Genomic DNA, 44654 nt, shown 5'->3' on the forward strand with positions numbered 1-44654 from the left:
TGCGCGCGACGACCGTCGTGCGCGCGACGTCGAGCTGGCGCGCGAGATCCGCGACGCTGGCGCGCGCATCGGCTTGCAGCAGCGCGACGAGTTGCCGGTCGAGATCGTCGAGTTGGTCGAGGCGGGGTGGGCGCATGACGCTGGGCCGGTACGCATGTGCCGGCGGAGTGGAAAGTGACGCGATGATAGCGCCGAACGCCGGCGCGCCCAACCGGCACGGCCGGATTCGCACCTTCGATTTCGATTCGTATCGGATGTAAGCAAGTGTCGCATTCACTGCCGCGCTGCATGCAACGTGCTACTAATAGCGGGCGACGCGAGAGGTACGCTGACGGCAATGGCCGCCGCGTCCGCTCGCCAGACACCACCCCGGAGAGCCAACCATGAAGAAAATCTCGCTCACCCTCGCTACGCTCGTCGTTGCAGCCAGCGCATTCGCGCAGACCCCGGCGCAGCCGCAAGCGCCCGCCCAGGCACCGGCCACGACGGCCGCGGCATCGGCCCCGAGCGCCGAGCAGCGCGCGGCCCGCCACGAGGCGCGCATCGAGCAGCGCATCAAGTACCTGCACGACCAGTTGAAGATCACGTCGGCGCAGGAACCGCAATGGAAGACGTTCGCCGACACGATGCGCGACAACGGCGCAACGATGGGCCGTCTCTACGGCGAACGGATGGCCAAGCACGACGTGTCCGCGCTCGACGACATGAAGCAGTACGCGGAACTGTCGCAGGCGAACGCCGACGGCGCGAAGAAGCTCGCCGACGCGTTCGCGCCACTGTACGAGAGCTTCCCGACCGAGCAGAAGGCGCTGGCCGACACGACGTTCCGCAGCTGGCTGCACCACGGCGGCGAGCACCGCGGCAAGGGCAAGACGAAGGGCAAGGACGGCAAGGCAGCCGCCGCGCCGGCCGCAAGCGCACCCGCGCAGCCCTGACCCTTCCCGCCGGCGCCGTGCCGGCCCGCCCGGGGCCGAACCGCGCCGCGATCGGCGACCGGCGCGTCACACGGCGCGCCGAATTCGGGATAAGCTCCCGGCTTTTCCCGCTTTCCCGCCATGCTCGAACTCAAGCAACTCGATCTGCGTACCGATCCGCAGGCTCGTCGCGTCGTCAAGGACGAAACCGTCGCCGTATCTTTCGCGGACGCCGACGGCGAACTGATGAGCCTCGAAGGCCCGAACCGTTATGTCGCGGGCGACGCGCTGATCACCGGCTCGACCGGCGACCGCTGGGTCGTGTCGCGCGCGCGCTTCGACGCCAAATACCTGCCCGCCGATCCGGCACTCGCGCACGGCACGCCGGGCGCCTACCGCAACCGGCCGGCCGTCGTGCTCGCGCGCCGGATGGACGAGGCGTTTACGATCGCCCGCTCGGAAAACGGCGACACGCTGCGCGGCGTCGCCGGCGACTGGGTGATGCAATACGCGCCCGGCGACTACGGCGTCGTGCAGGCGCAGCGCTTCGCGCAGGTCTACCGCGACGCGTAACGCGTGACGCACCGCGCCGGCCGAGGCCGGCGCCACGGCTCACGCAAAGTCTTCGTCGAGTTCGAGTTCCGCGTCGCGCTCGACGGCCTCGCCGGCCGCGTGCCGCTCTTCGAGCGAGCCGAGCATCGCTTCCGTATACGCATGCAGTACCGCATGGCTGCGCGCGCGCTGCATCGGCTTGAGCGCCAGGTAGCGCGCGAGCGCGGCCGGCACGATCCGGATGTCGAGCGTCATCCGCTTCGGCGTCGCGCCGAACCGCATCGCCAGCCAGTGCACGGCCAGGAAGCGCCCGCGTTCGTCGCTGCTTTCGGCGAAGCGCGTCTGCTCCGGAAAGAGATCGCAGATCACGCGCGCGAGCGCGTCGAATTCCGCGCTCTGGCATTCGATCAGATAGTCGTCCATTGCGCTCTCCCGTCAGGCCGCCGCACGCGACGGCCGGCACGCCTTCACCAGCGCGACCCCCAGGATCGCGACCAGCACGACATACGCGGCCTCGACCCACGCGGCCGGCAGCACGCGCACCTGGTACAGCAGCGTCGGCGTCGCCGCGAGCGCGTGCAGCACGATCGCGAGCGGCAACACGGCCATCCGGCCGGCCCGTACGCCGCGCCACACCAGCACCGACAGCGCCAGTTGCACCGCGAACGCCGCGCAGCGCTCGAGCAGCAACAGCAGGATCGACTGGGCCGACAGCGTCGCGAGCATCATGTGCAGCCGCACCACGGTGTCGACCGGCAGGTCGGACAACTGCGTCTCGAGCTGGCCGCGGCTCGCGAGCCACGCGAGATACGACCACTGGCCCCAGACGAGCACACCGACGAACCACGCTTCGGCGCCGCCGTGGCCGATGCCGTAGCCGATCCCGCGACCGTCGCCGGCCGATGCGCCATAGCGGCGGTCCAGAAAACGCATCCCGACATAGCGGCCGATTTCCTCGAATACGGCGGTCGCGAGCGCGCTGTACGCGACGAACGCGAGCGGCTGCGTCAGCCAGCCGTCCTCGGGCGTGTGGCTCAGCACGAGCCCGTGGAACGCGCGCTCGAGGATCATCGCAAACAGCGTGAAGACGGTGACGCCGACGATCGTGTCGCGGCGGTTGAGCGCAAGCGGCTTGCGCAGGATGCGGTAGAGGACGAGCGGCAGCAGCGCGATGATCAGCGTGGCGGCGATCAGCGCGGCCAGCGTGACGGGAGCGACAGTCATGTATTTCCTTGGTTCGAAGCAGCGCACCTGACACGCCGCGTGCCCCGAATGATACTCAGCTTGCGGTCGACGCGCGCGCAATCAACTCGCCGGGCAGCATCGCGACGCGCACGTCGCCCGCCGCGCCGTCGATCCGCTCGTGCACGAATTCGACGGCCTTGTAGCCGATTTCGTAGGTCGGCTGACGGATCGTCGTGATGCCGATCAGCTCGGCCCATTCCGGATCGTCGATCGACAGCAGCGCCGCCTTTTGCTGCCATGCGGCGCCGAAGCGCGCGCGCAGGTGGCGCGCGATCGCCAGCGCGACCGGCGCGTTCGCGGCGAACAGCGCCGCGCGCACGCCGCGCCGGGCCGCGTCGTCGATGCGGGCATCGACGTCGGCGAGCGCCGCCGCGGCCGCGTCGGGTTCGTTCAGGTCGAGCACGACCGTCGACGGCACCGGCAGCCCGCGTGCGGCCAGCGCCGCGCGGAACGCGGCCTCGCGCACGCGCCGCGAGCTGACCTGCTCGAACGGCTGCACGACGAAATGGATCGCGTCGAAACCGTGCTCGATCAGGTGCGCGAGCGCCGTCTCGATCGCGTCGGTGTTGTCGAGGCCGATCAGGTCGGCCTCGAAGCCCTCGACCGTGCGGTCGACGAGCACGGCCGGAATGCCGGCGCCGCGCAGCGGGCGCAGCACGTCTTCCTCGGCGCCGAGCGCGTTGACGATCAGCCCTTCGACGCGGTAGGTCGTGAGCAGCTGCAGGAAGCGGCGCTCCATCTCGACTTCGTTCGCCGCGTGACAGATGAGCGGCATGTAGCCGAGCGCATGGCACGCGGCCTCGACGCCCTGCAGCACTTCGACGGTGTAAGGATTGGTCAGGTCGGCCGCGAGCATGCCGAGCAGCCGGTTGCGGCCGCGCTTGAGCCCGCGCGCCATCTGGTTCGGCCGGTAGTTGAGGCGCGCGATGGCCGCCTCGATCCGCTGGCGCAGATCGACGGACAGCACGTGCGTCTCGCCGTTCAGGTAGCGCGAAACGCTGGTCTTGCCCGTGCCGGCCTCGCGCGCGACGTCGCTGATCGTCGCCGGACGCGTCGTGGAAGGTTGCGTATCGGTCACTGTCGTGCCTCGCGACGTACGATCCGCGCCGCTTCGTGAGCAGACGGACCTTTGTTGTTGGAAACGTAAGCCAACCGGCGGCCTCCCCTGTCCTGGCGCGTCGGCGCCTGCGCTGGCCCGGTGCCGCGCGGTCGAGCCGCGCCCGCCAGCAGCGTGCTACGGCAGTCGGCCGCACCGGACCTGGCGCGGATGCCCGTCGCGCGACGCCGCCGGCCGCGTGGCCGGCCGTCGATACGACGAGCGCGGGCGATCATAACGCAGCCAGCCCTCCGGCACCAAGATCATCGACTCTAACGGCGCCGGTACCGTGCCGGCCGGTTGCCTCGGGCGGCTCAGGCGTGCGCCAGCGCATCCGGATTGACGAGATTCGTGCGCAGCGTGCCGGCCAGCGCGCCGACGAGATTTTCCGCGGCGCAGCGCGCCATCGCATGGCGCGTCTCGTGCGTCGCCGAGCCGATATGCGGCAGCGCGACGACGTTCTTCATCCGCAGCAGCGGTGAATCCGCCGGCAGCGGCTCCTTCTCGAACACGTCGAGCCCCGCGCCGCGGATCGTCCCCGCGCGCAGCGCGTCGACCAGCGCGGCTTCGTCGACGACGGGCCCGCGCGACGCGTTGATCAGGATCGCGCCGCGTTTCATCTTCGCGAATTCGGGCGCGCCGATCAGGTGGCGCGTGTCGGGCGACAGCGGCACCTGCAGGCACACGAAATCCGACTGCGCGAGCAGCGCGTCGAGCGTCACGCGTCGCGCGCCGTACTGCGTCTCGGCCTCGGCATGCGCGGACCGGTTCGCGTACAGCACCTGCATCCGGAAGCCGAGCGCCGCGCGGCGCGCGACCGCGCCGCCGATCCGCCCGAGCCCGACGATGCCGAGCGTCTTGCCCTGCACGTCGGTGCCGTACAGGTCCGGGCCGATGCTGCGATGCCAGTGGCCGGCCTTCACCCATTCGGCCAGTTCGACCACCCGCCGCGCGGAGGCCAGGATCAGCGAAAACACCGTATCGGCCGTCGACTCGGTCAGCACGTCCGGCGTATGCGCGAGCACGATGCCGCGCCGCGTGAAATCGGCGACGTCGAAGTTGTCGTAGCCGACCGAGATCGTCGACCACGCCTTCAGCCGCGGCGCGCGATCGAGCATCTGCGGCGTGACCTTCAGGCTCGCGCCGATCGCGCCGTCCGCGTCGCCGAGCGCGGCGGCGAGCGCGGCGGCGCCGTCGGCCTGCACGACGTCCGCATGCTCGCGCAGGTACGCGAGAACGTCATCGGGCAGCGGCTTGTACGCGACGATACGGGGCTTCATTGTTTCATTTTCCTTGCAGCGGCGCGGCGAGCGGATGCGCATCGCGCGCCTGGGGTTTGACGGACAGCGTGAGGATCACCGCGGCGACGAGCGCGGCGCTCATGAATGCGTACGACGCGACGGGCGACCCGGTCGCACCGTTCAGGTAGCCGACGAAGTACGAGCCGACGAACGAGCCGAGCGCGCCCATGCTGTTGATCAGTGCCATCGCGCCGCCGGCGACGTTCTTCGGCAGCAGTTCCGGCACGATCGCGAAGAACGGCCCGTACGGTGCGTACATCGCGGCGCCCGCGACGACCAGCAGCGCGTACGAAATCCAGAAATGCGACGAACCGAGCGCATACGACGCGGCGAACGCGGCCGCGCCGACCAGCAGGAACGGCCACACGAAGCCGCGGCGCGAGCCGACCTTGTCGGATGCCCACGAAGCGGCGAGCATCGCGATCGTCGCCGCGAGGTACGGCAGCGCGGACAGCCAGCCGGTCGCGACCATCCCGAGGTCGGAACCGTTCTTCACGATCGACGGCAGCCACAGCACGAAGCCGTACACGCCGATGCTCCAGCAGAAATACTGCGCGCACAGCTTGATCACGGCCGGCGAACGGAACGCCTCGCCATAGTTGCGCACGGGCTTGATCGCCGCCTGCTCGGCCGCGAGCGCGGCGTCGAGGTCGCGCTTTTCCTGCGCGCTCAACCACGGCGAATCGGCCGGCTTGTCCTGCACGAGGAACCACCAGCACACGGCCCAGATGACGGCCGGGACGCCTTCGGCGATGAACATGTGGCGCCAGCCGAATTCATGCACGAGATAGCCCGACACGATCGACATCCACAGCACGGTGACCGGGTTGCCGAGGATCAGGAACGTGTTCGCGCGCGAGCGCTCGTTCTTCGTGAACCAGTTGCTGATGTAGATCAGCATCGCCGGCATCACGGCCGCCTCTACGACGCCCAGCACGAAGCGGATCGCCATCAGCGACGGGATATTGCTGACCACGCCGGTCAGCGCCGCGCAGCCGCCCCACAGCACCAGGCTGACGAACACGAGCTTCTTCACGCTGCGGCGTTCCGCGTAGATCGCGCCGGGAATCTGGAAGAAGAAGTAACCGAGGAAGAACAGCGCGCCGATCAGCGACGACAGGCCCTTGCTGATGCCGAGATCCTGGTTGATGCCGGCCGCCGCCGCGAACCCGTAGTTCGCGCGATCGAGGTAAGCGAGGCTGTAGGTGATGAAGACGATCGGCATGATCGTCCACCACCGACGGGCTGCGAGATTGGCTGCCATGAGAGTGTCTCCGTATATGGACCGGAGTGGGCGCACTGGCGCCTGCCCGGCCTCGAACAAAACTACTGTGCGTCGCGCACGAAATGGATCCGCGGATTGTGCCGTGTCCGGCCTCTCATTGCGCGGTGACGGTTTCCTCTAAGCGATCGGCGTGATTGCTGACCTTTTCGAGCCGGTCGAGCGCGTCGCGCGTCGGCAATCCTTCCGAATCGCCGATCACCTGGATCGCGAGCGCACCGATCCGGTTGCCGCGGGCGACCGCCTGCTCGACGCTGCGCCCTTCGAGCAGCGCGCTGACCACGCCGACCGCGAAGCCGTCGCCGGCGCCGACCGTATCGACGACCTTGTCGACGCGCTCGCCGGCGACCGTGCCTTCGCGGCCGTCGGCCGTGCGGAAATATGCGCCCTGCTCGCCGAGCTTGATCACGACGCCGCGCGCGCCCTGCGCGAGATAGAAGCCCGCGATGTCGGCCGGCCTGTCGTGCCCGGTGAGTTGCCGCCCTTCGGCGAGACCCGGCAGCACCCAGTCGGCGAGCGTCGCGAGCGCATTCAGCGTCTTCGCCATCACGTCGGCGGACGGCCACAGCGTCGGGCGCAGGTTCGGGTCGAACGAGATCGTCTTGCCGGCCGCACGCATCTCGCGCGCGAGCCGGAATGCGAGTTCGCACGACGTCGCCGAGATCGCCGGCGCGACGCCGGTCAGGTGCAGGTGGCGCGCGCCGAGCACGTAGTCGGCCACGTAGTCGTCGCACGACAGGTGGCTCGCCGCCGAACCCTTGCGGAAATATTCGACGGTCGGGTCGCTGCCGTCGTCGTTGCGCGACTTCAGCTGGAAACCGGTCGGGTAGCGCGGGTCGACGGTCACGCACGACGCGTCGATGCCCTCGCGCGCCAGCGTGTCGAGCACGTAGCGGCCGAACGAATCGCGGCCGACCCGGCTCATCCAGCCGACCCGGAAACCGAGCCGCGACAGGCCGATCGCGACATTCAGGTCGGCGCCGGCGATCCGCTTCGCGAATTGCCCGGCGTGCGCGAGGTGGCCGGGCTCCGTCGCGACGAACATCGCCATCGCTTCGCCGTAGGTCACGACATCGAGTGCTGCTTTCATGACTGAACTCCTCAGAATCCTGCTGCGGTCACGTGGTCACGCGGTCGCGAGCCACGCGACGCGCCGGCACGCATCGCCGGCCAGGTCGGCCGCGTCGAACGGGAACTCGATGCCGCGCGGCGCGTGCTGCGGCAGCGCCGCGAGCACGCCGGTCACGAGCGGATCGTTCGGCGCCGGCGCGACGGCGAAACGACGCGCGCCCTCGCCTTCGATGGTCTTGCAATGAATGTATTCCACGTGCGGCGCGAGCACCTGCGCGCAGTCGAGCGGCGCTTCACCGCGCCACTGCCAGTTGCCGATGTCGAACGTCATGCCGAGCGCATCGGGCAGGCCGGCATCGGCGAGCGCGTCGAACAGCCCGCGGAACTGCACGAACGCGCCGCCGATCTCGGGCTGGCCGTTTTCGACCACCACGCGAGCCCGCGCCCCGCGCGACAGCGCGACGATCTCGGCCGCATGCGCGTCGCCGGCAAAGCCGCCGAGCTGGAATTTCACGAAGCGCGCGCCGAGCGCGTCGGCTTGCGCGAGTGCGTCGCGCAAGGCGTCGACGTCGAGCGCACCCGTTTCGGTATACAGCGCGTCGGGGGTCGAATAGACCGACCACAGTCCGTGGCCGGCGATCTGCGCGCCGAGCGCGGCCAGCGCGCCGGGCGCCGTATCGTCGTCCGACGCGAACAGTTCGCGCCGCACCTCGAAACCGGCCGCGCCGGATGCCGCCACGGTCGCGATGAATGCACTGTGGCCCTCCTGGCGCACCCGGTCCATCCCGAATGCGCTCGCCACGATCACGATGTCTGCCATGTTGCCCTTTTTCACCGGAATGGAACCGGTTCCATTTGCTTGAGACGGATGGTGCGCTTCGCTTCGGACCCACGCCATAGAGGAAATCCCTAAGGCCCCGTTGTCCCGTGAATACGCGTCCGCCAGCGCGCAACGCGCGTTCCCGGCACGGTGTCGGCGCCTATGCGAGGTCCTGCGCGAGACTCATTTCGAGGAATTGCGCGGCGACCCGCGACGGCGCGCCGCCATGCGGCACGAGGATCGAGAAATGCCGCGTGAGCGGCGCGGGCGCCAGCGAGCGCGGCACGAGCGCCGCATCCTCGTGACGCAGCGACATCGCGGACACGAACCCCACGCCCATCCCCGCGCGCACGGCCTCCTTCACCGCCTCGACCCCCGCGATCTCGAACGCGACGCGCATCGGCGCGCCGCCATGCGCGAACGCGCGCTCGACGAGTTGCCGCACCGCGGAGCCCGCCTCGCGCAGCACGAGCGGATGCGCGGCCAGCGCGTCGAGCGTCACGCCCGCGTCGTAGCCGGGCGCCGCGAGCGGATGGCCGGCCGGCACGATCGCGACGATCTCGTCCTCGTGCCACGCGTGCACGGCCGTGCCCGGCGGCAGCGCCTCGCCGGGCGGCCCTTCGATCAGCGCGATGTCGAGCGACGGCAGCGCCGCGACCACGTCGGCCGTATTGCCGCTCATCGTCTGGATCGACACACGCGGCGCGTGCGGCTGAAACGCCGCGATCAGGTACGGCAGCAGGTAGCTCGCGGGCGTCGTGCTCGCGCCGATGCGCAGCGTGCCGGCTTCCAGCCCGCGCACCGCGTCGCGAAACGCACGCGCCTGCGCGAACGTGTCGCGCTGCGCCTTCGCGTACTGCGCGAGCTGCTCGCCGACCGGCGTCAGGCGGATGCCGCGGCCGTCGCGCTGGTACAGCGGCTCGCCGAACTCGTCCTGCAGCAGCCGCAACTGGCCCGACACGGCCGGCTGCGACAGATGCAGCGCCACGGCGGCGCGGCTGATGTTCAGATGCTCGGCGACGGCGGCGAAGGTTATCAGTTGATCCGGGGTCATGGAGGGGAATTATCGGCTTTCTGGATAGTTTATGTCACAAATCACAATTTTTCATATCGATATAACGAAATTAGGATTACACCATCGCCACACGCTCCATCACGGTGCTCCATGTCCACTGCTCCGACTCCCCCTCTCAGCCACGCCGCGTCGTCGATGCGCGGCCAGTTGAACGGCGTGCTGTTCGTCGCGCTATTCGCCGCCGCCGTCACGAGCCTGTCCGAGCTTCCCGCGATCGCGGGGCTCGGCCTGTCGCCGCTGATCGTCGGCATCGTCGCCGGCGCGCTGTACGGCAACGCGCTGCGCGACGGCATGCCGGCCAGCTGGGCGGCCGGCGTCAATTTCTCCGCCCGCAAGCTGCTGCGTATCGCGGTCGCGTTCTTCGGCTTGCGCGTGAGCCTGCAGGAAATCGCGCAGGTCGGGCTGCCGGGCCTCGCGGTGTCGGTACTGATCGTCGTCAGCACGCTCGCGATCGGCACCTGGGTCGGCATGAAGCTGATGAAGCTCGACCGCGACGCCGCCCTGCTGACCGCCGCCGGCAGCGCGATCTGCGGCGCGGCCGCGGTGCTCGCGTTCGAGTCGACGCTGCAGTCGAAGCCGCACCAGAGCGCGATGGCGGTGGGTAGCGTCGTGCTGTTCGGCACGCTGTCGATGTTCCTGTATCCGCTCGCCTATCACGCCGGGCTGCTGAACCTCGATCCGGCCGGCCTCGGCCTGTTCTTCGGCGGCACGATCCACGAAGTCGCGCAGGTGGTCGGCGCGGCGAGCGACATCAGCCCGGAGGTCGTGCACGTCGCGACGATCGTGAAGATGACGCGCGTGATGCTGCTGGTGCCGGTGCTGCTCGCGCTCGGCTGGTGGCTCGCCCGTTCGTCCCGTTCCGCGCGTGCGGCTCACGACACGGCCGGCGGCACGCAACGCCAGCGCAAGGTGGCGGTGCCCTGGTTCGCGCTCGGCTTCCTCGGCTTCGTGATCGTCAATTCGCTGAACGTATTGCCCACGGACGTCACGCACACGCTGAACGTGCTCGACACCTTCGCGCTGACGATGGCCATGACCGCACTCGGCATCGAGACGCGCGTCGCGCAGATCCGCGCGGCCGGCCCGCGTGCACTGATGACCGGCCTGATCCTGAACGTCTGGCTGATCGCCGGCGGCTACGGGATCACCTGGGCCGTGCAGCACTGGCTTGGCTGAGCCGCACGTCCGCGACGGTTCGCGCGCCGCGCCCGACGGGAAGCCCCATGAGGCGGTCCCGCGGGCGCGGCGCAGTGCTATGCTTCGCGTCGTTTTCCATCGCCCCCTTTCAGCCGTGCTCTCGTTCCTGCTGAAGCTGCGCACTCGCGCCCGAAGGCTGTTCCGCCTGTCGGACGCCCATACGATGCTGATCTGGTCGGCCATCGTCGGCGTCGGCGGCGCCTTTGCCACGATGGCGTTCCGCGAGGGCATCGACCTGATGCAGCGGCTGATCTCGGGGCACAGCGGCAGCTTCGTGCAGATGGCGAAGAGCCTGCCGTGGTACCTGCGGTTCTGGATGCCGGCCGCGGGCGGCTTCCTCGCCGGCTGCGTGCTGCTGCTCGCGACGCGCGGCGACAAGGAGGCCGCCAAGACCGACTACATGGAATCGGTCGCCCTCGGCAACGGCGTCGTGCCGGTGCGGCAGAGCCTGTGGCGCAGCGTGTCGTCGCTGCTGACGATCGGCAGCGGCGGCTCGATCGGCCGCGAAGGCCCGATGGTGCAGCTCGCGGCGCTCGCCGCGTCACTGGTCGGCCGCTTCGCGCACTTCGATCCGCCGCGCCTGCGCCTGCTGGTCGCGTGCGGGGCGGCGGCCGGCATCACGTCCGCGTACAACGCGCCGATCGCCGGTGCCTTTTTCGTGTCGGAAATCGTGCTCGGCACGATCGCGATGGAGAGCTTCGGGCCGATGGTCGTCGCGTCGGTCGTCGCGAACATCGTGATGCGCGAATTCGCCGGCTACCGGCCGCCATACGAGATGCCGGTGTTTCCGGCCGTGACCGGCCCCGAGGTGCTGCCGTTCGTCGTGCTCGGCGCGCTGTGCGGCGTGCTCGCGCCGCAGTTCCTGCACCTGCTCGACGCGTCGAAGACGCAGTTCAAGCGGCTGCCGGTGCCGTTGCCCGTGCGGCTCGCACTCGGCGGCCTGGTCGTCGGCGTGATCTCGGTGTGGACTCCGGACGTGTGGGGCAACGGCTACAGCGTCGTGAACCACATCCTCCATTCGCCGTGGACCTGGCAGGCGCTCGTCGCGGTCCTCGTGTTCAAGGTGATCGCGACCGCCGCGACGGCCGGCTCGGGCGCGATCGGCGGCGTATTCACGCCGACGCTGTTCGTCGGCGCCGTGTTCGGCTCGCTGTTCGGGCTCGCGATGGACGCGCTGTGGCCCGGCCATACGTCCGCGTATTTCGCGTACGCGATCGTCGGGATGGGCGCGTTCATGGCGGGCGCCACGCAGGCGCCGCTGATGGCGATCCTGATGATCTTCGAGATGACGCTGAGCTACCAGGTCGTGCTGCCGCTGCTGGTGTCGTGCGTGTTCGCGTATTTCGTCGCGCGCGCGACCGGCACCACGTCGATGTATGAAATCACGCAGCACCACTACCAGGACGCGCAGGAGCGGCAGCGGCTGCGCACCACGCAGATGCGCGAGCTGATCCAGCCCGCGCAGACGGTCGTGCCGCTCACCGCGAGCGTCGCCGACATGACGCGCGTGTTTCTCGAATATCCGGTGAAGTATCTGTACGTGACCGACGACGCCGGGCGCTTTCGCGGCGCGGTCGCGTTGAAGGACATCACGTCCGACTTGCTCGACAAGCGCGACACGACCGACAAGACGGCCGCGCACTACGCGCACACGCCGTTTCCGCTGCTCACGCCCGACATGCCGCTCGCGACCGCGCTCCAGCGCTTCATGGCGTTCCAGGGCGAACGCCTGCCGGTAATCGAGAGCGAAGCCGAGCCGACGCTCGCGGGCGTGGTCTACAAGACGTCGCTGCTCGACGCGTACCGGCGGATGACCGGCGAACGCTGACGCGCGTCGCCGCACCACTCGCACCGCCCGCGCCGGTCAGTCCGGCGCACGCCCCAGCACGACCCGCGCGAAGAAGCCGCCGAGCACCGACTCGGCCACGTCGGCCGACACGTGCTGCGGATCGGCCGTGTAGTACGACTGCACGCCGTCGCACAGGCACATCAGCCCGAACGCGAGCGTATCGGCCGGCAGCAGCAGCGGCGTGCCCGAGCGCTCGGCGAAGCGCTGGATGAATTCGGCCATCTGCACGCGCTTGCCGTGCAGGAACTGGTTGAAGCGCACGCGGAATTTCGCGTCGCGCGCCGCCTGCAGCTTCGCCTCGCCCCACAGCAGCGAGTACTCGTCGTCGCGAAACAGCGTCCGGTAGTACGCGAGCGACATCGATTCCATCTGCTCGCGCGTGCCGCCCCCTTCGAAAATCGCGACGAAGTCGGCCTGCACCTCCTCGTGGTTGCGCTCCAGCAATTCCAGCAACAGGTCGGACTTGCTGCGGAAATTCGAGTAGAACGCGCCGCGCGTGTAGCCGGCGGCCGCCGCGATGTCCTCGACGCTCGCGGCCACATACCCTTTCTTCAGAAAAATGCGATGCGCGGCTTTCAGCAGACGTTCGCGCGTCTGGTCCCTGCTCTGCTCGCGAGTTAAGCGCTGTGGTTTCATGCCGCGCAGTCTAGCATCCCTTCCCTTTCAGATTCATCTTTGCATTCAGATACAGGTGTGTATTAGAATTCGCCACAGTTTCTGAAGATGTCGTTCATCTTTCCGTGTGCGCCGCTGCCGGCGCCGCTTGGGGCAAGCGCCCGCCGCGCTTGCCGGCTTCGTTCCGCTCCACCTCACCTGGGGGTTTCGTGAATCGCTCCGGTTCCCGCGCCGCGCTGCTGATCGGCGCCGCGCTCGTCCTTGCCGCCTGTCATCCGAAAGAATCCGCACCGCCCGCCCCGCGCCCCGTCGTCGCGCTGCCCGCGCGGGCCGACACCACCGCGGCCGCGCGCACGCTGCCCGGCGACATCCAGCCGCGCTATGCGACCCCGCTGTCGTTCCGCATCGCCGGCAAGATCATCGAGCGCCGGGTGCGGCTCGGCGATATGGTGAAAGTCGGCCAGGTCGTCGCGCTGCTCGATCCGTCCGACGTCGAGAAGAACGCCGCGAGTGCGCAGGCGCAATTCGATGCCGCGTCGCACAGCCTCGCGTTCGCGAAGCAGCAGCTCGATCGCGATCGTGCGCAGGCCCGCGAAAACCTGATCGCAACCGCGCAGCTCGAACAGACTCAGAACAGCTACACGTCGGCGCTCGCGCAGCGCGACCAGGCGCAGCAGCAGCTCGCGCTCGCGAAGAACCAGCTGCGCTACGCGACGCTGGTGGCCGATCATGCGGGCACCATCACCGCCGAACAGGCCGATACCGGCCAGAACGTGTCGGCCGGCCAGCCGGTCTACCAGCTCGCGTGGTCGGGCGACGTCGACGTGGTCAGCGACGTGCCCGAAGCCGCGCTCGCGTCGCTCGCGCCGGGCCACGCGGCCACCGTCACGCTGCCGTCGCTGCCGGGCCGACAATTCGCCGCGAAGGTGCGCGAAATCGCGCCGGCCGCCGATCCGCAAAGCCGCACCTACCGCGTGAAGCTCACGCTCGGCACGCCTGATCCGGCGATCCGGCTCGGCATGACCGCGGACGTCGCGTTCGACGGCGCGCCGGCCGCCGGCGACGCGCAGCCGATCACGCTGCCCGCGACCGCGCTGTTCCACGACGGCCCGCATCCGGCCGTTTGGATCGTGCGCACCAGGGACGACACGCTCGAGTTGCGCCGCGTCGACGTCGCGCGCTTCAACGAGCGCACCGTCACCGTGTCGCACGGGCTGCAGCCGGGCGAGCGCGTCGTGCTGCAGGGCGTGCATACGGTCAGCGCGGGCGAGAAGGTGCGCGCGATCGCGCCGCTGCATCCGGAGGACTTCGCATCGTGAGCGTCTCCCACGAAGAAGGCCGCTTCAACCTGTCCGCGTGGGCGCTGCGCCATCAGGCGCTGGTCGTCTACCTGATCGCGCTCGCGACGCTCGCGGGCATCCTCGCTTACACGCGGCTCGCACAATCCGAAGACCCGCCGTTCACGTTCCGCGTGATGGTGATCCGCACCTTCTGGCCCGGCGCGAGCGCGCGGCAGGTGCAGGAACAGGTGACCGACCGGATCGGCCGCAAGCTGCAGGAAACGCCTGCCATCGATTTCCTGCGCAGCTATTCGCGCCCCGGCGAATCGCTGATCTTCTTCACGATGAAGGATTCGGCGCCCGTGAAGGACGTGCCCGAAACCTGGTACCAGATCCGCAAGAAGGTGGGCGACATCGGCTATACGCTGCCGCCCGGCGTGCAGGGCCCGTTCTTCAACGACGAATTCGGCGACGTCTACACCAACATCTGGACGCTTGAGGGCGACGGCTTCACGCCCGCGCAACTGCACGACTACGCGGACCAGTTGCGCACCGTGCTGCTGCGCGTGCCGGGCGTCGGCAAGGTCGACTATTTCGGCGACCCCGACCAGCGGATCTTCATCGAGGTCAACAACGCGCAGCTCACGCGCCTGGGCATTTCGCCGCAGCAGCTCGGGCAGGCGATCAACGCGCAGAACGACATCTCGTCGGCCGGCGTGCTGACGACCGCCGACGATCGCGTGTTCGTGCGGCCGAGCGGCCAGTTCGACAACGTCGAGGCGATCGCGAATACGCTGATCCGCATCAACGGCCGCACGTTCCGGCTCGGCGATCTCGCCACCGTGAAACGCGGGTACGACGATCCTCAAGTCACGCAGATGCGAACGAACGGCCATGCCGTGCTCGGCATCGGCGTGACGATGCAGCCGGGCGGCGACGTGATCCGGCTCGGCAAGGCGCTCGACGCCGAATCGAAGGACTTGCAGGCGCAACTGCCGGCCGGCCTGAAGCTGACCGAGGTGTCGAGCATGCCGCACGCGGTGTCGCATTCGGTCGACGACTTCCTCGAAGCCGTCGCCGAGGCGGTCGCGATCGTGCTGGTCGTGAGCCTCGTGTCGCTCGGGCTGCGCACCGGGATGGTCGTCGTGATCTCGATTCCGGTCGTGCTCGCGGTCACCGCGCTGTTCATGTACCTGTTCGACATCGGGCTGCACAAGGTGTCGCTCGGCACGCTCGTGCTCGCGCTCGGGCTGCTCGTCGACGACGCGATCATCGCGGTCGAGATGATGGCCGTGAAGCTCGAACAGGGCTACACCCGCGCGCGCGCCGCCGCGTTCGCGTACACCAGCACCGCGTTCCCGATGCTGACGGGCACGCTCGTCACGGTATCGGGCTTCCTGCCGATCGCGCTCGCGAAATCGAGCACCGGCGAATACACGCGCTCGATCTTCGAGGTGTCGGCGATCGCGCTGATCGCGTCGTGGTTCGCGGCCGTCGTGCTGATCCCGCTGCTGGGCTATCACATGCTGCCCGAGCGTAAGCGGCACGCGCACGAGGCGCACCTGCCCGACGATCACGAGCACGAGATCTACGACACGCGCTTCTACCGGCGGCTGCGCGGCTGGATCGACTGGTGCATCGAGCGGCGCTTCGTCGTGCTGCTGATCACGGGCGCCCTCTTCGTCGTCGCGATGATGGGCTTCTCGCTGGTGCCGCAGCAGTTCTTCCCGAGCTCCGACCGGCCCGAGCTGCTGGTCGACCTGCGGCTGCCCGAAGGCGCGTCGTTCGCGGCGACGCTGCGCGAGACCGAGCGCCTCGAGAAAGCGATCGCCAAGCGGCCCGAGATCGACCATGCGGTGAACTTCGTCGGCAGCGGCGCGCCGCGCTTCTACCTGCCGCTCGACCAGCAGCTGCAACTGCCGAACTTCGCGCAGTTCGTGATCACCGCGAAATCGGTCGAGGACCGCGAGAAGCTCGCGACCTGGCTCGAAACGACGCTGCGCGACACGTTCCCGGCCGTGCGCTGGCGCCTGTCGCGGCTCGAGAACGGCCCGCCGGTCGGCTATCCGGTGCAGTTCCGCGTGAGCGGCGACAGCATCGCGACGGTCCGCTCGATCGCCGAGAAGGTCGCCGCGACGATGCGCGGCGATGCGCGCACGGTCAACGTGCAGTTCGACTGGGACGAGCCGGCCGAGCGCTCGGTGCGCTTCGAGCTCGACCAGAAAAAGGCGCGCGAGCTGAACGTCACGTCGCAGGACGTGTCGAGCTTCCTCGCGATGACGCTGTCCGGTACGACCGTCACGCAGTATCGCGAGCGCGACAAGCTGATCGCCGTCGACCTGCGCGCGCCGCGCGCCGACCGCGTCGATCCGGCCAAGCTCGCGGGCCTCGCGCTGCCGACGCCGAACGGCCCCGTGCCGCTCGGCTCGCTCGGCCGCTTCACGCCGACGCTCGAATACGGCGTCGTGTGGGAGCGCGACCGCCAGCCGACCATCACCGTGCAGTCGGACGTGCGCGCCGGCGCCCAGGGCATCGACGTCACGCATGCGGTCGACGCGAAGCTGAATGCGCTGCGCGCGCAGTTGCCGGTCGGCTATCAGATCAACATCGGCGGCTCGGTCGAGGAAAGCGCGAAGGCGCAGAAGTCGATCAACGCGCAGATGCCGCTGATGGCGATAGCCGTGTTCACGCTGCTGATGATCCAGCTGCAGAGCTTCTCGCGCGTGCTGATGGTCGTGCTGACCGCGCCGCTCGGGCTGATCGGCGTGGTCGCGACGCTGCTGCTGTTCGGCCAGCCGTTCGGTTTCGTCGCAATGCTCGGCGTGATCGCGATGTTCGGGATCATCATGCGCAACTCGGTGATCCTGGTCGACCAGATCGAGCAGGACATCGCGGCCGGCCACGGCCGTGTCGACGCGATCATCGGCGCGACCGTGCGGCGCTTCCGGCCGATCACGCTGACGGCCGCGGCCGCGGTGCTCGCGCTGATCCCGCTGCTGCGCTCGAACTTCTTCGGGCCGATGGCGACCGCGCTGATGGGCGGCATCACGAGCGCGACCGTGCTGACGCTGTTCTACCTGCCCGCGCTGTACGCGACGTGGTTCCGCGTGAAGCGCGACGAACGCGACCCGCAGGACGGCCCGCCGCCAGGCGGCACGCCTGCCGCGCCGTCGGGAGCCTGACCATGGATCGATCGATGACCCTGAAAACGAAAGCCGTGCGGGCGCTCACGGTGGTGAGCATCGCCGGCCCGCTCGCGGGCTGCGCGTGGTTCGCACCGAGCGGCGAGCCGCCCGCGATGCCGTCGCCCGCGCACTACGGCGCCGCGCCGCAAGTCGAGCAGACCGTGTCCGCGCACGGCGTCGCGCAGCAGTTCGAGGTCGGCGCGCAGCCGGTGCCGGACTGGTGGAAACAGTACCGTTCCGATGCGCTGAACGCGCTCGTCGACGAAGGGCTGCGCAACAGCCCGACGCTGAGCGCGGCGTCGCATTCGCTGGATGCCGCGCGCGAACAGTTGCGCGGTCAGATCGGCAGCTCGATGCTGCCGTCGATCGACGCGGTCGGCCAGGCCACGCGCCAGCGCGCGCTCGGCGTGCCGATTCCCGCGCTCGGCGCGCCGACGCTGCTGTACGACACGTTCGTCGGGCAACTGCAGGCGAGCTACACGGTCGACCTGTTCGGTGTGTCGCGCTTCGCGAACCGCGCGCTCGCGAAACGCGTCGACGTCAGCGCGTTCCAGCTCGAATCCGCGCGGCGCGCGCTGGCCGCGAACATCGTCACCGCATCGATCACCGTGTCGGTGCTCAATGCGCAGATCGACACGACCGAGCGGCTCGTCGCGCTCGCGAACGACCAGGCGCACGACGCGGAGCGCCGCCATGCGCTCGGTTCGGCCTCGCGCAGCGACGCGCTGAATGCCCGGCAAAGCGCCGACACGTTCGCCGCGAGCCTGCCCGCGCTGCGCCAGCAGCGCGACTCGGCGCGTCACGCGCTGGCGGTGCTGGTCGGCCGCACGCCCGACCGGCCGCCGGCCGATCTGGCGCTCACCGATCTGCACCTGCCCGAGCAGGTGCCCGTCGTCGTGCCGTCGGACCTGCTGCAAAGCCGCCCGGACATCCAGGCCGCCGACGCGGGGCTGAAGGCCGCCGCCGCCGAAGTCGGCCTCGCGACCGCGCAGATGTTTCCGCAACTGTCGCTGTCGGCGGCGATGGGCAAAGGCGGCTTCAGCTGGCCGGCGATGCTGTCGGGCGCCGGTGCGATCTGGAACGTCGGCGCGTCGCTGAGCCAGCCGATCTTCCATGGCGGCGCGCTGCTCGCCCAGCGCCGCGCGGCGAAGGCGACCTACGAGGCCGCGGTCGACCAGTACAAGCAGGCGGTGCTCGGCGCGTTCCAGAACGTCGCCGATTCGCTCGCGGCGCTCGAGCACGACGCGGAGGCGCTCGATGCGTCGTCGCGCGCCGCGCTGTCCGCACGGGGCGCATACGACGATGCGGCCGCCCGCGTGCGGCTCGGCGCGTTGCCGCCGTCGGCGGCGCGCGCGAGCGAGCTGCAGTACCGCAATGCGCGGCTCGACGAGATTCGCGCGACCGGCGCACGGTTCGCGGATACCGCGCGGCTTTACCAGGCGATGGGCACGCCGCCGGCCGACACCGGCGACAAGTCCGCTAAAACCGGCCACGCGGCCGGCGACGGCACGGCCGGCACGCAGGCACGCGCCGCCACGCCCGACGCCGCCGTCCCTTCTGCGCAATAACCAGCCCCCTTCGATCGGACGCGCGTGCGGATTCCCGCCACGCGCGTCCGATCGCCGCTCTTTCGCTTGACCCTCACGTAGCGTAACGTTCGAGACTCCAGTGTGCGCACCGAACGGAGGAACGAATGCGGCTGAAAGTGGGAGACCTGGCGAAACGCAGCGGGCTGACCGTCCGCACGCTTCATCACTATCACGCAATCGGCCTGCTGACGCCTTCGGCGCGCGCCGACAACGGCTACCGGCTGTACGACCGCGACGACATCGCCCGGCTCCACCAGATCCAGGCCCTGCGTCGCTTCGGACTGTCGCTCGCCGAAATCGGCGACTACCTGAACCAGCCCGGTACCCCGCTCGTCGATCTCGTCGCCAGGCAGATCGCGTCGCTCGACCGCCAGCTCGCGCAAACCGCGCAGCTGCGCGAGCGGCTCGCGAGCCTGCATGCGCAGCTCGCGGCGGGCACCGAGCCGGAACTGGCCGATTGGCTCACCACACTGGAGTTGATGACCGTGTACGACAAATATTTTTCCGAGGAAGAACTCGCGCGCCTGCCGATGTACCAGAAGAGCCAGGCCGGCGACGCGGAATGGATCGCGCTCGTCGCCGAAGTGCGCGCGCTGCACGAGGCGGGCGTGCCCGCCGAGGACGAGCGCGTCCGTGCGCTCGCCGCGCGCTGGATGGCGCAACTGGTGCGCGACACGAACAATGATCCGCGCCTGCTCGCGAAGCTGAACCTGATGCACGAGCACGAACCGTCGATGCAGTCGAAGATCGGCATTTCGACCGCGTTGCGCGACTATGTGCTGCGCGCTTCGGCGGAAACGAAGATGCGGCTCTTCGAGAAGTATCTGGAGCCGGACGAGATCCGCTTCATGCGGGCGCACTACCGCGAACGCTCGATGGAATGGCCGCAACTGATGGCCGACGTACGCGACGCGATCGATGCGGGCGCGCAGCCCGATTCGCCGCAAGGCCGCGCGCTCGCGCAGCGCTGGCTCGAGCTGTTCTGCAGCTACGCGGGCCACGATCCGGCCACGCACGCGAAATTCCGCCACGCGCTGATGAACGAGCCGGCGCTGACGAAGGATTCGTGGACCGACGACACGCTGCTCGGTTTCGTGCGCGCAGCGATGGCGCAGTTGGCGCCGGTGCGCTGATCGCGTGACGGGCGCGCGGCACGCGGGTTTCCCGTGTGCCGCCCGTTTCACCATGGGGAGCCGGCATCGCGCGCACGGTGGTCAGCATCCGCCTAATCGTTGCGCATGCTGATCCCGCGCCAGCGCTGCGTCATGTAACGCAGAAACGCGGGCTGCGCCTTCAGGTCCGCGTTCGGCACGGGCGCCGCGCCGCCGTCGACGAACTTGCCGTTGATCGTCACGGTTTCCTCGCCGCGCAGCACGTATTTCGTGCCCGCGTCGACCAGGAAGTACTTGACCTGATCGGCGCTCACGTCCCCCCGGCAACCAATCTTGTACGCGAACAGGAACTGCTTGCGGCCGTTGCCGAGCAGGTCGCGCATTTCGATCGACTTCGGCACGACATCGAGAATCACGTCGACCGGGCAATCCTTCACGTAGTCACGCACCGTCCAGTCGGGGTGGCCGTCGAGCGTCGCGGACACCTTGAGCTCGACGTCGTCGCCGGACGCGGTTCTGGCGAGCGTCACCACGTGCGCGCCGGCCGCATCGGTCCACGTGTAGTCGGCGGCATGCGCCGGGCTGGCCAGCGCTGTGACTGCGAGCCACAGGCAACGCGAAAGGGCATGTCTTTTCATCGGCGGGAGCGAAAGCGCTGAAATCGAACGCGCCATTATCGGCAAAGCCGCGTGCCGCCGCCAGCCGCGCGCGACCCGCCCGTTCAGCGCTCGCGCGAGCCGAGCCCGAGCGCCCTCATCCGCCGGTACAGCGTCCGCTCGCTCAATCCGAGTTGTTCGGCCAGCGCCTTGCGCGTGCCGTCGAACGTGCGCGTGATACGAACCAGCTCAGCATCCGACACGCCGCGCGCGTCGGCCGTCTGCGCGTGAGGCACCGCCGCTGCCGCGACGAGTTCGGCCGGCAGATGTTCGACGCGGATCGTCCCGTCGTCCGCGAACAGGCACGCGCGTTCAAGCACGTTGCGCAGCTCGCGGATGTTGCCGGGCCACGCATACGCATCGAGGCATGCCCGCGCGCGCTCGGTCAGCGTGAATGGCCGTGCATTCGCGTCGCCCGCCTTGCCGCGCGCATTCGCGATCCGCCGCAGGATCGATTCGGCCAGCAGCGCGACGTCGCCCTGCCGTTCGCGCAGCGCCGGCAGCGGGATCGGAAAAGCGTTGATCCGGTAGTAAAGATCCTGCCGGAACCGGCCGTCGTCGATCATCTCGCGCAGCGGCTTGTGCGTGGCCGCGACCAGCCGGAAATCCGCACGCAGCGCCTCGACGCCGCCCACGCGCCGGAACGTGCCCGATTCGATCAGCCGCAGCAGCTTCACCTGCATCGGCAGCGGCACGTCGCCGATCTCGTCGAGAAACAGCGTGCCGCCCTGCGCAGTTTCGACGAGGCCCGGCTTGCGCTGGTTCGCGCCGGTGAACGCGCCCTTCTCGTAGCCGAACAGTTCGCTCTCGAACAGCGTCTCGGCGATCCCCGAGCAATCGACGACGACGAACGGCCCCATTGCGCGGTCGCTCGCCTCGTGCAGCGCGCGGGCGAACAACTCCTTGCCGGTGCCCGATTCACCGAGCAGCAACACCGGCAGTGTCGACGGCGCCACGCGCTGCAATGCGCCGAGCGCCGCGTTGAACGCGTCCGAGCCGCCGACGAGCCCTTCCGCGCTCGGCTGCGCCGATGCGCTGCGCACGGTCGTCAGCCGCTCGACATACGCGATCACGTTGCCGTGTGCATCGAAGATCGGCCGCAGCTCGACGTCGACATGCTCGGGGCCGCGCGGCGTGTGATGGATGTGCAGCACGCGGTTCAGCCCGCGCGACTCGAGCGCCTGCTTCATCGGGCAATGCTCGCCGGCCTGGTCGCACGGCACGTCGTAGTGGTGCGACACCTGGAAACAGTGCCGGCCCACGTGCTCGACGCCGGCCACGCCGAACTGGCGCCGATACGCATCGTTCGCCGCGAGGATGCGGTAGTCGGGGTCGACCACGATCATCGGCTGCGGGTCCTGCTCGAGATACGCGACGAGTGCGTGGACATCCGGCATCGCGTCGCGGCGCGGAACAGGGACGATCGGAATGGTGTCGTGCGGATTCATGCGGCGGCTCGCTCGGCGAAGGGGCGCCCGGACGGACTGCCAGGCTGGCTGCCAATTCTGCCACGACACTGCCAGCTGTGGCAGTCCTCGTCTGCCGCCGGATGTCGCCGCCACCTTCTCAGGGCCGCCGACGCCCCGAAAACCCGTGCTGAATCAAGCCCCTGCCACATCGGCGGATGCTGCGCCACAGACTGGCACGCTTCTTGAAACAAAGACCGCGATTGCAGATGCAGAACCCCGTTCGAGGACACCCCGTGAGCAACGCCCCCGCCCTGTCGATCGAAGGCTTTTTCGACCCGGCCACCCACACCGTCAGCTATCTCCTGCTCGATACCGCGAGCCGCGCATGCGCGCTGATCGACAGCGTGCTCGACTACGACCCGAAATCCGGCCGCACGCGCACCGCCAGCGCCGACCGGCTGATCGCGCGCGTCGCCGAACTCGGCGCGACCGTGCACTGGCTGCTGGAGACGCATGTTCATGCCGACCATCTGTCGGCTGCGCCGTACCTTAAAGCACGGGTCGGCGGCCAGATCGCGATCGGTTCGCACGTGCGCCGCGTGCAGCACGTGTTCGGCACGCTGTTCAACGCAGGGCCGGGCTTTGCGGAAGACGGCCGCCAGTTCGACCGGCTCGTCGACGACGGCGACACGCTCGCGCTCGGCGCGCTGACGATCCGCGCGCTGCACACGCCGGGCCACACGCCCGCGTGCATGACCTACTGCGTGGACGACGCGACGCAGCGCGCGGCGTTCGTCGGCGACACGCTGTTCATGCCCGACTACGGCACGGCCCGCTGCGACTTCCCCGGCGGCGACGCGCGCACGCTGTACCGCTCGATCGCGCGCGTGCTGGCGCTGCCGCCCGACACGCGCCTGTACCTGTGCCACGACTATCAGCCGGGCGGCCGCGACGTGCAGTTCGTGACGACCGTCGCCGAGCAGCGCCGCGCGAACGTGCACGTGAAGGACGGCGTGAGCGAGGACGATTTCGTCGCGATGCGCACCGCGCGCGACGCGACGCTCGACATGCCCGTGCTGATGCTGCCGTCCGTGCAGGTCAACATGCGCGCCGGCCACCTGCCCGAGCCCGAGAACAACGGCGTGCGCTACCTGAAGATTCCGCTCGACGCGATCTGAGCGCCCGCACCCCACCGAGAACCCCGACATGACCACCCTCCGCAAGCTGACCGACACGCTGTCGGTCTCGCCGCAGATCGCGGCGGCCGACCTGCCCGCGCTTCACGCGGCGGGCATCCGCGCGATCATCTGCAACCGGCCCGACGGCGAAGGCGCCGACCAGCCGACCGTCACCGAGATCCGCGCGGCCGCCGCGCCGCTCGGTATCGACGTGCATTACCTGCCGGTCGATACCGGCAAGGTGACCGACGACCAGGCTGCGCAGTTCGGCGCGCTCGTCGCGTCGCTCGACGGGCCCGTGCTCGCGTACTGCCGCAGCGGCACGCGCTCGGCCACGCTGTGGGCGCTGTCGCAGGCGGGGCTGCGTCCGCTGGACGACCTCGTCGCCACCGCCGGCCCGGCCGGCTACGACCTGAGCGCGCTTGCATCGCGTGTCACGCAAAACAGCCGCCACACGGCGCCGGCCGTCGACGCACGGCACGACATCGTGATCGTCGGCGCGGGTGCCGCCGGCATCGCGGTCGCGTCGAGCCTGCTCGCGCGCGACGCGTCGCTCGACATCGCGGTGATCGATCCCGCCGACGTCCACTATTACCAGCCCGGCTGGACGATGGTCGGCGCGGGCGTGTTCCAGCCCGGCACCACCGCGCGGCCGATGACCGACGTGCTGCCGCGCGGTGTACACCGCATCCGGGCCGCCGTCGCGGGCTTCGAGCCCGGCGCGCACGTCGTGGTGCTCGACGGCTGCCGGCGCATCGGTTATCGCAAGCTCGTCGTGTGCCCGGGGCTCAAGCTCGACTGGCACGCGATCGACGGCCTCGCCGACACGCTCGGCCACAACGGCGTCACGTCGAACTACCGCTACGATCTCGCGCCGTACACGTGGGAACTCGTGCGCGCGTTCCGCGGCGGCAATGCGCTCTTCACGCAGCCGCCGATGCCGATCAAGTGCGCGGGCGCGCCGCAAAAGGCGATGTACCTGTCGTGCGATCACTGGCGGCGCACGGGGCGCCTCGACGCCGCGAACGTCGAATTCCTGAATGCAGGCGGCGCGTTGTTCGGCGTCGCCGATTACGTACCCGCGCTGATGGAGTACGTGAAAAGCTACGACATCGCACTGTCGTTCGGCCACAACCTCGTCGCGATCGACGGGCCCGCGCGCCGTGCGACGTTCTCGCGCGCGCTGCCCGACGGCGGCAAGGCAACCGTCGAGCGGTCGTTCGACATGATCCACGTCGTGCCGCCGCAGAAGGCGCCGGACTTCGTGCGCGCAAGCCCGCTCGCCGACGCGGCCGGCTGGATCGACGTTGATCCGGCGACGCTGCGCCACAAGCAGTTCGAGGACATCTACGCGCTGGGCGACGTCACCAACACGACCAACGCGAAAACGGCCGCGGCCGCCCGCAAGCAGGCGCCCGTCGTCGCGCACAACCTGCTTGCATCGCTCGGCCGCGCGCACGGCGACGCCACCTACGACGGCTACGGCTCGTGTCCGCTCACCGTCGAGCGCGGCAAGATCGTGCTCGCCGAATTCCTGTACGGCGGCAAGGTCGCGCCGACCTTCCCCGCGTGGCTGATCGACGGCACGCGCCCGTCGCGGCTCGCGTGGCTGCTCAAGGAGCGCGTGCTGCCGCCGCTCTACTGGAAGGCGATGCTCAAGGGCCGCGAATGGCTCGCGAAGCCCGCGATCGCACGGTGACCGGAGCGCGATGACGTCATGCTGATTTCCCTCGTACTCGGCGGCTTCGTCGGCGCCGTGCTCGGCCTGACCGGCGCCGGCGGCGGCATTCTCGCGGTGCCCGCGCTCGTCGTCGGGATGAGCTGGCCGATGCAGCAGGCCACGCCCGTCGCGCTCGTCGCAGTGGCGGGCAGCGCCGCGCTCGGCGCGCTCGAAGGTTTTCGCCGCGGGCTCGTGCGCTACCGCGCGGCGCTGCTGATGGCGGTGGCCGGCGTGCCGCTGACCACGCTCGGCGTGCGGCTCGCGCACGTGCTGCCGCAGCGCCTGCTGCTCACGCTGTTCGCGCTGACGATGCTGGTCGTCGCCGCTCGCCTGTTGCGGCAGGCGCTGCGGCGGCAGGCGACCGATACGGACACGTCGCCGCTGTGCGTCGGCCGCGTGAATCCCGACACGGGCCGGCTCGTGTGGTCGTGGCCCGTAGGCATCGCGCTGGCGTCGACCGGCGCGGTCACGGGCTTGATGACGGGGCTGCTCGGCGTCGGCGGCGGTTTCGTGATCGTGCCGATGCTGCGCAAGTTCACGAACGTGTCGATGCATGGGGTGGTCGCGACGTCGCTGATGGTGATCGCGCTGGTCGGCACCGGCGGCGTGCTCGCGACGCTCGTGTCGGGCACGCGCGCGCCACTCGACGTGACGCTGTGGTTCACCGTCGCGACCGCGCTCGGCATGGCCGCCGGCCGCGGTGCGTCGCGCCACCTCGCCGCGCGGCATGTGCAGGCCGGTTTTGCGGCCGTGCTCGTGTGCGTCGCGCTCGGCTTGCTGGCCAAGGCGGCGTTCGGCGCATGAACGACGGCGACGCGCCGGCGATCGTTGCGCACCGCCAAAACGAAACGCCCGGCCCGACTCGTCGTCGGCACCGGGCGTTTTTCATGATGGCCGCAATCGGCGTGTCAGGCCGCGAACCCCGCCAGCCGCTTGCGCTCCTGACGCAGCATCACGAAGTTCGCGATCACGACGCCGGCCGTCACCGCGATGATGAACAGCGTCGCGAGCGCGTTCATCTCCGGGTTCAGGCCAAGGCGCACGCGCGAGAACACGACGAGCGGCAGCGTCGTCGAGCCGGGGCCCGACAGGAACGCCGACAGCACCAGATCGTCGATCGACAGCGTGAACGACAGCAGCCAGCCCGCGATCAGCGCCTGCGAGATCAGCGGCAGCGTGATCGTGAAGAACACCTTCAGCGGCGTCGCGCCGAGATCGAGCGCGGCTTCTTCCAGCGATGGATTCAGCTCGCGCACGCGCGACTGCACGATGATCGCGACGTACGAGATGCACAGCATCACGTGGCCGAGCCAGATCGTGAACACGCCGCGCTCGGCCGGCCAGCCGATCCACTTCGCCAGCTCGATGAACAGCAGCAGCAGCGAGATCCCCTGGATCACCTCGGGAATCACGAGCGGCGCGTTGATCATCCCGCTGAACAGCGCGAAGCCGCGAAAGCGCCCCATCCGCGCGAGCACGAAGCCGGCCCACGTGCCGATGAACACCGACGCGAACGCGGTCAGCACGCCGATCTTCAGCGACAGCCACGCGGCCGTCAGCAGCTCGTCGTCCTCGACGAGCGCCGCGTACCAGCGGAACGAGAAGCCCGACCACACGGTGACGAGCTTCGACTCGTTGAACGAATAGACGATCAGGCTGATGATCGGGATGTACAGGAACGCAAAGCCGACGAACAGCGCCGCGAACTGCAGGTAGCGATTCGGCTTCATCGACGGCCTCCCTGTTCCTTCGCCTGGAAGTGCTGGAACATCGCCATCGGCACGAGCAGCAGCAGCACCATCGCGCAGGTCACGGCAGACGCCATCGGCCAGTCCGCGTTGTTGAAGAACTCGTTCCACATCACGCGGCCGATCATCAGCGTATTCGCGCCGCCGAGCAGCTCCGGAATCACGTACTCGCCGACCGCCGGGATGAACACCAGCAGGCAGCCCGCGATGATGCCGTTCTTCGACAGCGGCAGCGTGATCTGCACGAACGCCTTCCACGGCTTCGCGCCGAGGTCGTAAGCGGCTTCGAGCAGGCGCAGGTCCATCTTCACGAGGTGCGCATAGAGCGGCATCACGAGGAACGGCAGGTACGAATACACCATCCCGATGTATACCGCGTAGTTGGTGCGGTACAGCTCGATCGGCGTATGCGTGAGCCCGATCCACATCAGGAAGTTGTTCAGCAGCCCGTTGTTCTTCAGGATGCCGATCCACGCATACACGCGGATCAGGAACGACGTCCAGAACGGCAGCATCACGCCCATCATCAGCAGGTTGCGGGTGGCCGGGTTCGAGCGCGCGATGTAGTACGCCATCGGATAGCCGAGCAGCAAGCACAGCAGCGTCGTGATCGCGGCGACCCACACCGAGTTCACGTAGGTCGCGAAATACAGGCTGTCCGTGAACAGGAACGCGTAGTGCGACAGGTTCAGCGCGATGTGCACGACGCCGTCCGCGTACGACGCGAGCTCCGTATACGGCGGGATACCGAGCTGCAGCTCCGCGAAGCTGATCTTCACGACCAGCACGAACGGAACGAGGAAGAACAGCACGAGCCACGTGAACGGCCCGGCCACGACCGCCGTGGCGCCCGTCAGGTTGAAGCGCCGCACCGGCCACTCGAGCAGGGACTTGAACGCGTTCATGACGTCAGCACCACGCCGGCGGTCGCGCTCCAGCGCACGTAGATCTCGTCGCCGAGCGCCGGCGTGTCGAGTTCGGAAATCGCGAGGCTCGACACGTTCGCGATCACCGTCTTGCCGCCGTCGAGCTTCACGTGATACAGCGAATAGCCGCCCATGTACGCGACGTTGCTGATCCGGCCGCGCGCCCAGTTGAACGCGCCTTCGGGCGGCTTGCGCGTGAGCGCGATCCGCTCGGGGCGCACCGACACGGTGACCGGCATCCCGAGCGGGCCGGAGATCCCGTGACTCACGTACAGCCGGCTCGGCAGTTCCGGCGATTCGATGTACACGTGATCGGGTTCGTCCTCGACCGTCACGCCGTCGAACAGGTTCGTCGAGCCGATGAATTCGGCCGAGAAGCGGCTGTTCGGGTATTCGTACACTTCGTTCGGCGAGCCGATCTGCACGATCTGGCCTTCGCTCATCACCGCGAGGCGGTTCGCCATCGTCATCGCCTCTTCCTGGTCGTGCGTGACCATGATGCAGGTGACACCGACCTTGTTCAGGATATTGACGAGCTCGATCTGGGTACGCTGGCGAATCTGCTTGTCGAGCGCGGACATCGGCTCGTCGAGCAGCAGCAGCTTCGGGCGCTTGACCAGCGAGCGGGCCAACGCAACACGCTGCTGCTGGCCGCCGGAGAGTTGATGCGGCTTGCGCTTCGCGTACTTGCCCATCTGCACGAGTTCGAGCGCGGATGCGACGCGCGCCTTCAGCTCGGCCTTCGGCGTGCCTTCCTGCTTCAGCCCGAACGCGACGTTCGACTCGACCGACATGTGCGGGAACAGCGCATACGACTGGAACATCATGTTCACGGGCCGCTTGTACGGCGGCATCTGCGCGAGGTCCTCGCCGTCGATCAGGATCTTGCCCGACGTGACCGTCTCGAGGCCCGCGAGCATCCGCAGCAACGTCGACTTGCCGCAGCCCGAGCTGCCGAGCAGCGCGAACAGCTCGCCCTGGCGCACGGTCAGGTTGACGCTGCGCACGGCTTCGGTGTCGCCGAATTTCTTGACGACGTCGACGATCTGGACAAAGTTCTCGGCGCGCGCATCGGCGCCGGAGGAGGAAACGGAGAACGGCGCGCCCGCGACCGGCGCGCCCGACTGGCTATTCATGATGTGCTGCTTCTCTCCTGCGTTAGACGAACAAAGCCCCCGGGGGCACCAGGGGCTTCATGACTGCTGATTCACTTCGGCTCGCGTCAGCGGCCCGACTTCAGCTCGGTCCACAGACGCGTCTGCAGACGCTGGATTTCAGGCGGCAGCGGCTTGAGCAGGAACAGCGTCTTCACGACGTCGGCCGGCGGATACACGGCCGGGTCGTTCGCGACGTCGGGCCGCACGTACTTGCGTGCCTCGGCGTTGGCGCTCGGGTAGTACACCGCGTTGGTGATCGCCGCGTGCACCTTCGGATCCTCGATGTAGTTGATCCACTGCAGCGCGGCTTCCTTGTTCTTCGCATCCTTCGGGATCGCCATCACGTCGAACCACACCGGCGCGCCGCCCTTCGGAATGTAGTACTCGACCTTGTACGGCTTCTTCGCCTCGATTGCGCGATGCTTCGCGATCACGACGTCGCCCGACCAGCCGAACGCGAAGCAGATGTCGCCGCCGACCAGGTCGTTGATGTAGCCCGACGAGTTGAATTGCGTGATGTACGGACGGATCTTCTTCAGCACGTCCATCGCGGCCTTGTAGTCGGCCGGGTTCGTGCTCATCGGGTCCTTGCCGATGTAGTGCAGCGTCGCCGCGAACATCTGGTCGGGTGCGTCGAGCACCGACACGCCGCAGGTCTTCAGCTTCGCGAGATTTTCCGGCTTGAACAGGATGTCCCAGTTGTCGAGCGGCACCTTGCCGAGCGCCTGCTGCGCCTTCGTCAGGTTGTACGCGAGGCCGGTCGTGCCGTATGCCCAGGGCACCGAGTACTTGTTGCCCGGGTCCGCGCCGGCGACGAGCGCCATCAGTTGCGGATCGAGATATTTGAGGTTCGGCAGCTTCGACTTGTCGAGCGGCGCGAAGATGCCGGCGGCAATCTGCTTGCCCGCGTAGTTGCTGGTCGGCACGACGATGTCGTAGCCCGAGCTGCCCGTCAGCAGCTTCGCCTGCAGCGTGTCGTCGCTGTCGTAGTTGTCGTAGCGGACCTTGACACCCGCCTGCTTCTCGAAGTTCGGGATCGTGTCCTTCGCAATGTAGTCCGACCAGTTATAGATATTGAGCTGCGTATCCTTCGCCGCTGCCGCCGACGCACCCACGCACAGCGCGAGCGCTGCGAACCGGCCCACTACCTTTGCTTTCATCCCGTTCTCCCTCCGGCCGGACACGTTGCCCGGCTGCCGTCTGCCTCGTCATGGCGGCGCATTCTGGCGCACCGCCCCTCGAAAACCCCGAAAACTACCATCATTCGCGCCCCGTCACAAAAAAATCATGCCGGTGTCGCGCAAACGGAACAGATTCCCGCCGCCGGTCGGTCGAGCCGCCCGTGCGGCGGGGCGTTCCGGGGGAATTCTATCGGGTAATCGGCGGCTGTCCACCGGGAAAAACGGACAGCGGCGAAGCTGCGTTCGCACGCCGCATGCGGCCGCCCGGCGACCGCGCCCGACGCACGGCCCAACTGTCACGCTCCCGCACCGGAACAGCACGCCGGCGCGAGCGTCCGGCCGGGCCGCCGCGATGCATTAAAATGGCGGCTGACGATTCAATTGCGCGAACCCTCCCGATGGCCTCCAATCTTCACGATCTTCCCGACAGCCCCTGCATCGGCGTGTGCTCGACGCTCTTCGACGAAGTCTGCAAGGGCTGCGGCCGCACGGCCGCCGAAGTCTCGAACTGGGTGTTCCTGAGCGACGACGAAAAGCGCGCGGTGTGGGAGCGCATCACGCGCGAAGGCACCGCGATGCGCTTCCAGTACGACAAGCTGTAAAGCGACCGCCCATAAAAAAAAGCGGCATGCAGACCGCCATGCCGCCAACCCCAACTCTGTTCTTGTTCCGTCGCGTCTAGAACTTCATCCCCACGCCCACGCCAACGATCAGCGGATCGATGTGCAGCGTGCCGATGCCCTTGTCGCCCAGCGTCGCATCGGTGCTCATCCAGATCTTCTTCACGTCGACGTTCATGAACACCTTCTTGGTCAACTGCACGTCCACGCCGAACTGCAGCGCGGGGCCGAAGCTGCTCTTGTTGATCGACACGCCCTCCCCGCCGACGTTGAGCCCGTTGTTGTAGAAGTACGTGTAGTTCAACCCGGCGCCGACGTACGGGCGCACCTTGCCCGCATGGTTGAAGTGATACTGCAGCAAGAGCGTCGGCGGCAGCACGCCCACGCCGCCGAGATTGCCGAGGCTCGACGTCAGCTGATGCCGCGACGTGCCGAGGATCAGCTCGACGCCGAGGTAGTCGCGGATCATGTACGTGAAGTCGAGCTCGGGCACGATCGCGTTGTTCACGCCCGTGTTGATCGCGCCGAGCGTATCGCTCGCGCGCTCGTTCGGCTGGATGCTGATCGCGCGCAGCCGGACCAGTACGTCACCCTGGTTGATGCCGTCGCCCGGCGACGCCGCGTGCGACAGCGACGGCATCGCGATGGCGGCCGCGACGACGGCGGCGGTGACACAAGTTCGAATCGTTTTATGCATGGTACGGACCCCCAAAGAATGGTTTCCATTCTCCCTGTAGGGTCTTTTCGTCATCTTGATATTGGTCAAGCCAGCGTAAACGTGGGACGGTTTGCCGCAGGCTCGGTCGCACTTCCCGTCAGCAGCAGGTCGAGCAGATCGCGCACGCTGCGGATCGCACGGCCGAACGGCAAGGCTTCGCGGCCGCGGAAGAACAGCCCGTTCGCGACGTCGCCGCGCAGCGCGGCCGCGAGCCGCGTGTCGATGCAGAAGTGGCCGAACTTCTCGATGCCGTCGCGCAGCCCGCATACGCTCAGGCATTCGAGCGCGGTCGGGCAGCGCTGCTTGAACGCGCCGAGCTTGTTGCGGATGCGCGTCTCGTTGCGCAGGTAACGATCGAGCCACGGCGTCTTCACCGCACGCGCGGGCAGGCCCGTCACGCTGACGAATTCGACGATGTCGTCGGGCGTCGCATCGGCAAGCACGCGCTTGAAGTGCGGATGCGCGTCGCCCTCTTCGGTCACCGCGAACGGCGTCCCGACCTGCACGCCATTCGCGCCGGCCGCGAACGCCGCGCGCACCGTGTCGTGACTGTTGATCCCGCCGGCCACGATCAGCGGGATCGTGTCGCGGGCGATGCCGAGCGACGCCATCACCTGCGCGGCCTCGTCCAGCACGCGTGCGAAATCGAAGCGGGCGTCGTGCATGTCGTCGATCTGCGTGACGCCGAGGTGCCCGCCCGCGTGCGCCGGATGCTCGATCACGATCGCATCGGGCAGGCGCCCCTTCTTCATCCACTTCTTCAGCACCAGCGCGATCCCGCGGCTGTCCGACAGGATCGGGATCAGCGCGATGTCGTGCCCTTGCGTGAGGTCGGGCAGGTCGAGCGGCAGGCCCGCGCCCATCACGATCGCATCCGCGCCCTCGTCGCACGCGACCCGCACGTAGTCCGCCTGCGCGCTCACCGCCTTCATCACGTTGACCGCGATCATCCCGCGCCCTTCGCTGTACGTTTTCGCGAGACGGATCTCGCGCGCGAGCGCGTCGAGGTTCGCCGCCTCGAGCGTCGCGCGATCGGGTTGCGCGCGACACCGCGCGAGCAGATCCGCATGATGGTGACGCAGGTCGATGCTCGCGATCGTGCCGACCGCGCCTTCGCGCGCGACGCTGCCCGCCAGCCGGTGCGCGGAGATGCCGACGCCCATGCCGCCCTGCACGACGGGCAGCAAGGTGCGGCCGCGGATCGTCAGCGGCGGAAAGGAAGTGCGTACGGTCATCTGAAACCTCGTCGGAACATCGGAACCGCGATGATCGACGATCCACCGCCGCGCACCTTGACGGCCGTCAATAAAAAATGGCACGCAAGCGTGCCGTTTTTCCGGTTCGGGCCGCGCGCGGCGTTCAGGCCGGCTTCGCCGGCTTCAACTGCATCGACTTGTACTCGAGATACTCGTCGAGCCCGTACACGCCGTTCTCGCGGCCATACCCCGACTGCTTGAAGCCGCCGAACGGCGCGGCGCCGTTCCACGTGCCGCCGTTGATGTCGACCTGCCCGGTGCGGATGCGGCGCGCGACGCGCATCGCGCGTTCGTCGCTGCCGGCCCACACCGCGCCGCCGAGCCCGTACGGCGAATCGTTCGCGATCCGCACGGCCTCATCTTCATCGCGATAGGTGATGATCGACAGCACCGGCCCGAAGATCTCTTCCTGCGCGATCGTCGCTTTCGGATCGACCCGGCCGAACACGGTCGGCTTCACGAAGAAGCCCTTCGCGAGCCCTTCCGGCAAGCCGGTGCCGCCCGTCACGAGTTCCGCGCCTTCGTCGATGCCGCGCTGGATGTACGCCTGCACGCGCTGCTGCTGCGCGGCCGACGCCAGCGCGCCGAGGCGCGTCGCCTCCTGCCGCGGGTCGCCCGCGACGTACGCTTCGGCCGCGGCCTTCGCGAGCTCGCGCGCCTCTTCGTAGCGCGCTTCCGGCACCAGCATCCGCGTATGCGCGGAGCAGGTCTGCCCCGCGTTCAGGTAGCACGCGTTGACCGTGCCCTTCACCGCCGTCGCGAAATCGGCATCGTCGAGGATCACCGACGCCGACTTGCCGCCCAGCTCCAGCGCGACGCGCTTGACGCCCGCGGCCGCCAGCTCGGCCACGCGCTTGCCCGCGCGCGTCGAGCCGGTGAACGACACCATGTCGACGTCCGGATCGGTGGCCAGCACCTCGCCGACGACCGGGCCGTACCCGCACACGAGGTTGAACACGCCGGCCGGCAGCCCGGCCTCGTGGATCGCTTCGGCGAGCATGAACGCGTTGAGCGGCGCGACTTCGGACGGCTTGAGCACCACCGTGCAGCCGGCCGCGAGCGCCGGCGCGACCTTCAGCGTGACCTGGTTGAGCGGGTAGTTCCACGGCGTGATCGCCGCGACGACGCCGACCGGCTCGCGCACCACCAGCGAATTGCCGACCTGCGCCTCGAATTCGAACGATTCGGCCAGCTTCGCGTACGCCTTCCAGTTGTAGATCGGGCCGCCGACCTGGATCGCGCGCGACAGCTTGATCGGCATGCCGACTTCGCCGGTGATCGACTGCGCGAGTTCCTCGCTGCGCGCCTGCAGGCGCTCGACGATCTTGCGCAGGTAGCCCGCGCGCGTCGCGGCCGGCGTGGCCGCCCACGCATCGAACGCCGCGCGCGCCGCACGGATCGCGTCCTGCGCGTCGGACGCGACGCCCTCGGGAATCCGGCCGATCACGGCTTCGGTGCCCGAATCGATCACGTCGATCGTGCCGGTGCCGGCCGGTTTGCGCCATGCGCCGTCGATGTAGAACTGGTCGTAGATTTTCATCGTTTTCCGCCTCCAGGGAAGCCGCCATTCTAGCGAGCGTTTCGGTGACTGGTGTGACGAATGACAGCGATTCGAAAGGGCCGGCACGCCATCACGCCGTTGCTGCGCCGCCCGCCGCGCGTGGCCGGCGCGGCATTCGTCGGGCCGCCGCCACGTCAGCATCCGCCCGGGTGCGCGGCCGGGCCCGCATCGTGCTATGTTTTTATTATCGGCATCGGCCCTTTACGGCCGGCGCCGCCCGGAATCGACGCACTTCGTGAGCGCTGCCATGTCCGACGCATCCCATACCCTCGGCTCGCAAGACCGCCTGGAGCTGCTTTGCTGGCTCACCTGCGGCAACCTCGGCGCGTTTTACCTCAACGAATCATGGCCGGACGCCGCGTTCCAGGTGCAGGCCGCGCACCGCTGGCTCGACCGCCATCACCGCCAGGCCGACTGGCTGTCGGTCGCCAAGCTCGCGGCGCTCGCGCAGGACATCGCGAAGCGGCATGCGGGGTTCGTCGACGCGTCGTGGGCGCGCGACGCGGTCGAGGAAATCGTCGATACGGACGATCTCGACTATCGGGCAAAACTCGTGCAATGGGTGTACGAAGACTGCTGCAAGGCGCTCGCGGACAAGCGGCTGGCGGATTGAGCCGCGCAGTCGCCGCCTTGCGCCTTGCACGGGTCGCGGCATCGACTCCCGCGACGTGCTTTTCGCCGTGACGAACGTCACGGCTGGAATGCCTGACGGGCGGCGGCGACTGCGCACCGCCCCCGGCGTCGGCACGCGCGATGCGTGCCGATCGGCTTACAGCAGCGACTTGGCCTGCGTCAGCACCTTGTCGCAGATCTGCTTGGTCACCTGCTGCTTCAGGCCGCCGCCGCTCAGGTCGAGCTTGCTGCCGTTGCCTGCGTCGAGAATCCCGCTCGCACCGCTCGTATAGCCACTGTCGGACGACGCGGACGCGGTGCCGCCGAGCTTGCCGAGCAGCGCGTCCTTCACCGACGATGCGCCGCTGCCCGTTGCGCCGCCAAGATAGTTGTTCTGGATGCAGAACTGCAGCAGGCCCGCGACGTTGCCGGTGCTGCCCGGCGTCAGCGACGCACCGCCGCCGCCCGTCAGCGCGCCGCCAAGGCCGCCGAGGTTGCCGAGCACCCCGCCCGCGCTGCCGCCCGAATCGCCGCCACCGCCGACCTGTTTCAGGACGTCGCCCAGTTGCGCATGGGCGACCGAAAACGGCGCGAGCAATCCGATCAGCGCGCCGGCAACGGTCGCGCGGTAAAGACGTGCATTCATGTAAAGCCTCCCGGTTGTGACTGCGTGAATACCGCGAATCGCATTCAAGGATACGCAATCGAGCGGGGCATGACAGCCTTCGAAGCCGCATGAAACGTCAGGCATCGTGATATATCGCGGCGATTTGACGATGCTTGACGGACGATTCCGCGCGGCATCGCCGGATCGGCAGGTGCGCAACCACCGTGCCGTGTCGCCAGCCCGCGCGAAGCGTCATAGAATCGTCGTCGCCGGCCGTTCGGCGGCTGCGGCTCGACATTCACCTCGAACACGAAGGACATTCGCGTGGCGCCTGCCCATCGATTTCTGCTGATCGCCGGCGCATCCACTGCGCTGATGGGCGGCGTCGGTGCTGCGGAGGCTGTCGAGGCTGCGCCCGCCACCACGGCTGCCGCGTCCTGTACCTCGCCTTCGTTCGATCGCTATCCGGTACCGGCCGCCGCCCGCACACCACACAAACCGGCCGCCGCGCCCCGGCTCACCAGCAAGGAGGCGCGCCTGTACCGCACCGTCATTCGCGACGAATTCGCGCAACCGGCCAATTTTGCCGGTCACTATCGCGTCGCGATCTGGGGTTGCGGAACGGATTGCCGAAATTTCGCGATCGTCGACAAGAACACGGGCGCGACGTACACGATGCCCGGCGTGAAGGCCATCTCGGGCGTAATGGGCAACGACGACGAGCGCGTCGACTTCCGAGCCGGCAGCAGGCTGCTGATCGTGGCCGGCTGCTTCAACGACGATTGCGACGCCGGCAACGCGAAAGCGGCCCGGTTCTTCTACGAATGGACCGGCACCGGGCTGCGTCCGGTCGGCAGATGCCCGCTGGCCATCGAGCCGGTTCAGTGAGCGGCCCGAGCAACCGATGATCTCCATTCACCTCAGTTTCGACGACGGCCCCGGTCCCTCGACGCCCGCGCTGCTCGACGTGCTGCGCGACGCCTCGTGCACGGCGACCTTCTTCGTGCTCGGCCAACACCTGGCGGACACACTCGACGTCGCGACGAGAATCGTGCGCGAAGGCCACCGGCTCGGCAATCACACCTATTCGCACGCGAAACCGGGCGCGCTCGCTGACGCCGCACTCGTCGACGAGATCGACACGACCGACGCGCTGATTCGCGACGTCTACCGCCGCGCCGGCCTTCCCGCACCGAACGCGATCCCGCTGCGTCTTCCGTACGGGTTGATGCCGCGGGACGATCGCGCCGCCGTGCTCGCGCGCCTGCCACGCGAACACACGGGCTGGACCGCGATCCTGGACGACTGGCAGCGGCCGGCGCCGTCGCCGCAGGCGCTGTTCGACGCGATGTGCGCGCATGTCGACGCGTGCACGGCACAGCATCGCGACGTGCTGTTCTGCCTGCACGACGGATCGCGGCACGGCGATGCGCGGCCGAACACGGTCGAGGCCGTGCGGCTGTTCCTGAACCGCCAGCGCTGACGCGACGGCCGGCTAACCCGCGGGCACCGCCCCGTCCAGCAACTGGCGCCAGCCGCCGAGGAATCCGATGCCAGGGCCCGGCATCCATAGGCCCCGCTGCGCCGCTTCGAGATGGATCAGCGTCTGGTCCGCGCAGAACAACGTCATCAGCGCATCGTCGTTATCGCGCAGCCAATCCGGCGCCGCATCCGACCGTGTCGCCGCATAGGTCTCCAGACCGGCCTTCCATCGCCCGCGATCGAACACGAAGCCGTCATCCCGGCCCGCATCGCGCGACAGCGCGAACGACGCAAAGGCCGCTTCGAGCCATTGCGCTCCCTGCCCCACATCGTCGAAATCCAGCACGCCGTTCACCGCGTTGCCGACATACAGCAGGTTGCCCGCGTGATAGTCGCCGTGCAGCCAATGCACCGGCCCCGTGAGCCACGCGGCTGCCGCTTCGAGATGTATGCCGATCCGTCGGATCACCGTGTCGTAGGCGTCGCGCAGATCGCCCGGCAGCAACGGCATCGCACGCGCCGCGACACGCGCATGACGGGACAACAGCCATGCGAGCGGCGCGGCTTCGCTTGCCGGTATCGCGGCCAGCGCCGTATGCAGATGCGCGAGCGTGCGCATCGCATCGGTCGCTCCCCCGTGCGCGTCGTCCGGCAAGCCGGGACGGCCGTCGATATGCTCGAACAGATGCAGCCAGCTTCCGTCGGGCATCTGCACGCCGGTTTGCGCATCGACAGTCGGCCGCAGTCGTGGCAGCGCGGGCAGCAGCCGCGCCGTGCGCGCGTCACCAAGATGAGCGAGGATCGACGCCTCGCGCCGCATTTTCCCGACCGGCTTGCCGGACCACGACACGCGCAGCACCGCGCGCCCCGCGTCGCACTCGACGAGATAGGTTTTGTTAGTATGGCCCGACGCCAGCGCCTGCAGGCGCGCCGGCCCGATGTTCCAGTACCGGTGAAGCCACGGTTCCAGCGTTTTCACGTCACTCCTACTCGTTGCATCGACCATGTCAGAGCGTCCTTCGGCCCGCATGCGGGACATCAACATCGAATGGCTGACGCGCGCCGCCGAATTCGGCCATCTGTTCCAGACCCGCTGGCTCGGCGAGCGCTTCTTCCATCTGCCCGGCGACATGCTCGCGCTGCAGGAACTGATCTGGCGCGAGCGCCCCGACTGCATCGTCCAGACCGGCATCGCGGCGGGCGGCGGCGTGGTGTTCACCGCGTCGATGCTCGATCTGGCCGGTACCCCGGGCCGCGTCGTCGCGATCGAGCCGCACCTGCGCGACGAGGTCCGCCAGCGCCTGCAATCGCACCGGCTCGCCCATCGCATGGTGCTGATCGAAGGCGAATCGTGCGCGGCCGACACGCTCGCATCGGTGCGCGCGCAGATCGACGACGACGCACGCGTGATGGCGATCCTCGATCTCACGCATACGCACGCGCACGTGCTGCGCGAGCTCGAATGCTATGCGCCGTTCGTGACGCCCGGCAGCTACGCGATCGTGATGGACACCATCATGGAGTACCTGCCCGAATCGATGTTCGACGGCAAGCCGTACGGCCGCGGCAACAATCCTGCCACGGCCGCCCGTGAATTTCTCGCCCGCGACGACCGCTTCGAAATCGACCACGACATCGAGGACCGCGTGCTCATGACGCTGTCGCCAGGCGGCTTCCTGAAGCGAGTGCGCTGATCAGGCGCGCGGCTTGCGCGGAGCCATCGCACGCGGCATAGCTGTCGCGAATCCGTGCCGCCTGCTCGCGCAACGGTCCGGCGCGTAACAGGCGTTCGAGCGCATCCGTAATGTCCGTAACGCCGGCCTGCTGCAGATCGAGCACGCAACCCGCGCCGGCCCGCTCGACGAAATGCGCCGAATGGAACTGGTCGTTGCAGAACGGCGACAGCAGCATCGGCACGCCGCACGCGAGCGACTCCATCAACGAATTCGCGCCGCCGTGGCTGACGAACGCGTGCGTGCGCCGCAGCAACGCCAGTTGCGGCGCGTAACGCACCGCGAGCACGCGTTCGTCGCCGGTCGGCAGCAGATCCGAATCGACCAGTTCGCCCACCGACAGCACCAATTGCGCCGGGGTCGCGCGCGTCGCGTCGATCACCTTCGCGAACACCTCCGGGTGGTAGTAAAGCTGGCTGCCGAGCGACATGTAGACGAGCGGGCGATCCGCGTCGACGCGTTCCCACGGGAACGCCGTCTCGTCACCGCGCGGGCCCGACGGCATCGCCGGGCCGACCAGTTCGACACCGGGCGGCGGCGCGCCCACCAGCGCGTCGGTCGTGAACGCGAGCGTCAGGTGCGGCGACAGCACGTCGCAACCGCGAAAGCGCGCGTCGAGGCCGTAGCGCGCGAACAGCCGCGTACGTTCCGGTTCGAGCCAGCGCACCGTGCGCAGCAGTTCCGAATCGAGATCGTCCGGCAGCACCGGATTCAGCGAATTGGACATCGAAACCCACGGCAGCCCTTCCAGCTCGGCCGCGATCGCCGCGGCATAGAGCAGCGGGTCGATCACGACCACGTCGGGCCGCCAGTCGCGCAGCACTGCTCGGATGCCGTCCACCTGCGCGGGCGCGAGGTCGATCAGCAACGTGCGGATCCAGTGCCGCAGCCAGTCGGCGTCGCGAATGTTCGCGGCGAAACTCGCGCCGCGCGACAGGTCGTGGCGCTCGGGCGTCTCGCGCGGCCCGACGAACGCGAAGTCGCCGGCGCCGTCGAGCTGTTCGCTGATGTCGGCCGGCGCATAGAACGCGACGTCGCAGCCGGCGGCGCGCAGATGCTGGGCCGGGCCGATGCACGGATTGACGTGGCCCTTCTCGGGCACCACGCAGAACAGGATGCGTTTCATGAACGGCTCAGGTTGGGCGATGCGCGGCATCGGAATGAAGGCGATCGAGATGGTCGAGAAGCAGCGTCAGCGTCGTCCACAGCACGCGTTCGGTATCCGCCTGCAGCGTCGGCGCAGCGAGGCCGAGCGCGTCGGCCAGTGCATGCGTGCGGTCGCGATCGAGCAGCGTCGCGAGATCCATCGCCGGCGCGAGCCGGCCGCGCTTGGGGCCGTGCACGAGACGCTCCGGCAGGTTCAGGCGCGCACCGAGCTCGCGCAGGCACTGCTTGTTCGGGTCGGGCGCGAGGCTGGTCAGATGCGCGACGACGGCCGCATCCACGAACGGCGGATGCAGCTCGACCGACGCCTCGTCGAACAACGCGTGGCACAGCGGCAGATAGTTGGCCGATACGTCGCGGCGCAATACCTGATCCGCGCCGTCGCCGGTAATCGCCACTTCGACGCCGTCCGCCGCCATCGCGTCGGCCAGCAGCAGCTTCGCGACCGGATGCAGGTTGAACATCGGTTCCTCGACCGCGTACGTCGTTCTCGGCAGCGACGCGATGAAATCGGCCTCGTTTGCGCGCACGATCTTCACGTTCGCCTGCATCTGCGTGGCAAGTTCGAGCGCCGCGTCGAGTTCGCAGTAGTCGGGCATGTCGGTCGCGAGAATGTAGGCGGTCACGTGCCGCAATGCGCCGAGCTCGCGCAACAACGCAAGCAGCAGCGCCGAATCGAGCCCACCGCTCAGCGCCAGCGCGACGCGCTTGCCGCTGTCGAGCGCACGTTTCAGCGACACGCGCAGTACGGTGTCGAGATCGGCTTGCTGCGGCCGCTCGGGCGCCGGTTGCGCCGTCAGTCCTTGCGGCGACCGGCTCAGTGCGTGGCCGGGCGGCACCGCGAGCACGTCGCGCAGCACGGTGCGCCCGACCAGACGCTCGCCGCTCAGATAGCCCGCGATGGCGGCCGTGTCCGGCGCGCCGGCCGGTTGCCCCGACGCCCGCAATACCGCGCGGATACCGGACGCCGACACGCCGCTGCGCGGATGGTAGTGCAGACGATCGAAACCGAACGGGTCGCGCGTACCGACGATCATGGATAACGAGCCTTCAAGGTGTCCACTTCAATGCGTTTGAGGATGCGATGGGGCGCCACCGGCGCGCTGCCGCCCTGGCAATGCAGGCACGCTTCGAGCGGCGTCTCGCGTTGCAGATAGGCGAGCATCGCGTCGAGCATGCCCGCGTCGTCGCGCAGCGGCAGGCCGTCGGCCTGAAAATCCTTGTCGCCCTTGTACAGCGTATGGAAATGCGCGGGACGCGTGCACGTGTAGAACATGCCGTCGCGAATCATATGGCAGCGCTCGCGAATCCAGCAATCGTGATACAGGCGCCGGGCTTCGTCGCGATCCGTGCCGGGCTGGGCGCGGTTCATCGTCGTGAACACGTCCTGCACCTTCCAGTTCAGACGCACGTCGAAGCGCGCCGCCTGGCGCTCGACATGCGCGACCAGGTCGGCGGAAAGCGCCGGCTTCGGATAGCGCGAGATCGTCAGCGCATCCACCGCTTGCCAGAACGCGTCGGGCATCTCGGCGAGTTTCAGGCCGTTCGTCGTGACCGAGATCACGGGCGCGATGCCGGTCGCGCGTACGCGCTCGATCATTTCAACGAGCGCCGGATGCAGCAACGGCTCGCCGCCGACCAGCTTGAACATGCGCGGGCGCAACACTTTCGCGGCCTTGCGCAGATCGGCTTCGATCGATTCGGGGCTCGCATGCCACTCGGGCAACAGCGGTGACAGCGAGCAGCATTCCGCGCAGGTCAGATTGCAGTGATCGACGATATGCGCTTCCAGCGAGCGCGTCTGGATACGCCCGTCCTCGACGCGGTAATCGCGATCCAGCGGCGGCGGAAACACGTGCTGCCGCTCGCCGGGCGGCGGCGGATTCGGGATCTCGTTCGGATTCGCACTCACATCAACTTCCTGTTTCCATGCAGCGGGAAAAGAAATCTACTAGACGGTCACGCGCGTTCACCATCGCCGACGCCATCGTCACCGCACCGTTCAGATGCGATGCGAAGCGCGATGGATCGTCGAGCCAGCCCTGCACGATCCAGAGCTTGAGCGCGTGTTGCAAGCAGGCGGCATCGACCGCCCACGCGATGTACGCCGGATTCACGGGCCGCACCCGCTGGTACGCATGCACGAACGCTTGCGCGAGGTGCGGTGCTTCCAGCGGCAAATGATTCAGGCAGCGCACTAGCTCGTATTCGCGCGGTGCGCCGATCGACGCTTCCCAGTCGAGGATCAGCGGCGGCAGCGTACCCGTGAACAGATAGTTGAACTGGTTGTAGTCGTTGTGGATCGGGTGCTGCGGATCGTCGGCGGGAAACGCATCGATGCTGCCCGGATAGTAGCGGTCGAGCATACGCAGCGCGAGATCGACGTAGCGGCGCAGATTCGCGGCACCGGTGACGTTCGCATCCGCTCGATTGAGTGCACCCAGCAGGCTGCGGCGTACCGCGTCCGCATCGATCGACGTCAGCCGCGCGCGGATCGTATCGACCGACGGCAAATGCAATTGTTCGAGGCTCAGGTGCAACGCGGCCAGACTCGCGCCGAGCGCATCCCATTCGGTTGGCGAGAACCTATCGTAGGTTTTGAATTGCCCGGCTTCCCAGCGCGTCAGCATCGCGTGAGAATTTTGTCCTGACCACAGCGATGCGCCGGATCGCGTGCGCTTCAGCGTCTGCACATGGACGCGCGTATCGCCGTGCGTTTTCAGATGCGCGAGGACGGCGGTTTCCTTGACTGCGCGCGCACGGTGTTCGAGTGCATAGAGTTTGACCGCCACGCCCGCGCCGCTGCTGGTCGGCAGATGCCACACCCGTTCGCTCACTTGCGTCGGCAGCCCGCCACAACCGAGCTCGTAGGCGTCGCGAATCTCGTCGAAGGTGACGGCGAGCGAATTCATTCAGATGTGCTCGGCCGGCCCGTGCCGATACGGATGACCAGTCAGGAACGTGTTGTGTCCGACGTAGCGCAGCTTGTACATCGCCGGTCGGAACAACACCGACGGATCGTTGTTCGCGATGCCGAGCAGCGGGTACAGATCGCGTCGCACGAAGAACGCATTGTTGCCCATGTCGTCGCAGCAAACGAGCTCATAGCCCTTCTGCCTGGCAAGATGCACGAGCGATTCGAGGCTCGCGCCGTAATAAGTCGAGCCGTCCCATTCGTGGTCCGGATTGAAGCACATGACCCAGCGCTCGGGCGGCGTGTAGTACGGGTTGTATTCGATCACGACGATGCGCGGCTGGAACGCTTGCAGGCCGCGCCATACCCAGTAATCGTTACCGTCGATGTCGATCGACAGCAGGTCGAAGTCGGTCGGTACGTTCGCGTCGACGAGCAGTGGGTCGACCGTGTCGGGCTGGACGCGATCGTGGTGCAGGCGGACACGCGCCACGCCAGCGTAGTGCGCGGCGAGCTTGCCGAACCGGTATGCGCTGCCTTCCACCAGTACGCCGGCCCAATCCTGTTCGCGCAGCAGCCGTGCCGTATTGCTGTTGCGCAGGCCGTCGCTCGCGCCGATATCGACGCAGAAGCGGTTGGTCGGCGCGATCCGCTCCATCAGGCGCGACAGGATGCCCTCCTCGGTGCCCTGCGCGTACAGGCTGGGCGCAAGGCCGGACAGGTCGAGCGGGAGAGGATGATCCTGCATCGAAGGCAGCTCCGGGGCGAAATGGGGAATGATGGGGGTGTTCGGTCGGTAATTTACCTGAAGTCGATTGAGCAGAGGAAACTGGGATGTCCAGCGCGGTGGGGTTTTGCCGCGGCGGAAATGAAAAAGCCCGCATCGACATTGCTGTCGATGCGGGCTTGTAGCGCCTCTGGCAATTCGCTCCGTGCGGTGATGCCTAACCTGGCCCCGTGACCGGAGAAAACCTTACGGCACTTACTCCTGCCCCTGACTCGTCAGGAACTCCTCATAATTCCCGCCAAAGTCGAACAGCGTGCCGTCCGTCTTCACTTCGATGATCCGGTTCGCCAGCCCGCTCACGAACTCGCGGTCGTGCGACACGAAAATCAGCGTGCCTTCGAACTGCTCGAGCGCGATCTGCAGCGACTCGATCGACTCCATGTCCATGTGGTTGGTCGGCTCGTCCATCAGCAGCACGTTGTGGCGGCCGAGCATCAGCTTGCCCCAGATCATGCGGCCCTTCTCGCCGCCCGACAGCACCTTCACCGATTTCTTGATGTCGTCCGACGAGAACAGCAGGCGGCCCAGCGTGCCGCGCACCATCGTTTCGTCGTCGCCGTCCTTGCGGTACTGGTCGATCCAGTCCATCAGCGTGATGTCGTTCGGGAATTCCTCGTACGTGTCCTGCGGCATGTAGCCGACGTTCGCGTTCTCCGACCACTTCACGGTGCCGTGATCGAGCGGCAGCGCGCCGAGCAGCGAGCGCAGCAGCGTCGTCTTGCCCGCGCCGTTCTCGCCGATGATCGCGATGCGCTCTCCCGGCTGCACCGACAGGTTGAAGTTCTGGAAAATCGTGCGCTCGTACTTCTTGGTGATCTCTTCGGCGACCACCGCGACGTTGTGCAGCTTCTTCTCGAACTCGAAGCGGATGAACGGGTTCTGTCGCGACGACGGCTTGAATTCCTCGATCTTGATCTTGTCGATCTGCTTCGCGCGGCTGGTGGCCTGGCGCGCCTTCGACTTGTTCGCCGAGAAGCGGCGCACGAAGTCCTGCAGCTCGGCCACGCGCTCCTTCGCACGCGTATTCGCGGCGGCCTGGCGC

Annotated in this window: 43 protein-coding genes; 16 read left to right on the forward strand and 27 right to left on the reverse strand. The window is 68.2% G+C overall.

The window, feature by feature from the left end:
* Positions 1 to 136 (reverse strand): AsnC family transcriptional regulator (locus JMF86_RS08410; RefSeq protein ID WP_201316949.1); only part of this gene is annotated, 136 nt, incomplete at its 3' end.
* A 247-nt stretch (positions 137 to 383) separates the two neighbouring features.
* Between JMF86_RS08410 and JMF86_RS08415 the strand changes: the two genes are divergently transcribed.
* Positions 384 to 935 carry a Spy/CpxP family protein refolding chaperone gene (locus tag JMF86_RS08415; RefSeq protein WP_125380654.1) on the forward strand — a complete coding sequence of 184 codons (552 nt, stop codon included), beginning with the start codon at positions 384 to 386 and terminating at the stop codon, positions 933 to 935.
* A 120-nt stretch (positions 936 to 1055) separates the two neighbouring features.
* Entirely contained in the window at positions 1056 to 1487 is a 432-nt protein-coding gene (locus JMF86_RS08420; protein WP_027814117.1) for a PGDYG domain-containing protein, read from the forward strand.
* Positions 1488 to 1526: 39 nt separating this feature from the next.
* Here JMF86_RS08420 and JMF86_RS08425 read toward each other — a convergent pair whose 3' ends face one another.
* The 8 genes from JMF86_RS08425 to JMF86_RS08460 form a co-directional block, all read right to left on the reverse strand.
* A complete protein-coding gene (locus JMF86_RS08425) occupies positions 1527 to 1889 on the reverse strand; it encodes a DUF3022 domain-containing protein (protein ID WP_027806439.1) in 363 nt (120 codons plus the stop codon).
* 12 nt (positions 1890 to 1901) lie between these two features.
* Positions 1902 to 2690, reverse strand: coding sequence for a YhfC family intramembrane metalloprotease (locus JMF86_RS08430; RefSeq protein WP_125380653.1), 789 nt, complete (start codon positions 2688 to 2690; stop codon positions 1902 to 1904).
* Between the two features lie 55 nt (positions 2691 to 2745).
* The gene (locus JMF86_RS08435) at positions 2746 to 3789 is read right to left on the reverse strand and encodes a LacI family DNA-binding transcriptional regulator (protein WP_027810531.1); all 1044 of its coding nucleotides are present in this window, start codon (positions 3787 to 3789) and stop codon (positions 2746 to 2748) included.
* Between the two features lie 332 nt (positions 3790 to 4121).
* Positions 4122 to 5087, reverse strand: a complete 966-nt coding sequence (locus tag JMF86_RS08440; protein ID WP_125380652.1) for an NAD(P)-dependent oxidoreductase — start codon at positions 5085 to 5087, stop codon at positions 4122 to 4124.
* 4 nt (positions 5088 to 5091) lie between these two features.
* The gene (locus JMF86_RS08445; protein WP_006475964.1) at positions 5092 to 6372 is read right to left on the reverse strand and encodes an MFS transporter; all 1281 of its coding nucleotides are present in this window, start codon (positions 6370 to 6372) and stop codon (positions 5092 to 5094) included.
* Positions 6373 to 6487: 115 nt separating this feature from the next.
* Positions 6488 to 7480 (reverse strand): sugar kinase, encoded by a 993-nt coding sequence (locus JMF86_RS08450; protein WP_011549754.1) that lies wholly within the window; start codon positions 7478 to 7480, stop codon positions 6488 to 6490.
* A gap of 36 nt (positions 7481 to 7516) precedes the next feature.
* Positions 7517 to 8281 carry a TIM barrel protein gene (locus JMF86_RS08455; RefSeq protein ID WP_125380651.1) on the reverse strand — a complete coding sequence of 255 codons (765 nt, stop codon included), beginning with the start codon at positions 8279 to 8281 and terminating at the stop codon, positions 7517 to 7519.
* Between the two features lie 160 nt (positions 8282 to 8441).
* Positions 8442 to 9335 (reverse strand): LysR family transcriptional regulator, encoded by an 894-nt coding sequence (locus tag JMF86_RS08460; protein WP_027806089.1) that lies wholly within the window; start codon positions 9333 to 9335, stop codon positions 8442 to 8444.
* Positions 9336 to 9446: 111 nt separating this feature from the next.
* On the opposite strand from JMF86_RS08460, the gene JMF86_RS08465 reads away from it, so the two are divergent.
* Complete coding sequence (locus tag JMF86_RS08465) at positions 9447 to 10532, forward strand: YeiH family protein (RefSeq protein ID WP_125380650.1); 1086 nt, start codon at positions 9447 to 9449, stop codon at positions 10530 to 10532.
* A gap of 115 nt (positions 10533 to 10647) precedes the next feature.
* The gene (locus JMF86_RS08470; RefSeq protein WP_201316952.1) at positions 10648 to 12381 is read left to right on the forward strand and encodes a ClcB-like voltage-gated chloride channel protein; all 1734 of its coding nucleotides are present in this window, start codon (positions 10648 to 10650) and stop codon (positions 12379 to 12381) included.
* Between the two features lie 36 nt (positions 12382 to 12417).
* Here JMF86_RS08470 and JMF86_RS08475 read toward each other — a convergent pair whose 3' ends face one another.
* Positions 12418 to 13038 (reverse strand): TetR/AcrR family transcriptional regulator, encoded by a 621-nt coding sequence (locus JMF86_RS08475; RefSeq protein WP_006475958.1) that lies wholly within the window; start codon positions 13036 to 13038, stop codon positions 12418 to 12420.
* A gap of 188 nt (positions 13039 to 13226) precedes the next feature.
* Here JMF86_RS08475 and JMF86_RS08480 point away from each other — a divergent pair, with 188 nt between their 5' ends.
* The 4 genes from JMF86_RS08480 (at position 13227) to JMF86_RS08495 (ending at position 20204) form a co-directional block, all read left to right on the forward strand.
* A complete protein-coding gene (locus JMF86_RS08480) occupies positions 13227 to 14336 on the forward strand; it encodes an efflux RND transporter periplasmic adaptor subunit (protein WP_201316950.1) in 1110 nt (369 codons plus the stop codon).
* Positions 14333 to 17479 carry an efflux RND transporter permease subunit gene (locus JMF86_RS08485; protein ID WP_125380647.1) on the forward strand — a complete coding sequence of 1049 codons (3147 nt, stop codon included), beginning with the start codon at positions 14333 to 14335 and terminating at the stop codon, positions 17477 to 17479. Before JMF86_RS08480 ends, JMF86_RS08485 begins: the two co-directional genes overlap by 4 nt.
* A 2-nt stretch (positions 17480 to 17481) precedes the next feature.
* A complete protein-coding gene (locus JMF86_RS08490; RefSeq protein ID WP_125380646.1) occupies positions 17482 to 19050 on the forward strand; it encodes an efflux transporter outer membrane subunit in 1569 nt (522 codons plus the stop codon).
* A 125-nt stretch (positions 19051 to 19175) separates the two neighbouring features.
* A complete protein-coding gene (locus tag JMF86_RS08495) occupies positions 19176 to 20204 on the forward strand; it encodes a MerR family transcriptional regulator (protein WP_125380645.1) in 1029 nt (342 codons plus the stop codon).
* A 92-nt stretch (positions 20205 to 20296) separates the two neighbouring features.
* On the opposite strand, the gene JMF86_RS08500 is transcribed toward JMF86_RS08495, so the two are convergent.
* Positions 20297 to 20821, reverse strand: a complete 525-nt coding sequence (locus JMF86_RS08500; protein WP_125380644.1) for a M949_RS01915 family surface polysaccharide biosynthesis protein — start codon at positions 20819 to 20821, stop codon at positions 20297 to 20299.
* An 83-nt stretch (positions 20822 to 20904) separates the two neighbouring features.
* Entirely contained in the window at positions 20905 to 22287 is a 1383-nt protein-coding gene (locus JMF86_RS08505) for a sigma-54-dependent Fis family transcriptional regulator (RefSeq protein WP_125380643.1), read from the reverse strand.
* Between the two features lie 227 nt (positions 22288 to 22514).
* On the opposite strand from JMF86_RS08505, the gene JMF86_RS08510 reads away from it, so the two are divergent.
* From JMF86_RS08510 to JMF86_RS08520, 3 genes are read left to right on the forward strand one after another with little or no spacing between them, the layout of a single operon-like run.
* Complete coding sequence (locus JMF86_RS08510) at positions 22515 to 23426, forward strand: MBL fold metallo-hydrolase (RefSeq protein WP_374039648.1); 912 nt, start codon at positions 22515 to 22517, stop codon at positions 23424 to 23426.
* A 28-nt stretch (positions 23427 to 23454) separates the two neighbouring features.
* Positions 23455 to 25125: a bifunctional protein tyrosine phosphatase family protein/NAD(P)/FAD-dependent oxidoreductase gene (locus JMF86_RS08515; RefSeq protein WP_125380641.1), complete on the forward strand. Its 1671-nt coding sequence runs from the start codon at positions 23455 to 23457 to the stop codon at positions 25123 to 25125.
* Between the two features lie 18 nt (positions 25126 to 25143).
* Entirely contained in the window at positions 25144 to 25950 is an 807-nt protein-coding gene (locus JMF86_RS08520; protein WP_054927869.1) for a sulfite exporter TauE/SafE family protein, read from the forward strand.
* A gap of 104 nt (positions 25951 to 26054) precedes the next feature.
* Here the strand turns inward: JMF86_RS08520 and JMF86_RS08525 are convergent, their stop codons facing one another.
* From JMF86_RS08525 to JMF86_RS08540, 4 genes are all read right to left on the reverse strand, one after another.
* Positions 26055 to 26876 (reverse strand): ABC transporter permease subunit, encoded by an 822-nt coding sequence (locus JMF86_RS08525; RefSeq protein WP_006475948.1) that lies wholly within the window; start codon positions 26874 to 26876, stop codon positions 26055 to 26057.
* Positions 26873 to 27799: an ABC transporter permease subunit gene (locus JMF86_RS08530; protein ID WP_006488137.1), complete on the reverse strand. Its 927-nt coding sequence runs from the start codon at positions 27797 to 27799 to the stop codon at positions 26873 to 26875. Before JMF86_RS08530 ends, JMF86_RS08525 begins: the two co-directional genes overlap by 4 nt.
* Positions 27796 to 28956 (reverse strand): ABC transporter ATP-binding protein, encoded by a 1161-nt coding sequence (locus JMF86_RS08535; RefSeq protein WP_006488129.1) that lies wholly within the window; start codon positions 28954 to 28956, stop codon positions 27796 to 27798. Before JMF86_RS08535 ends, JMF86_RS08530 begins: the two co-directional genes overlap by 4 nt.
* Positions 28957 to 29042: 86 nt before the next feature.
* Positions 29043 to 30137 (reverse strand): polyamine ABC transporter substrate-binding protein, encoded by a 1095-nt coding sequence (locus tag JMF86_RS08540; RefSeq protein ID WP_027806547.1) that lies wholly within the window; start codon positions 30135 to 30137, stop codon positions 29043 to 29045.
* A gap of 419 nt (positions 30138 to 30556) precedes the next feature.
* On the opposite strand from JMF86_RS08540, the gene JMF86_RS08545 reads away from it, so the two are divergent.
* Positions 30557 to 30760 carry a DUF1289 domain-containing protein gene (locus JMF86_RS08545; protein ID WP_006493160.1) on the forward strand — a complete coding sequence of 68 codons (204 nt, stop codon included), beginning with the start codon at positions 30557 to 30559 and terminating at the stop codon, positions 30758 to 30760.
* Between the two features lie 76 nt (positions 30761 to 30836).
* Here the strand turns inward: JMF86_RS08545 and JMF86_RS08550 are convergent, their stop codons facing one another.
* From JMF86_RS08550 to JMF86_RS08560, 3 genes are all read right to left on the reverse strand, one after another.
* On the reverse strand, positions 30837 to 31475 hold the full coding sequence (locus tag JMF86_RS08550) for an OmpW family protein (protein ID WP_011549736.1): 639 nt from the start codon (positions 31473 to 31475) through the stop codon (positions 30837 to 30839).
* 65 nt (positions 31476 to 31540) lie between these two features.
* A complete protein-coding gene (locus JMF86_RS08555) occupies positions 31541 to 32731 on the reverse strand; it encodes a nitronate monooxygenase family protein (protein WP_125380640.1) in 1191 nt (396 codons plus the stop codon).
* 124 nt (positions 32732 to 32855) lie between these two features.
* The gene (locus JMF86_RS08560; protein ID WP_125380639.1) at positions 32856 to 34292 is read right to left on the reverse strand and encodes an aldehyde dehydrogenase family protein; all 1437 of its coding nucleotides are present in this window, start codon (positions 34290 to 34292) and stop codon (positions 32856 to 32858) included.
* 268 nt (positions 34293 to 34560) lie between these two features.
* Between JMF86_RS08560 and JMF86_RS08565 the strand changes: the two genes are divergently transcribed.
* Positions 34561 to 34926, forward strand: coding sequence for a hypothetical protein (locus JMF86_RS08565; protein ID WP_011549733.1), 366 nt, complete (start codon positions 34561 to 34563; stop codon positions 34924 to 34926).
* A 156-nt stretch (positions 34927 to 35082) separates the two neighbouring features.
* Here the strand turns inward: JMF86_RS08565 and JMF86_RS08570 are convergent, their stop codons facing one another.
* Positions 35083 to 35571 (reverse strand): DUF2501 domain-containing protein, encoded by a 489-nt coding sequence (locus JMF86_RS08570; RefSeq protein WP_125381070.1) that lies wholly within the window; start codon positions 35569 to 35571, stop codon positions 35083 to 35085.
* A 336-nt stretch (positions 35572 to 35907) separates the two neighbouring features.
* On the opposite strand from JMF86_RS08570, the gene JMF86_RS08575 reads away from it, so the two are divergent.
* Together JMF86_RS08575 and JMF86_RS08580 are read left to right on the forward strand one after the other, a co-directional pair.
* Positions 35908 to 36420, forward strand: coding sequence for a hypothetical protein (locus tag JMF86_RS08575; RefSeq protein WP_125380638.1), 513 nt, complete (start codon positions 35908 to 35910; stop codon positions 36418 to 36420).
* Positions 36421 to 36436: 16 nt separating this feature from the next.
* Positions 36437 to 37015, forward strand: coding sequence for a polysaccharide deacetylase family protein (locus JMF86_RS08580; protein ID WP_125380637.1), 579 nt, complete (start codon positions 36437 to 36439; stop codon positions 37013 to 37015).
* A gap of 12 nt (positions 37016 to 37027) precedes the next feature.
* On the opposite strand, the gene JMF86_RS08585 is transcribed toward JMF86_RS08580, so the two are convergent.
* Positions 37028 to 38020, reverse strand: coding sequence for a phosphotransferase (locus tag JMF86_RS08585; RefSeq protein WP_227745848.1), 993 nt, complete (start codon positions 38018 to 38020; stop codon positions 37028 to 37030).
* On the opposite strand from JMF86_RS08585, the gene JMF86_RS08590 reads away from it, so the two are divergent.
* Entirely contained in the window at positions 38019 to 38708 is a 690-nt protein-coding gene (locus tag JMF86_RS08590; RefSeq protein ID WP_125380636.1) for a cephalosporin hydroxylase family protein, read from the forward strand. The genes JMF86_RS08585 and JMF86_RS08590 overlap by 2 nt on opposite strands.
* On the opposite strand, the gene JMF86_RS08595 is transcribed toward JMF86_RS08590, so the two are convergent.
* The 6 genes from JMF86_RS08595 to JMF86_RS08620 form a co-directional block, all read right to left on the reverse strand.
* Positions 38665 to 39873, reverse strand: a complete 1209-nt coding sequence (locus tag JMF86_RS08595; protein ID WP_125380635.1) for a glycosyltransferase — start codon at positions 39871 to 39873, stop codon at positions 38665 to 38667. The genes JMF86_RS08590 and JMF86_RS08595 overlap by 44 nt on opposite strands.
* Positions 39874 to 39880: 7 nt before the next feature.
* The gene (locus JMF86_RS08600) at positions 39881 to 40948 is read right to left on the reverse strand and encodes an asparagine synthase-related protein (RefSeq protein ID WP_125380634.1); all 1068 of its coding nucleotides are present in this window, start codon (positions 40946 to 40948) and stop codon (positions 39881 to 39883) included.
* The gene (locus JMF86_RS08605; RefSeq protein WP_125380633.1) at positions 40945 to 41823 is read right to left on the reverse strand and encodes a radical SAM protein; all 879 of its coding nucleotides are present in this window, start codon (positions 41821 to 41823) and stop codon (positions 40945 to 40947) included. The genes JMF86_RS08600 and JMF86_RS08605 overlap by 4 nt, the downstream gene beginning before the upstream one ends.
* A 1-nt stretch (position 41824) precedes the next feature.
* Positions 41825 to 42823, reverse strand: a complete 999-nt coding sequence (locus JMF86_RS08610; protein WP_125380632.1) for a phosphotransferase enzyme family protein — start codon at positions 42821 to 42823, stop codon at positions 41825 to 41827.
* Positions 42824 to 43573 carry an FkbM family methyltransferase gene (locus tag JMF86_RS08615; RefSeq protein ID WP_077179839.1) on the reverse strand — a complete coding sequence of 250 codons (750 nt, stop codon included), beginning with the start codon at positions 43571 to 43573 and terminating at the stop codon, positions 42824 to 42826. It lies immediately after the preceding gene.
* Between the two features lie 234 nt (positions 43574 to 43807).
* Positions 43808 to 44654, reverse strand: an 847-nt coding sequence (locus tag JMF86_RS08620) for an ATP-binding cassette domain-containing protein (RefSeq protein ID WP_201316951.1), incomplete at its 5' end; no start/stop codon positions are given.

The sequence above is a fragment of the Burkholderia sp. E168m15 genome (genome assembly GCF_016586105.1).
Classification (GTDB): domain Bacteria; phylum Pseudomonadota; class Gammaproteobacteria; order Burkholderiales; family Burkholderiaceae; genus Burkholderia; species Burkholderia orbicola.

Excerpts from the sequence above, each read along its gene's own strand:
- JMF86_RS08415 (WP_125380654.1), top strand. The coding sequence starts at position 384 with ATGAAGAAAATCTCGCTCACCCTCGCTACGCTCGTCGTTGCAGCCAGC.
- JMF86_RS08420 (WP_027814117.1), top strand. The coding sequence starts at position 1,056 with ATGCTCGAACTCAAGCAACTCGATCTGCGTACCGATCCGCAGGCTCGT.
- JMF86_RS08425 (WP_027806439.1), bottom strand. The coding sequence starts at position 1,889 with ATGGACGACTATCTGATCGAATGCCAGAGCGCGGAATTCGACGCGCTC.
- JMF86_RS08430 (WP_125380653.1), bottom strand. The coding sequence starts at position 2,690 with ATGACTGTCGCTCCCGTCACGCTGGCCGCGCTGATCGCCGCCACGCTG.
- JMF86_RS08440 (WP_125380652.1), bottom strand. The coding sequence starts at position 5,087 with ATGAAGCCCCGTATCGTCGCGTACAAGCCGCTGCCCGATGACGTTCTC.
- JMF86_RS08445 (WP_006475964.1), bottom strand. The coding sequence starts at position 6,372 with ATGGCAGCCAATCTCGCAGCCCGTCGGTGGTGGACGATCATGCCGATC.
- JMF86_RS08450 (WP_011549754.1), bottom strand. The coding sequence starts at position 7,480 with ATGAAAGCAGCACTCGATGTCGTGACCTACGGCGAAGCGATGGCGATG.
- JMF86_RS08455 (WP_125380651.1), bottom strand. The coding sequence starts at position 8,281 with ATGGCAGACATCGTGATCGTGGCGAGCGCATTCGGGATGGACCGGGTG.
- JMF86_RS08460 (WP_027806089.1), bottom strand. The coding sequence starts at position 9,335 with ATGACCCCGGATCAACTGATAACCTTCGCCGCCGTCGCCGAGCATCTG.
- JMF86_RS08465 (WP_125380650.1), top strand. The coding sequence starts at position 9,447 with ATGTCCACTGCTCCGACTCCCCCTCTCAGCCACGCCGCGTCGTCGATG.
- JMF86_RS08475 (WP_006475958.1), bottom strand. The coding sequence starts at position 13,038 with ATGAAACCACAGCGCTTAACTCGCGAGCAGAGCAGGGACCAGACGCGC.
- JMF86_RS08490 (WP_125380646.1), top strand. The coding sequence starts at position 17,482 with ATGGATCGATCGATGACCCTGAAAACGAAAGCCGTGCGGGCGCTCACG.
- JMF86_RS08495 (WP_125380645.1), top strand. The coding sequence starts at position 19,176 with ATGCGGCTGAAAGTGGGAGACCTGGCGAAACGCAGCGGGCTGACCGTC.
- JMF86_RS08500 (WP_125380644.1), bottom strand. The coding sequence starts at position 20,821 with ATGAAAAGACATGCCCTTTCGCGTTGCCTGTGGCTCGCAGTCACAGCG.
- JMF86_RS08505 (WP_125380643.1), bottom strand. The coding sequence starts at position 22,287 with ATGAATCCGCACGACACCATTCCGATCGTCCCTGTTCCGCGCCGCGAC.
- JMF86_RS08510 (WP_374039648.1), top strand. The coding sequence starts at position 22,515 with ATGCAGAACCCCGTTCGAGGACACCCCGTGAGCAACGCCCCCGCCCTG.
- JMF86_RS08515 (WP_125380641.1), top strand. The coding sequence starts at position 23,455 with ATGACCACCCTCCGCAAGCTGACCGACACGCTGTCGGTCTCGCCGCAG.
- JMF86_RS08520 (WP_054927869.1), top strand. The coding sequence starts at position 25,144 with ATGCTGATTTCCCTCGTACTCGGCGGCTTCGTCGGCGCCGTGCTCGGC.
- JMF86_RS08525 (WP_006475948.1), bottom strand. The coding sequence starts at position 26,876 with ATGAAGCCGAATCGCTACCTGCAGTTCGCGGCGCTGTTCGTCGGCTTT.
- JMF86_RS08530 (WP_006488137.1), bottom strand. The coding sequence starts at position 27,799 with ATGAACGCGTTCAAGTCCCTGCTCGAGTGGCCGGTGCGGCGCTTCAAC.
- JMF86_RS08535 (WP_006488129.1), bottom strand. The coding sequence starts at position 28,956 with ATGAATAGCCAGTCGGGCGCGCCGGTCGCGGGCGCGCCGTTCTCCGTT.
- JMF86_RS08540 (WP_027806547.1), bottom strand. The coding sequence starts at position 30,137 with ATGAAAGCAAAGGTAGTGGGCCGGTTCGCAGCGCTCGCGCTGTGCGTG.
- JMF86_RS08545 (WP_006493160.1), top strand. The coding sequence starts at position 30,557 with ATGGCCTCCAATCTTCACGATCTTCCCGACAGCCCCTGCATCGGCGTG.
- JMF86_RS08550 (WP_011549736.1), bottom strand. The coding sequence starts at position 31,475 with ATGCATAAAACGATTCGAACTTGTGTCACCGCCGCCGTCGTCGCGGCC.
- JMF86_RS08555 (WP_125380640.1), bottom strand. The coding sequence starts at position 32,731 with ATGACCGTACGCACTTCCTTTCCGCCGCTGACGATCCGCGGCCGCACC.
- JMF86_RS08560 (WP_125380639.1), bottom strand. The coding sequence starts at position 34,292 with ATGAAAATCTACGACCAGTTCTACATCGACGGCGCATGGCGCAAACCG.
- JMF86_RS08565 (WP_011549733.1), top strand. The coding sequence starts at position 34,561 with ATGTCCGACGCATCCCATACCCTCGGCTCGCAAGACCGCCTGGAGCTG.
- JMF86_RS08570 (WP_125381070.1), bottom strand. The coding sequence starts at position 35,571 with ATGAATGCACGTCTTTACCGCGCGACCGTTGCCGGCGCGCTGATCGGA.
- JMF86_RS08575 (WP_125380638.1), top strand. The coding sequence starts at position 35,908 with ATGGGCGGCGTCGGTGCTGCGGAGGCTGTCGAGGCTGCGCCCGCCACC.
- JMF86_RS08580 (WP_125380637.1), top strand. The coding sequence starts at position 36,437 with ATGATCTCCATTCACCTCAGTTTCGACGACGGCCCCGGTCCCTCGACG.
- JMF86_RS08590 (WP_125380636.1), top strand. The coding sequence starts at position 38,019 with ATGTCAGAGCGTCCTTCGGCCCGCATGCGGGACATCAACATCGAATGG.
- JMF86_RS08585 (WP_227745848.1), bottom strand. The coding sequence starts at position 38,020 with ATGGTCGATGCAACGAGTAGGAGTGACGTGAAAACGCTGGAACCGTGG.
- JMF86_RS08595 (WP_125380635.1), bottom strand. The coding sequence starts at position 39,873 with ATGAAACGCATCCTGTTCTGCGTGGTGCCCGAGAAGGGCCACGTCAAT.
- JMF86_RS08600 (WP_125380634.1), bottom strand. The coding sequence starts at position 40,948 with ATGATCGTCGGTACGCGCGACCCGTTCGGTTTCGATCGTCTGCACTAC.
- JMF86_RS08610 (WP_125380632.1), bottom strand. The coding sequence starts at position 42,823 with ATGAATTCGCTCGCCGTCACCTTCGACGAGATTCGCGACGCCTACGAG.
- JMF86_RS08615 (WP_077179839.1), bottom strand. The coding sequence starts at position 43,573 with ATGCAGGATCATCCTCTCCCGCTCGACCTGTCCGGCCTTGCGCCCAGC.